Genomic DNA, 57,671 nt, shown 5'->3' with positions numbered 1-57,671 from the left:
TCTTCCTTTTTTCATCCCTTGCTATCGTTTTTGTGCTTTCCTTTTTCAACAGCTACCGAGCCAATAATTCCGGAAAAGAACGGACCTTCCATGTAGCGGATTCCAATCAACTCTACTTCCAAAATATCCGCGCCATTCACTATAATCGAGAGCTCAGGCGAGATGCTGGGATGGTACTTTACCGACATCGAAATCGTTTACAATCAGACAGTTTGCCAAGTCTGGATTTGGTGATCCTCCTGAGTTCCGTCAAAGACGAGGCCTACATTTATTTTGAATTGAAAAATGCCGATTGGCCAATTCAAATTCGGACGGATTCTTTAGGCGTCAAAAAGGTATTTGAATTTGGCAATGGTAACAATCAGGATCATTTTGATCTGTTCCAAAAGCTGATACCGGCAATCGAAGCGAATGCCCAGTTTGAGCTCGTATCGGGAGAAAGGACTACTCGACTTTGGTCTCGGGAAAAAGAATTTGCATCCATAAAAACAACTGCTGAGGATTACCTTAGCCTCTTAGCTTATACCAACTAAAATGGAAACTACTCCTAATCTACGCTTGGAACTTTTCAAGGCCCAAATCGGAAAAAAACTTGACCAAACACCCTCTGCGGCGGGAAACTGGCTTTCTGGCACCCTTGTCGATATCGATGAACATCATATTCGGGTTTCCTACACCGTACGTCCCGACATGTGCAATCCAGGTAATATTCTCCATGGTGGCATCGCTTCATTGATGCTGGACGATGTGATCGGGATGGGGAATTTTGTCGCTGGATCAGAATACCTGATGAGCAGCATTAATCTGAACGTTGACTTTTTATCCTCTGCTCAAGTTGGCGAAACGATCGAAGTTACGGCCAAACTCGTCCGTTCTGGTTCCAATCTGAATCACTGGGAAGCGGTCATCCGGAAAGAAAGCGGAAAATTCGTCGCTAAGGCCAGCTCCAACCTGATCAAAACCCACGTCAAATTAATTGATCTTGGATTTTAATTTTTAGTTTTTATTTTTGCGCATATGAAAAAAACCTTCTTAATAGCCTGCTTTGCGGTATTTTCCATAGCCGCCTATTCCCAGACCACTGTCGCTTTTCACCAAAGCAATCTTCCATTTTTGGGTGTAAATTATCAGTTTGGCGAGCGATTTATTCCCGAATTTCGTATCGGCACAGACTCTTATTTCAGCGACCTGAGCGCTGAACTGGTAGCCAATTATATTTTTAAAAAAAGTGACCGTTTCGAATTTTATGGAGGAGCGGGTCCTAGAGTTGGCAATTTTTCCGGCGTTGTTGTTCCGGTGGGGTTGAATATCTACCCATTTGACCAGAAAGATTTTGGCTTTCACATCGAAGGAGCGCCAATAATTGGATTTGAAGACGACTCGATCTTCCGAGGTTCGTTTGGTCTTCGATATCGATTTTCCAAAGATTAAAACTGCTCCAGCTTAACCATCACATCCCAGACGGCAATTCCCAAAGACACGGAGATATTAAGTGAGTGCTTGGTTCCGAGTTGTGGGATTTCCAGAACATGGTCGCAAGCTTTCAGGACTTCTTCTTCCACTCCAAATACTTCATTTCCGAAGATCAGCGCATATTTTTTTCCTTTTTCTGGAGAGAAATCATTCAACTTTATGGAGCTTTCGACCTGCTCCAGCGCGCAAAGTTTGTATCCTTCGGCCTTTAGTTTTTCGAGGGCGAGATCGGTGTTAAGGCAGTATTCCCAATCCACGGATTCGGTAGCGCCAAGAGCAGTCTTTTGAATGTCCCGATGCGGTGGCGTGCCGGTGATGCCGCAGAGATAGATCCGTTCGATCCGAAAGGCATCCGCTGTGCGAAAAGCAGAACCGACGTTGTTTAGGCTACGCACATTGTCCAAGACGAGGACGATCGGCGATTTTTCTGTTTTTTTGAATTCACCGACCGAAATCCGGTCAAGTTCTTCCATGCTTAATTTCTTCATCGTTTTTTGATCTCCTTCGCTAATCGCCTATTTTCAGGGCCAATTCCAAGTTCAAAAGTAATACAAATCCCTTTTTCACCCCATGAGTAAATCCAAAGCTGGCGAGGAAACTCCTCTAATGAAGCAATACAATGCCATCAAGGCCAAGCATCCCGGAGCATTGTTGCTCTTCAGGGTCGGGGATTTTTACGAGACTTTTGGGGAGGATGCAGTGGTAGCCAGCCGGGTGTTGGATATCGTGCTGACCAAGAGGGCCAACGGTGCTGCGTCGCATATCGAGTTAGCGGGCTTCCCGCATCATTCTCTCGACAACTACCTGCCAAAACTTGTTCGCGCTGGTAACCGTGTAGCCATCTGTGATCAACTGGAAGACCCCAAGTCAGTCAAAGGGATCGTGAAACGTGGCGTGACGGAATTGGTCACACCGGGCCTTTCGTACAACGATCAGGTCCTTGATACCCGCAAAAACAACTACCTGGCTTCCATTCATTTCGGCAAGGAAAAGCATGGAATCGCCTTTTTGGACGTATCCACCGGGGAATTTATGTGTGCGGAGGGCAATGCGTCCTATTTGGACAAATTGCTTCAGAGCTTTGCCCCTTCGGAGATAATCTTTTCGAAAGCTGCAAAAGCGATCGCAGCCGAGCTCATCAAAAATGACTTCATCACCTTCCATTGTGAAGATTGGGTTTTTCAGTATGATTATACTTACGAAAAGCTAAAAAGCCATTTTGGCACTGCCAATCTCAAGGGCTTTGGGATCGAAGACCTGCCCGCGGGTATTGTGGCAGCCGGAGCAATCTTATATTATTTGGAAGAAACAGAACATCGGGAAGTGCAGCACATCGCCGCTATTTCCCGGATTGCCGAGGAAAAATACGTGTGGCTGGACAAGTTTACCATCCGCAACCTGGAGTTGGTTTTTCCTCAGCACGAGGGCGGTGTACCGTTGATTCAGATCTTGGACCAGACGGTGACACCGATGGGCTCGCGGATGATGAAGAAGTGGATGGTGCTGCCGCTGAAGGAAAAAAAGGCCATCGAAGAACGCCAGAATGTTGTCGAGTTCTTTTTTCAAAATTCCTCCTTCCTCGACGAAATTCTTCCCCAGCTCAGACATATCGGAGATCTTGAGCGACTCATCTCCAAAGTGGTGGTTGGCCGTGCTAATCCCCGCGAGATGAATCAGATCAAACGGGCGTTGAAAGCCACCTTGCCGATCAAGGAGTTGCTCAAAAATCAGGAAAATCCAACCCTCAAGCGGCTTTCGGATCAGATTCATCCCTGCGAGTTTTTGTTGAAAAAAATCGACAGTGAGTTGCGGGAAGATGCGCCAATGCTCGTACATCAGGGTGGTGTAATTCGGGATGGCGTAGATCCGGAGTTGGATGAATACCGAGGTTTGGCTAACAAGGGGAAGGATTTCTTGGTGCAGATTCAACAGCGCGAGATCCAAAAGACGGGAATTACTTCGCTGAAGATCTCCTACAATAAGGTCTTTGGATACTATCTCGAAGTGACTCACGTACACAAGGACAAGGTGCCGCAGGAATGGATCAGAAAGCAGACCCTGGTGAATGCCGAGCGGTACATCACGCCGGAGCTGAAGGAGTACGAGGAGAAGATCCTGCATGCCGAAGATCGGATGATCGCATTGGAGCAAAAGTATTTCATGGCCTTGGTCCAGGAAGCTGCGCAGTTTGTATCCCAAATCCAGCAAAATGCCAGAATTCTGGGGACTTTGGATTCGTTGATTTCCTTTGCACAAGTTGCACTTGGCAACGGCTATTGCCGACCCAAGGTATCCGACACCGATACGTTGGAAATCAAAGACGGGCGTCATCCGGTCATAGAGAAGCAGCTGCCCCCGGGGGAAAATTACGTGCCCAATGACATTTACCTCGATCATGACAGTCAGCAGATCATCATCATCACGGGACCCAATATGGCGGGTAAATCTGCCTTGCTGCGCCAGACCGCTTTGATTGTGTTGATGGCGCAGATGGGGAGCTTTGTGCCGGCATCCTTCGCGCGGATCGGGATTATCGACAAGGTGTTCACGCGGGTGGGTGCCTCTGATAATCTATCAAAGGGTGAATCGACCTTTATGGTCGAGATGACCGAGACCGCTAGCATCCTCAACAATCTATCGGATCGCAGCCTTGTGTTGATGGATGAAATCGGCCGGGGGACATCGACCTATGATGGAATTTCGATCGCCTGGTCGATTGTTGAATTTTTGCATAGCCACCCTTCATTCAAAGCCAAAACACTTTTCGCCACTCACTATCACGAGTTGAATCAGCTTTCGGAGGATTTTCCCCGGATCAAAAACTTTAATGTGGCGGTCAAGGAAGTGGGCAACAAGGTGATCTTTATGCGGAAGCTCAAAGAGGGAGGAAGTGAACACAGCTTTGGCATTCACGTCGCCCAAATGGCCGGCATGCCCAATCCTGTAGTCCTGCGAGCAGCAGAAATAATGGGCCATCTGGAAAAGGATAAGGCAATGAATGAGAGCAAGGAGTCCTTTAAAACAGTCCCCAAAAACAATTTTCAGCTGAGTCTGTTTGAAATGGATCCTAAGTTTTCTGAGGCAAAACAGCTTCTGGATCAGATAGATATCAATGCGATTTCCCCTATCGAGGCGTTGTTGAAGTTGCATGAAATAAAAAAGAGAATGGAATGATTCACGTTTTTTCAATATCTTAACTAGAATTTAATTAATTCTAAAAATTGGGATTCTTTTTGCATGGATAGGGTATTACTCAAAGACCTGAAAAAACAGGATAAGTATACCAAGTTTTTTAAGGAGTGGAAGGAGCAGGAGTTCTGTGGAAAAGTCGATGAGCAAAAGCTCAAAGATGAGCTTGCCATCCTGAGTAAAACGATCGGGATGAAAGAGGGGCTGGTGATTGCCTGCTTTGACTATCGCAATTTGAGTTTGGCTTTTTTCACCGGAAACGTGGAAGAACTGACTGGATATCCTGAGTCGATGTTTAGAAACAAGGGCATGGAGACGTCTATGACAATGATCCATCCGGAGGATCGACCGGAGCTTTTCCGATTCCAGCAAGTCGTTTTCGAATCTTTCCATAAGCTGTCCATTAATGAGCGGCATACGTTTGAATTTTCCTACACGACTCGTTGGGTACACCGTAGTACACATGAAGTCATTTGGATGACTTCCAAGGTGAGACCGTATGTCATCGACGAAGCGGGCAACTTTATCATGGATCTGCACATCATAGTGCAGCTACTCAACCCACCCAAAACCAAAAACTATGACTGGAACTATACCTATTCCAGCGATTCCGGCGAAAAAATCTTCGTTAGCAAAAGTTCTCCAGTTGACAAAGCGGTAAAGATGACCGCCAAAGAACGACAGATCGTAGGATTTATTCTCGAGGGAAAGGAGTCTAAGGAGATCAGTAAGGTTCTCAACATCTCCGTCAATACGGTGGCTACACATCGAAAGAATATATTCAGGAAGCTAGGAGCCAAAAATGTGGGAGAGATGGTAAAAATTTTGGCTTCCTACGATTTTTAAAAAAGCCTGTAAATCAGTTCCATTTGAGGATTTTACAGACTTAAATAAAAAATATCTTCGGTGCTGACTTGTAAAATTACATTTGAGGCTTACCTTTGCATCCACAATTCACCCGGATCACGTTCTGGGAATTGCCTTAAGCGAGAGTAGCTCAGCTGGTAGAGCACGACCTTGCCAAGGTCGGGGTCGCGAGTTCGAATCTCGTCTCCCGCTCATCAAAGCCCTTGTAAAAGGGCTTTGTCGTTTCAGGACATTTCTAATTTGAAGTGGTTCTGAGCCTCTACAGCCGTGTAGAGTATGCCGGGATGGTGGAATAGGTAGACACGCAAGACTTAAAATCTTGTGGCCGTAAGGCCGTGCGGGTTCGATTCCCGCTCCTGGTACCGAGCCTCACAGCGATGTGGGGCTTTTTCATTGGTGACTTTTTTTTATTTCTGCGATGTGAAGTCAAAACACCTCAGCGACTTCCTATGGTACTTTTTCGTCCCAAAAATAACTCCTCGGCAAACAGCCATTTTCTTCCCGGAAAATCGGGTAATTGCAAGGTAACTTCTAGGTTTCCAAATTTTTCTCCCGAAAAGCCGATGCGAGCTTTTTTATTCATCTGTGTTTTCCTTCTCAGTTCGGTTGGTTTCGGTCAGTCGATTCAGGAGCTGGACAGCATGATCGAATCTGGAAATCCCGTTAAATCCCTGGAGCTGATCCGCGATCATATTCTTTCCCTTGAGAAAACCAAAAATTACGCTGCCTTACCCGACTATCTGGAGGTGCTTGGTAGAGCTCATTTGGCGATCTCCGATGAAAAGAAAGCCAATGTTCAAGTAGAAAGCCAGATTGCCAAATGGGGAAACGTGATTAAAGATCCTAAAGGCCTAAAAGACCTCTGGATCGCTGCTGCTGGCTGGTATGAATACATCGGACTACTCGAACGTGCGTATCAAGCGGAAGCAAAGGCGGTGGCGTTCGCAAGACAAGAGCCGGGCATTTCCTCAAAGGAACTTGGAAAGTTATTGGTAGTCCTTGGGTCCTATTCTGTCAATCGAATGGATTTGACTGCCGCAAAAATTCACCTGCAAGAAGCACAGGCCTTGCTCGAAAAAGAACCCGATCCGGAGTCTATTTACCGTATAAACAGCTTCCTGGGCAATATGGCCTATTTTGCTTCGAAGCTGGATTCTGCGGAATTTTACTATAAAAAGTGCCTGCTCGCTTTTGAAATGATGGAGCCTTCTCCCCGAAATACCCATTATCGTCCGGCGATCGTGCTCAACAATCTTTCCGGAGTGCAGTCCGCTCAGGGAAAAACAACCGAGTCCATTCAATCGATGAACGGGACGATTGCCCATCTAAAAGCATATCAGGGGGAAGAAAAAGATCCAGGGCAGCGGATGAAAGGTAAGGAGTTTTATTTCCAGGCGATCGACAATCTGGGCGGGGTATATAAAGGGCTCGGCAATTTCCGAAAGGCACAGGATCTTTTGGAGTTTTCCTATGAAAAGAAAAAGGAATCCTTTAGTACGGATAGCAAAGAAGTCTGGCTTTCGGAAATACTTCTGGGGCAGCTGTATTTCGAGCAAGATGAACCTGACAAGGCTCGAAAAATCTTAATCAAAGGTCTGAATGGGTTAAAGGAAACCGATGGGAATTATTTACTCTATGAAGCAGACGGATGGTATGCCCTCGCCCGTATCGAAGACCATAGCGGAAATGACGCCCTCGCCTCAGAACATTACAAACGGGCTGACGGTCTTTTCAGGGAAGGTCTGGAGGGAGAATTTGATGTGATTTATCTGGGTTTTTTGAGAAATTACGCGCTTTTTCTGGCTGAAATCGGAAACGATCAGGAGGCGATCAATATGGCGCGGGTTGCCTATGATTACGTTTTGGAAAATGAAGGGCAAAACAGTCTGATGGCATTTCAACAGCAGCTGAGTGTTGGCTCGGTGTTTTTCGAACTGCAACGCTACCAAGATTCTCAGACCTGGAGCCAAAAGGCGCTGGAGAATCTAAAAGCACAATTTTCAGGTACGAAGTCCTTGCTTGACTCGCTGCAGATAGAGAGAAATAGACCCCAGACCATTCTACTCTCCGCGAAGTCTCGCTTTGAAATCTCAAAAGAAAGAAGTCCGGAATTTTTGAATTCACTGCTCAAAGAATTGGAGTCCGGACTGGAAGCTTTGGATAGGAGAAAAACCTATCTAGAAAATGATGAGGACGTCAATTTGATGATTCGGGAAAATCAGGAGTACTTCAAGTTTGTAGAACAGCTGAATCTGGAACTCTACCGAAAGACAAACGACAAGGACTTCCTCGCCAATCTGCTCAGCGTGCATGAGTCAGCATTATATCAGAGGATCCGTGCGAGATTGGAGCAGGTAGACAAGCTTCGGTTTGGTGACATTCCCGCTACTTTCTTCCAAAAAGAACAGGACCTAAAAACAAAACTGAGAGCATCGATTCAATCTTCCACGGACGGTGTGGAAAACTACCTAAAGGCCTCAAATGAGTGGGAGGCCTTTCTCACTAAGTCCCGTCAGGAGTACCCGGAGTATTTTGAATTCCGGTATGCGTCTATTCAGCGGAATTTCGAAGTTATTTTAAAACAGGTTCCTGAGGCCACTACAGTGATTCGATATTTGTTTGTCGGTGAAGATCTCTACGCCTTGGTGCTGGAGAATTCAGACTACCGGTTATTTCAGTTAGATTTTGAGCAGGCAGAAAAAATACTTGGTTCCTATCAAAAAGAATGGTCCGATGGGCAGCGTGCGCATACAAACCTCCATCAACTATATCAATCGCTGTGGGAACCATTGGAAGGCGCCGTCAGCAACGAACGTGTGCTGGTGGTGCCGGATGGCATTCTTTTCAACCTGAATTTTGAAATCCTAACCCCCAAAAAAATAAAAACATTTGATGAATTGGCAACGGGAAGTCTATTGGCCCGACATAGCTTTTCCTATCATTACAGCACCCTTTTATTTTCCTACCCCACTCAGGACCGGGCTTACCGGTCCAATTTTGCGGCTTTTGCACCAGGATTTTTTGACGAAATGAAGACAGAATACCTGCACAGTGTCAAGGATAGCCTGCAGATCGATCGATCTTACCTCACCTTGATTCCTCAGCCATTTACAGATCGTCTAGTCACCGGCCTTAAGCGCATTTTTGGAGGTGAAATATTCACCAAGGAAGCCTCGACACTAGATCAGTTTAATCAGCAAGCTGGACACCACAGGATTTTGCATATCGGAACCCACGCACAGTCGGACAACATCAGCCCCGACTTTTCCAAATTGATTTTTGCGAAAGCCGCAGGTGATCCCGAGCGGGAAAACGCGCTTTTTGTCAAAGATATCTACCAACTGGATTTGAGATCCGAGCTCGCCGTTTTAATGGCCTGCGAGACTGGCAAGCCCACTTTTGCCCCGGGCGAAGGAATGATTTCTCTCGCCCATGCCTTCAACTATGCCGGGAGCAAAAGTCTCTTGATGGGTATCTGGAAGATCGACGAGCAGGCTAGTGCTGAGATCGCAGAGACTTTTTACAATTATCTCTACAAAGGAATGACCAAGGACAAAGCCCTCCAGCAGGCTAAGCTTGACTATTTGGACGGGGCGCGCGGAAGGTCTCTGTCACCGGAGTTTTGGGCTGGGCTGATTGTGATGGGAGACTCGTCCCCCGTGCACTTGGATCCGGTTTTCGAATCAAGAACCTGGGTTTTCTTTGGCTTGGCGCTCCTTCTGTTTAGTGTGTTGTGCTTGTGGTGGTTCAAAAGAAGAAAAATTGCAAGAGCAAACTGATGACTTTTTGAGAAAGTGTCGATGAGTGAGTAGATAAACTTATTCACTATGAACAATCAATCGTATTTTTCTGCCGCTGCCAAATGGATACCCGGCTTGCTACTCTTGGTTCTGATCTCCTGTTCTGATTCCGATCAGGATCCCATTCCCCCAAAGGATAATACGCAGCAGGACATTGCGCTGATCGACGACAAAGTCGAATCCTTTCTTACAACGCATTCACTTCCGGGGGCTACGTTGGCCATTTCCAAAAATGGGAAGCTGGTGTATCAAAAAGCCTATGGAAAATCCAATACGCAGACTTCTACCGACATGGCCATCAATTCTCAGATGAGAGTTGCCAGTGTCAGCAAGACATTTACCGGGGTTGCCATCATGCTGTTGGTGCAGGATGGCAAGATCAGTCTTGAAGACAAGGTTTTTGGAGCTGGAGGAATCCTCGGGACAACCTATGGAACGAAAGCCTATTCTGACAGGGTAAAAAATGTGACTGTCAAAAACTTGCTTCAAATGACGACCGGGGGTTGGGTGGTAAATGGAAATCGAGACGCTATCGATTATCAACAGCAAATCTCCAATGAACAGTTCTTTCATTGGATGATGGACAACGCAACATTGAATTTTGAACCTGGCTCTCAACATTGGTACATCAATACCAACTACTTCGTGGCCGCGAGAATTGTAGAAAAAATTAGCGCAAAACCTTTCGCACAATTTATGAAAGAGCGGATTTTTGATCCTCTGGAGATGAAATCTACGGTCTATGCGAAAAACGGGATAGCTGGAAAATATCCGAATGAGGTAACTTATTACGGTCTGGGCGGCACCAAGGGCTATGAATATAACTTCAATATCGAGCGGCGGGATGGAGATGGAGGATTGGTAACCACCGCTCCGGATTTGCTTCGATTCGTGGGTGCCATTGATAACTTGGCTGTTCGTCCCGATATCCTTGTTCCACAGTGGTTTAGTGAATTTGTCAAGGGCTCCTCTCCCAATCCTCAGTTTGGAAATGGAATCCTCTCTTGGAATTCTGTTCGCGCATTTTACGGGGCATTGCCAGGTACTCGCTCGTCCTACATGTATCACGTCAACGGCATGGCTGTAGCTTTGATATTCAATGGAAATGCGGACTACACTGCAAACAACTACAATGCGTTTGCTATAGCTCATGAAAACCTTCTAATGGATCTTCTGACCAAAAATCTAAATGTCTACAAGGATATCGATCAGTTTTAAAACTGGATTAAAACCTAAAAAATTGGACCGTCTACCCTTTGGGTGAAAAGCTTTAAATAGTATCTTTTGTGGATATCCTTAATTCATGTCAAAAGATATTTTTACATCCTACACTCAAGAGAAATTGACGGAGGCGATTTGTCGAAATGACGAAAATGTGCTGAAATGGCTCTACCAAGAAAATTTTCCAAAAATCCGGCAAATGATCTTGGCTAACAGTGGCGGAGTCGAGCAGGCAAAAGATATCTATCAAGAAGCTTTTCTCTCGTTTTGGACAAATATTAAAACGGGAAAGTTCCGACCTGAAAATGGCTCTGCTCTTTCTGGATATTTATATCAAATTTCAAAACACAAATGGTTGGACACGCTTCGTTCTAATACTTATAAGCGGACGGTCTATCAGGAGACATTTCCAGATCAGATCGATGACGAACCTGAAGACAGAGAAAGCACCCACCTACGAATAGAGGATGCTTTCGCCGAGCTAGGCGATAATTGTCGGGAACTACTGACCCGGTTTTACTATCAAAAGGAAAGTATCAACTCTTTGGCAGGGTATTTTGGTTGGACAGAAGCGACGACCAAAAACAATAAATACCGCTGCATGGAAAAGCTCCGCAGCAGTTTGACCAAGGAAAATTTAATCGAATAATGGATAAATTTCATTCACAAGAAGAATTTGAACTTATTGAGGCCTACCTCAATGGTTCTTTTGATTCTCAGAAGCAGGAAGAAGTCCGGCAAAGAATTAGTTCAGATGAGGGTTTTGCGGCGCGAGTACGAGAGTTTAGCGAGTTTCAGTTAGGGGTGGAAAGAGCCGCATTAAGTAGCAGGTTGGATTCATTCCATGCCGAAATCACTGACGAACGGGACGCTACTCCTACTCGTAAGCTGAACACGTTTCAGCTTTGGAGCATTGTTGCTTCATATTTCTTGATCATCACCGCTGGTATTTGGTGGATCATGGAAAAAGAAAATCCGGGAGAGCGCCTCTATCATGCCTATTTTGTATCGGACCCAGGATTGGTAACGTCCATGTCCGGGGAAGGCAATTATGAATTTGATCGGGGAATGGTAGACTATAAGTCCGGGGACTACTCCAAATCGCTCCAATTTTGGCAGCCACTTCTGCAGCAAGACCCGCATAATGACACGCTACTCTATTTTATAGCTTTGGATCACCTACAACTTGAAAATTTGGCTGAAGCTAAAGAATTGCTTGAACAGGTGACTATGACTAAAGAAAGTCAGTTTTCGAGAGAAGCCAATTGGTATTTGGGTTTGGCTATGGTGAAGGAGGGCAAATTCGAAAAAGCAATACCTTACTTAGTAGCATCGGAACGAGAAGAGGCAAAGTCACTTATCACTGAATTAGACCAATGACCTAATTTGATATGTCATCGAAATAGGAGCGAATATTTTTGGTAAACTCGTAAATCGCTTAATACAAAACTTAAACGACGGCGTCGGGTTTTCACTCGGAGCTATTTTTTGTACTTTAAGCTCATGGAGGAATTAGAATTTTTGTCCACGGACTGGCCTACAGTTAAGAAGTGGTTGGTCATTGGAGGAATAGCAATTGCGACGTTTTTGTTGTTTCTTTTTCTGGCGAGGAAATCGAAGGCCTTGCTGAGTAAAAAACTCGTGAAGCAAATGGACGACGGTTTGCTCGCGAATTTTCTGGCCAATATTTTCGGGGCAACTGTCATCTTGTTCGGCATGTTAGTGGTATTCCGAATCATCGGCTTGACCGGAGTGATTTCAGGTTTGCTGGCAGGGGCAGGAATTTCTGCTTTTATCATCGGGTTTGCGCTGAAGGATATCGGAGAAAATTTCCTTGCGGGAATCATCTTGGCTTTCAAGCGGCCTTTTCGTGTGGGTGACATCGTCGATGTTAGCGGGATCAAAGGTCAGGTGCTGACACTAAACCTGCGGGATACCCAATTGAAAACCGGTGACGGCCAGGACATTTTTATCCCCAATGCACTCATCATCAAAAACCCCCTCGTCAACTTCACCATCGATGGCTTTCTGCGGTATGATTTTATTGTCGGACTCGACTACGGTTCTGAATACGCATCCGCAATGCAGTTGATTCGCGACGTGATTCCGGAGGTTCCCGGTGTGTTGAAAGACCACAAAAAACCGACCGTTTGGGTCAATGAACTGGCCGAAAGTACGCTCAATCTTCAGGTGACCTTCTGGGTCGACACCTTTGACCGTAGCATCCCTGATTTGGATGTGAAAAGTGCTGTTATCTTGAAGGTCCTGACTTCACTGGAAAAGGCCGGCTTTAACCTGCCAGCCCGAATCGTAGAGTTGAAGAATTACCAGGGGAAAGAGTTAAAAACTTCCGCCCCGGATCCCTTATGAGTTGATGATCCCAGCGAGATCAGCAGGGGAATAGCCCACTGATTTCAGTGTTTTGCGGTCACCTTCACGGAAAACCAAAAACAAATCGCCTTCTTTTTCATAGAAACTTTCTGTGCCCTTGGTGTTGTAGTGAGCGACAGTCGCCTTGGCTTCGTCCTCGGTTTTGCAGGCTTTGCTCATGTTGGATCGCTGCACTTCGTCAAAGAGGGTTTTGAACTTTTCCCCCAGACCAAACTCCAGGATCGCTCCGGAAAGAACGTATTGCAGATCGCAGAGTGCGTCAGCGATTTCGACGATATCCTTGTTTTTGATCCCCTCTTCCAATTCTTTCAGTTCTTCCGCCAACAGCGCGACACGCAGATTGCATCTTGTTTCTGAAGGAATAGTCGGTGTCGGTAAGACGGGATGCTTAAACGTTTCGTGAAAATGAGCGACGGATGTAAGGGACTTTGGATCTTGCATGATTGGGATAATTGATTGCCCGAAATAACTGAAAAAGACCGGGAATTCCGGTCTTTTTTTGAGTGGATTTGTCAGCGCAAATTACATCGAAGCAGCAGCAAAACGCTCCGCGACGGTATTCCAGTTGATTACATTCCAGAAAGCGGCCACATAATCGGGGCGCTTGTTTTGATAGTTTAGGTAATAAGCGTGCTCCCAGACATCGAGGCCGAGCAAGGGCGTTCCTTTAAAATCAGAGACGTCCATCAGCGGATTGTCTTGATTTGGAGTAGAGCCCACGGCCAGTTTTTTGTCCGCGCCGACTACCAACCATGCCCAGCCGGAGCCGAATCGTGTTTTGGCAGCAGTATCGAATTGGCTCACGAATTCATCATAGCTCCCGAAGGAGGAATCAATAGCAGCGGCCAATTCCCCGGTAGGTTTACCGCCTGCATTTGGCGCCATTACTTTCCAAAAAAGCTCGTGGTTATAGTGCCCACCGCCGTTGTTACGCATTTTCGTGGTGTACTTGGAGACTTCTGCAAGCGCTTCTTCCAGAGGTTTATTCGTATCCACTTTCTCCTCGGCGATAGCGTCGGCCAGATTTTTTGCGTAGCCGGCCGCATGCTTGGTATAGTGGATCTCCATCGTCATCGCATCGATATGTGGCGCTAAAGCAGTATAATCATAAGCCAAGGGAGTCTGCGTAAAACTCGTGGCCAATAGAGCCTTGCCGTCGCCTTTTACTTCGCCTGAACAGGCACTCAAAATTCCCGTTCCCACCAAGCCTACAGCAAGACTTGCTTTTGATGTATTGGATAAAAATTCCCGTCGTGATAATCCGTTTTCGAGACCTTTCATAGTAGTTTTTGCTTTGGTTTATGTTTCTTTTAAACGCTTGAAATTAGCCAATCCGTATCGGATTAAAAATTGATAGTCAGACATTACGTCCGAATTCCTGACAACTTGGTTATGTTTGCAGTTCAATTAGCTCTTGGAAAAGTTTTTGACAAGAGAAGTGAAAATAGTAGGGAATGGAAGTCAATTTCTATAAATATCAGGGCACTGGAAATGATTTCGTCATGATCGACAATCGCGACGAGAGCTTTGACGTTCGTGATCTGGACTTGGTGAGAAAGCTTTGCGACCGCAAGTTTGGTGTTGGATCGGATGGGTTGATCGCAATTCAGCTTCATCCGGATTATGACTTCGAAATGGTCTATTTCAATGCCGATGGTAGTCAAAGCATGTGTGGAAACGGAGCGCGCTGCGCCGTCGCGTTTTCTGCATTTTTGGGGATCATCGAAGACAAGACCCACTTCTTGGCGATTGATGGCCCGCATGACGCGATGCTCGTGGGGGGCCAAGTGGAGCTTTTGATGGGAGATGTCAAAGGCATAGACCAAAAATTAGGGGATTTCTTCGTCAACACCGGTTCTCCGCACCACATTCGATTTGTGGAAAAATTGGATGTTTATCCCGTGTTCGCAGAGGGAAAATCCGTCCGATACGACTCCGGATATGCCCCTGCTGGCACCAATGTCAACTTTGTTCAGGGGTTGGCCGATGACGAAGTTTTCGTGCGAACCTATGAAAGAGGTGTTGAGGACGAGACACTTTCTTGCGGGACCGGCGTCACCGCGGCAGCCATCGTTTATGGCGTTCAACACAATCAAAATTCAGTGAAAATCAACACACTGGGAGGCAAGCTTTCTGTGAAATTCAATTCCAATCCCGATGGGTCGTTCAGCAAAATCTGGCTTACTGGTCCGGCTGAGCAGGTTTTTTCGGGAAAAATAAATATTTAGATAACTAACCTAAGGTAACGACCCACGGTTTTCCAATTACCAATTCTAACAAAAACGGCTTATTTTTAAGCCCCCCAAATCGGGATTCCATAGAACGACATGCTAGATTTTATTGCAAAAGGATTGGCCAAAGTATTTGGCACAAAATCTGACCGAGATATCAAGGAGCTTCTTCCGCTAGTGACAGATATCAATAAGGCTTTCAGCTTATTGACGGGCCTAAGTGACGATCAGCTCAGAGCAAAAACCCTCGAAATCAAGGAGGTCATCAATAGCAGATTGAAGTCAATTGACGATCAGATCGTCGAAATTCGGACTAAGATCGATGCGCTGCCGGCCCAGGCAATACATGAGAAAGACCAGTTTTTCAACGAAATCGATAGCTTGGAAAAGAGTCGGGACGTTGAGCTGGAGAAAGTGCTGGACGAGGTCATGCCTCAGGCATTTGCAATCGTGAAGGAGACTGCGAGACGCTTCAAAGAGAACGGCAGACTGGTGGTGACAGCAAATATGAACGACCGTGAACTTGCTGCAACTAAGGCCAACGTGCAGATCGAAGGCGACCAGGCGACTTGGCACAACAAGTGGATGGCTGCCGGCACCGAAGTCGTTTGGGACATGGTTCACTACGACGTGCAGCTCATCGGCGGTATGACACTCCACAAAGGGCGAATCGCCGAAATGGCGACAGGAGAAGGTAAAACCTTGGTTTCGACCCTTCCTGCTTTCCTCAATGCGCTTGCCGGTAGAGGCGTCCATATTGTGACGGTCAACGACTACTTGGCTAAGCGTGACTCCGAGTGGAACGCGCCGATTTTCGAATTCCATGGCTTAAGGGTGGATTGCATCGACAAGTATCAGCCAAATTCGGCAGGCAGAAAGAAAGCCTACGCTTCAGATATCGTCTATGGTACCAACAACGAATTTGGATTTGACTATCTGAGAGATAACATGGCTCGCGAATCGGGAGATCTGGTTCAAGGCAAGCATCATTTTGCGATGGTCGATGAGGTTGACTCTGTCTTGATTGATGACGCGAGAACGCCATTGATCATCTCTGGGCCAGTGCCGAGAGGGGATGTCCACGAATTTGACGATATGAAGCCGCGGGTCTCTACCCTAGTGGAAGAACAGCGAAAACTGATACAGGGCTTTTTGTCCACCGCCAAAAAGCAAATCGCTGACGGCAATGACAAAGACGGGGGCTTGGCGCTTTTCAGAGCATTCCGCGGTATGCCGAAGTACAAGCCTTTGATCAAGTACCTTTCTGAGCCGGGGATCCGTGTGATTCTCCAAAAGACAGAAAACTTTTACCTCCAAGACAACAAGCGGCAAATGCCTGAGGCCGATGAGCCGCTTTTGTTTACCATAGATGAAAAAACCAACGTAGTCGACCTGACCGATCGAGGTATCGAGACGATGACTACAAAAAATGAAAACGCGGAGTTTTTCATTCTTCCGGATATCGGAGTGGTTATCGCAGAATTGGAAAAAGCCGAGGGAGTTGACGAAACTGAGAAGTTGGTTCGCAAGGAAGAAGCAATCAAAGATTATAGCGTAAAAGCACAGCGCATACACACCGTAAATCAGTTGCTCAAGGCGTATTGCATGTTTGAGCGGGATACAGAATACATCATCGTGGATGGTAAAGTGAAGATCGTCGACGAGCAGACCGGTCGTGTGATGGAAGGCCGTCGTTATTCAGACGGGTTGCACCAGGCGATTGAGGCGAAGGAAAATGTGAAAGTGGAAGATGCGACACAGACTTATGCCACGATTACGCTTCAGAATTACTTCAGAATGTACCACAAGCTGGCGGGTATGACCGGTACAGCGGAGACGGAAGCGGGTGAATTCTGGGAGATCTACAAACTGGATGTCGTTGTCATTCCTACAAACAAACCAATCATCAGAGCGGATCGCGAGGATAAGGTTTACAAAACCGTTCGTGAAAAGTTTAACGCTGTGGGTGATGAAATCAACGAATTGGTAGCCGCTGGCAGACCGGTTCTTGTGGGCACTACCTCCGTGGAAATCTCCGAAGTACTCAGCCGAATGCTGACTTTGAAGAAAATTCCGCATCAAGTCTTGAACGCGAAACAACACGCACGTGAGGCGGATATTGTGGCTACTGCCGGTCAACCGGGGACGGTGACCATCGCTACCAACATGGCAGGTCGTGGTACGGATATCAAGCTTACCGCTGAGTCTAGAAAGGCTGGCGGTTTGGCCATCATCGGTACCGAGCGACACGAATCGCGCCGGGTTGATAGACAGCTTCGAGGACGATCTGGTCGACAGGGTGACGTGGGTTCTTCCCAGTTCTTTGTGTCCTTGGAAGACAGCTTGATGCGTCTTTTCGGTTCGGATCGAATCGCGAAACTCATGGATAGAATGGGTCTTGAAGAAGGCGAAGTGATCCAGCATAGCATGATCACCAAGTCTATCGAGCGCGCGCAGCGCAAAGTCGAAGAAAATAACTTTGGTACCCGTAAGCGACTCTTGGAATATGACGACGTAATGAACTCGCAACGTGAGGTGGTCTATAAGCGACGCCGCAATGCGTTGAAAGGTGATCGACTGGAGCTGGATATTCTCAATATTCTTTTCGACGTCTGCGAAGGTCTCATCGACATGGGCAAGTCCACCGACAGTGCCGAAGACCTGAGAATGAACATTTTCACCACTTTGGGTGTGGACTACCACATCACCGACGGGGATTTGAAATCAAAAGACGCGCCGAAGCTGACCCAAGAGCTTTATACCACAGCTTTTGAAAACTACATCAAGAAAAATAACACCATTGCAGTGACCGCGCTTCCGATCTTCAAGCGAGTGCAGGAAGAAAGAGGTGCTACGGTGAAGGACATCATGGTGCCAATCTCCGATGGCGTGAAGCAAATTGGTGTAGTCACCAACTTGGAAACAACCATCCAAACCGATGGCAGAGAGCTGATCAGATCTATTGAAAAGAACGTTTCTTTGGCGATAATTGACCAAAACTGGAAAGAGCATCTTCGGGATATGGATGACTTAAAGCAGTCCGTACAGAATGCTGTGTATGAGCAGAAAGATCCACTTTTGATCTATAAGTTTGAGGCATTTGAGATGTTCAAGCGCTTTATCGGCAAGCTCAACGAGGATATGATCACATTCCTTTCGAGAGCTGATCTGCCGAGACAGGATCCGGCTCAAGTGCAGCAAGCCCAATCTCAGCGTGCTCCTGAGCCGAGACTTCAGACGTCCAAGGCAGATGTGGCAAGCTCTTTGAACCCTGGTGCTAATCGCGCTGCTGTAGCCGCAGCAGGTGCGGGACGACCAGCTCCCCAACCGATAGCTCCGAGAAAGGTAGAACACTCCTATGGCAGAAATGACAAGGTTACTGTGAAGTATGCTGATGGCACGACTAAAAGTGACGTGAAATACAAAAGCATCGAGCAAGACCTGACCGAAGGAAAATGCGTAGTCATTGAAAACTAAAGAAAAATGAGAAAAGTCTGGGTATTAGGTTTACTGGTAATCCTTGGAAGTTGCAAGCTTATCCGACCGGCATCAGGGGGAGATGGAGCTTCAGCCTATGCTGCCTATCAGGAAGACTTGAGTGGATCTTTGCCCAAATACCCAGATTTCACGTCAAGTACCGAGGAAACATCGACTAATGTGTCCTCGGGTTCTGTGCAATCTGTAGACGGGCAACTCGATGAGGTGCAGCGAAAGCTCACTGAAAAAAACATGTCTGACCCTTATCTCAGCGGATATACGGTTTTGGTTTTTTCCGGAATCGATCGGAACCAAGCCTTTAAAACCCAGGATGACCTGAAGATGTATTTTCCGGATATGACTCCAGAGATGCAGTATCAGCAACCCCGCTACTTGGTGAAAGTTGGCAAATACACTTACAAGATCGAGGCTCAAAAAGCCTTTTCGCAGATCAAAGGCCAATTTCCTACCGCTCGAATTATTCAGGACAGATTCCAAAGAAAGGAATATGTCCAGCCTACTCCAGACGAAAATGCTCCTATCCAAAATTAAATCTTTAGCCAAGGCCTACAAAGCCGAGGTCATTGCCAATCGCCGACATATCCACGCCAATCCAGAGCTTTCATTTCATGAATTTAAAACGGCGGAATTTGTAGCAGATAAGCTCAGAGAGATAGGAATCACCGACATCGAGCAGAAGGCCACTACCGGCTGGGCAGTCTTGATCAAGGGCAACAATCCCGACAAGAAAGTCATCGCACTACGGGCCGATATGGATGCCTTGCCGATCATCGAAGCCAATGATGTCCCCTATAAATCTCAAAACCCCGGCGTGATGCATGCCTGCGGGCACGATGCACACACGGCATCCTTGCTTGGTGCTGCCAAAATCCTCAACGAAGTCAAAGATCAGTTTGAGGGTACGATCAAACTGATCTTTCAGCCCGGGGAAGAACTAGTTCCGGGGGGAGCTTCACTGATGATCAAGGACAAAGTCCTGGAAAATCCTCGCCCTTCAAGTATTATCGGACAGCATGTGATGCCTTTTATCCCTGCGGGAAAAGTCGGTTTCCGTCCCGGAATCTATATGGCGAGCACGGATGAGATCTATGTCACGGTCAAAGGGAAAGGTGGCCATGGTGCCATGCCGGAGACCTTTATCGATCCAGTACTTATTGCGTCGCACATGATTGTGGCACTTCAGCAGATTGTCAGCCGCGTCGCCAATCCAAAGATCCCTTCAGTCCTCTCTTTTGGACGAGTGGAGGCATTGGGCGCGACCAATGTGATCCCGAATGAGGTGAAAATCCAAGGCACTTTCCGAACGCTGGATGAGCCTTGGAGAGCCAAAGCCCATGAGAAAATGTTGCAAATCGCACATGGAATCGTGGAAGGAATGGGAGGAGAGCTCGATTTTGAGATTAGAAAAGGATATCCATTCCTCAAAAATGATCCGGAATTGACCGCCCGGTCGATGGATGCTGCAAGGGAATACCTTGGGGAGGAAAATGTCCTCGACTTGGACATCTGGATGGCTGCGGAGGATTTCGCCTTTTATTCTCAAGAGATCGACGGCTGCTTTTATCGCTTGGGTACCCGAAATGAAGCCCGAGGCATCGTGTCTGGGGTCCATACTCCGACTTTTGATATTGAGGAAGATGCCTTGGAGATCGGCTGTGGGTTGATGGCATGGCTCGCTCTTTCAGAACTTTCCAAAGCATAATCTTTACTTAACTCATCACTACTGGCGGAGATTTATCTTCGCTTTTTTATTTTCTGCTATGAAAAAAATCGTCTCTCTCGCCCTGTGTCTGGTTTTGAGTCTTTCGCTTTCCCAGTCTGTTCTCGCTTGGGGTCAGTTGGGCCATTACGTGGTTGGGTATTTGGCACAAAAGCAACTCAAGAAATCCACCTTGAAAAAGGTAAACACGGTCCTCGGTCCGATGTCTCTCGGACGTAGCGGTACCTGGATGGATGAAATCAAGTCAGACAGGGCCTACGATTACCTTAACTCTTGGCACTACCTCACCAGCGAACATGGGGAATTCAATGCGGAGATCCAGGAAAAAGGAGGAAATGCCTTTGAGGCAATTCAGCAGTTGAAAGCGGAATTGAAAGCTGGAAACCTTAGCCCCGAAGATGAATCCCAGAAGCTGAAGATGCTCATCCACCTCGTGGAGGATATTCACCAACCGCTACATGTCGGTACTGGCAAAGACCGCGGAGGAAACGATGAGAAAGTGGAATATTTCGGTAGAAGCTCAAATCTGCATTCGGTTTGGGATTCGGGAATGATCGACGGCTGGAGCATGAGTTATACCGAGATCGGCGATGAGCTGTATCGCAGGCTGAATCCCGGCATGATTGAAGCTTATCGGGCGGCGACCATGGAGGATTGGTTGAAGGAAGCGGTGGAATTGCGGCCTTTGGTCTATAATCTTCCTGAGAACAAAAAACTGTCCTACAACTATGGCTACGATACCCGAGACGCGGTAGAAGAACGCTTGCTCGCGGCGAGCGTCCGATTGGCTCAGATTCTCGAAGAAATCTATTCAGGAGGTAGATTTTTTTAAAAAGCCTTGTAGAAAAACTAGATCGGTTGAATCAATTTTGGAAAATTGTCGTATTTTAAAGGACAAAATTCTAGAGTATGCATACAGGTGACGACAAGATCATGATAGTGGAAGAGGCAATCGCTGCCTATCTAGTCGGCCTTCCCAAGTACTCCCTGAAAGACAGGATGCCTAGGGAGCTGTCGTCAAGAGATATCTTTTCCGACAAGATGCTCCTTGTCAATATCATCCGAAAGGGAATTCCACAGGCACTTTTTATGTCTCTGAAAGAGATCACGCCTTTTTCCGATCAGGATTGGTCAGATTTTCTGGATATTTCCCTCAAGTCCCTGCAGCGCTACAAGGCGGATACTGAGCATGTCTTCAAGGCGATTCATTCAGAAAAGATCATTGAGCTAGCAGAGGTGACGTCGGTAGGGATGGAGGTCTTTGATACCAGGGACGACTTTGCCGCATGGCTGGCTGCTCCGAGCCTTGCTCTTGGCAATATGAGGCCGCTGGAGTTGCTGCGGGATTCCTATGGCAAGGAGATAGTTCTGAATGAACTAAACAGGATCGATCAGGGTATTTTTGTCTGATGCGAGTATTTCGGCTTTCTAGGAAGAAATATCCCATCGAGCTCAATGGGAAAGGCGCAGCGATGTCCGGCAACCGCTGGAACTCCAAGGGCACCGAAATCGTCTATTGCGCGGAAAGTAGGGCTTTGGCGATGGCAGAGGTAGTTGTTCACTTGTCGCTTGCCAGCTTGCCCAATGACTTCCTAATGCTCGAAATCGATATTCCTGATGCTGTTTCGGTTTCCGAATTTGGAAAGGATGAACTGCCCAAGGCGTGGAACAGTTTTCCACATTTGTTAGGCACTCAAAAAATTGGAGATGACTTTGTGTTGGAAAGGAAATTTGCTGTGCTGAAAGTCCCTTCTGCCGTGGTGCCGGGTGATTTCAACTATCTGATCAATCCCCAACATCCGGACTTTTCAAAGATCCAGATTGCGGCTCAGGTGGATTTTCCCTTCGACTCCCGAATTTTCAAATGAGGTGATCGAGCTTACTTTGACTTGAATTGCGCGGAAGCACTGTCCAGATACTCGATGAACTCTGGGATGTCTGTGCTATAACCTCTCGGTTTGGCGAGGAGTTTTTCCTCGTGATCCAGGATCACATAGTAGGGCTGTGCGTTGTTGTTGAAGCGGGTGATCTGGAAATCTGCATTTTGCTTGCCGAGGGTCTTTTTTACCTTGCCGTCGTAGCTGGAGGTGTACCACTCGCCTTCGGGTAGCTCCAGACGCTCGTCGATATACAGGGCGACCATGACGAAATCATTTTTCAACCTAGCCAACACCTGCGGATCAGACCAGACATTTTCCTCCATCTTGCGACAGTTGACGCAACCGTGTCCGGTGAAGTCGATCAGGAGTGGTTTGCCTTCCTTTTTGGCGGCAGCCAAAGCTTCCTCATAGTCAAAGTATCCTTCGATGCCAAAGGGGATATGAAGCAAGTCTCCGTATTTCACCGACTTCGTGACCGTCGAGGTGCCGACGCTGTTTTCCCCGATCTTGAACTGCTGGGTAGTCAGCGGCGGTAAGTAACCGCTGAGATATTTGAGCGGAGCGCCAAAAAGTCCCGGGATCATATACACCACAAACATGAAGGTGAGCAGGGCTAGTAGCAGTCTTGGCACACCGATACTGTCCATGGGACTGTCGTGCGGAAGTCGGATTTTTCCCAGAAGATAAAGTCCCAAGGCTCCAAAGATCACAATCCAAATCACCAGGAAGATGTCTCGATCTAGGATACCCCAATGGTACACTAGGTCGGCGATGGAGAGAAATTTGAACGCCAATGCAAGCTCCAGGAAGCCCAGAACGACCTTGACGGAATTGAGCCAGCCGCCAGATTTCGGTAGTCGATTCAGCCACTCGGGGAAAATCGCAAAGATCGTAAATGGAATCGCAAAGGCCAAGCCGAAGGCAAACATCCCCAAGACCGGCTTTACCAATTCTCCTCCTGCGGAGGAAATCAGGATCGAACCGACGATGGGTCCGGTACAGGAAAAGGAAACCAGCACGAGCGTGAAGGCCATGAAGAAGATACCGGCCATACCGCCCTTTTCTGCTTTCTCGTCGATCTTGTTTACAAAGCTGGAGGGTAGATTCAGCTCAAACATCCCCAAGAAGGCCAGGGCAAAGAAGATGAAGATGCCGAAGAAAAAGAGGTTTGGAAGCCAGTGGGTAGCCAGCCAGTTGGCGAACTCGGGCCCTTGGATGGCCGCGACGGCCGTACCGGCGACCGTGTATATCGCTATGATGGAAATTCCGTAGATGAAAGCTTGGCTGATTCCCTGTGCCTTGGATTTGGATCGGCCGGTGAAGAAGCTGACCGTCATCGGGATCATGGGGAACACACAGGGCGTCAGCAATGCCGCCAATCCAGCCAAGAAGGCCAAGACCATAAATCCCCAGAGGGACTCAGTTTCGCCGTCTGCACTGAAGTCTTGAGAGTTTCCATTTGGTTGTTCTGCTCCAACTTGTTGTTTTCCTGCTTCTCCAGAAGCAGGATTTTCAGAGGTTACAAAAGGAGATTCTTCTGAGGCTGAATCAGGGAGTTGTTGTTCTTCTTCATCTCCCTTGGCTGTAGAAATAGCTGTGGCTTCTGCTTCTGGAGAAGCAGCAGAACCGGAAGTTGTAATCTCAGATTGAGGAGAATTGGTCTGGGCTGGGCTGGCAGTGAAAGGCAATTCGATGTCCTCTTCGTAGTTAATGCACTGGCCGGTAAGGTCGGAGCACATCTGATACTCTAGCGTGGCAATGATCTTACCCGAAGGTTTTTTCAGGATCACTGGCTGCTCAAAACGCCCTTTTCCAATAAAATAGGTCACATCCCCTTCCCATACATCGTCAAACTTCTTTTTGGGATCGATTGCCTTGAGTTTTCCTCCCTCAGCAAAATCCGCGGAAGTCTCTGACTTAAACTCGGTCAAAAGTGGCCCCAGATTCTTGTCAAAATCGTTGGAATAGACGTACCAGCCCATGGGAATTTCAGCTTCCAACACCAAAGTTGCTGGCTCCCCTACTTTGAGCGTTTTGGGCTCCAGGGAAAAAGTCCATTTTGGCGGCTTGACAAGCTGAGCTTGGGCAACGAGTGTATTCAACAGAAAAACCAGAAGCCAAAGGCCGCCGGTTTTGATACTTCGGAAAGAAGATTGGGAAATTCGGATCAAAGCTGTTTTGGTCAATGTGCAAGTGGCATTTTTTCGGACCTAGCCGAAAAAGTGGCCGCTTACTTTTGGTTGAGATTACGGAAGTGTCTGAAAAACGCTGCGATGGTTTCGATGCCGATGAAGTAGTTTTTCACGCCATAGTGCTCGTTTGGAGAATGCAGAGCATCGGTGTCCAGACCAAAACCAAACAAGATTGGGTCGGAACCGAGTTCCTTTTGGAACAAGGCAACGATCGGAATAGATCCGCCTTCTCGGGTTGGGATAGGTCTTTTGCCAAAGGTCTCCTCCATTGCCGCCTCGGCCGCTTGGTAACCTACCGAGCTATCCGAAACGACGGCAGGCGCACCACCGTGGTGTTTTTTGATCTTCACTTTCACGGATTTCGGAGCGATGGACTTGAAGTGATCTTCGAACAGTTTGGCGATCTCATGCCAGTCCTGATTGGGCACCAGGCGCATGGATATTTTTGCGAAAGCTTTGGAAGGCAAAACCGTCTTGGCTCCTTCGCCGGTGTAGCCGCCCCAGATGCCATTGACATCAAGGGTAGGTCGGATGCCTACGCGCTCGATGGTGGTGAAGCCGTTTTCTCCGTGGACAGATTCGATGTCGAGTTTGTCCTGGTATTCCTTGAGCTCAAAAGGTGCCTCATTCAGACGTTTTCTTTGCTCATCGGCGAGTTCCTGGACTTTTTCATAAAAGCCGGGAATGGTGATATGCTCATTTTCATCCTTGAGGGAAGCAATCATCTTGCAAAGCACGTTGATCGGGTTGGCAACCGCACCGCCATAGGTACCGGAGTGGAGGTCACGGTTGGCACCGGTCACTTCCACTTCCATGTAGGCCATGCCTCTCAATCCAACGGTGATGGACGGATCCTTCATGCTGATCATGTGCGTGTCGGAGATGAGGATCACGTCTGCTTTCAGGCGCTCTTTGTTGGCAATCACAAAAGCATCTAGATTGTCCGAACCGACTTCTTCTTCGCCTTCGATCATGAATTTGACGTTGCAGCTTAGCTCGCCGGTGGCCATCATGGCTTCGAAAGCTTTGACATGCATGTAAAACTGGCCCTTGTCGTCCGCTGATCCACGGGCAAAGATGGCTCCCTCTGGGTGGATGGTGGTCTTTTTGATCACTGGCTCGAAGGGAGGAGAATCCCAAAGTTCATAGGGATCCGCTGGCTGCACGTCGTAGTGTCCATAGACCAAGACAGTTGGCAAGCTGGGATCGATGATTTTTTCCCCGTACACGATCGGATAGCCTGCGGTCTCGCAGACTTCGACTAGGTCTGCTCCGGCTTTTTCCAGGGATTCTTTGACAAAATCTGCTGCCGCAAAGACATCGTTTTTGAACTTGGGATCGGCACTCACGGAAGGAATCCGGAGCAAGTCGAGGAGTTCGTTGAGAAAGCGGTCTTTGTTTTTTTCAATAAATGCAGCTGCAGACATATTTGGGGTGTTTTTGTGATTCTAAAGGCCTCAAAATTATCCCTTTCATAAGGATTTGCCTAGTTTGAGCTTTCTTTTATTCCAGATAGACTACGCTAAACGATGAAGGCGGTTATTTGTGACGAGTTTGGGCTTCCCGACACGCTAAAAATTGCAGAGATTTCTGATCCCGTTCCCAGCCCAAAGCAGATTTTGATTGCTGTGGAGGCTTGTGGAGTCAACTTCCCGGATGTGCTGATCATCCAGAATAAGTATCAATTTAAGCCGGAACTGCCTTTTTCACCGGGAGGAGAAGTCGCGGGAAAGATTCTTGCTCTCGGCGCGGAAGTGGCAAATTTCCAAATCGGGCAATCCGTGTTGGCACTTTGCGGCTGGGGTGGTTTTGCGGAAAAGGTCGTCGTCGACGCAGATCGGGTCTTTTCACTGCCCCCAGGTTTACCCGCGGAAGTGGCAGCCACGACCCTGTACACCTATGGGACCTCCTACCATGCGCTCAAGGATAGAGCAAGTCTCCAAGCCGAGGAAACTTTGCTGGTACTAGGAGCGGCTGGAGGCGTCGGACTGGCAGCGGTGGAACTTGGAAAGTTGATGGGGGCGACGGTGATTGCGGCAGCCTCTTCACAAGAAAAGCTGGATTTGTGCCGAGAAAAAGGCGCGGATTATCTCATCAACTATGAGACTGAAGAGCTTAAAGTCCGCATCAAAGAACTTACCGGTGGCAAAGGCGCTGATGTGATCTATGATCCGGTAGGAGGAAAATTTACCGAGTCGGCCTTGAGGGGTATTGCCTGGAAAGGGCGCTATCTGATCGTAGGCTTTGCTAATGGGGATATTCCACAGATCCCTATGAACCTGCCCTTACTCAAAGGCTGCTCGATTGTAGGTGTTTTTTGGGGACAGTTTTCCAAGCTAGAAGCCAAGGCAAGTTTCGAAAATACCCGCCAACTGATTGCTTGGATTCAGGAGGGAAAGATCAGGCAACACATCGGCAAGACCTATTCTTTGGAAGAAGCTCCTAAGGCCCTACAGGCTATCTTGGATAGGAAAATGCTCGGCAAAGGCGTTGTCCTTATTTGAATTAAGCATGAAAATCGTAAATCAAACTTTCGATTTTCATGGTAAAGATGTTTTTTGCTGATCGAATTGACGTACATTTACCATGAAATACGTAAATGAAACTTTCGATTTTCATGGTAAAAGAAAGACAAATTTTCCCGCTGCTTCAGGAATATCTCTCGATTTTCCCCGCTGTTGGCCTCCTGGGGCCAAGGCAGGTAGGGAAGACTACGCTTGTCAAAAACCTGAAACTGGATAAAGACAGCATTTACCTCGATCTGGAGAAAGCCTCTGACCGCGCCAAATTGGTGGATGCGGAGCTTTTTCTGAAAGCACATACCGACAAGACGGTGATTCTCGATGAGATCCAACTCATGCCGGAATTGTTTGCCGAACTGCGAAGCTTGATTGATGAGCAGCGTGAGCCGGGACGGTTTATTGTATTGGGTTCGGCTTCGCCGGATTTGATCCGAAGTTCTGCGGACTCCTTGGCTGGCCGTATTGGCTATCTGGAGCTGACTCCTTTTTTCTTGGGAGAAATAGAGGACTCGGAATTGGAGAAACTCTGGATCCGCGGAGGTTTTCCTCTGTCTTTTTTGGCGAAGACAGATCGGGAAAGTCAGATTTGGAGGCAAAACTTCATCAAGACCTATCTTGAAAGAGACTTGGCGCAGATTGGTTTGAGTACAGATCCGAGGCTGGTGGAGCGGTTTTGGATCATGCTGGCCAATGCGCAAGGAGGAATCTGGAATGCAGAAAGTTTTGCGCGAGCGCTGGGAATCACCCGTCCGACCGTGAATCGCTACTTGGAATTTCTCGAAGGTTCTTTCATGGTGAGGGTCTTGCAGCCTTTTCACCACAACATCAAGAAGCGCTTGGTGAAGTCTCCCAAGGTCTTTATTCGGGACACAGGATTGCTGCATTCTCTCACCGGGGTGGATACGATGGAGGCTTTGCGAAATTTAGTACAGATCGGAGCTTCTTGGGAAGGCTTTGTGATCGAGCAAATTGCAGCGACTTTTGGGGATGAATACGAATACTATTTCTACCGAACGCACCAAGGCGCGGAATGTGACCTGCTTTTGGTGAAAAACGGTGTGGTCAAGACGGCCATCGAAATCAAAAACACGCTTTCACCGAAACTCACCAAAGGCCTTCAGATCTCCATGGAAGATACGGGGGCAGAGGAAGGTTTTGTGATCTGTAGGATCGAAGATGGATATCCCCTGTCGGAGAAAGTGAAGGCGGTGGGATTGAAGGAGTTTTTAGGCAAGTAATTTATTGCAAAAAACTCTGAAATAGTTTGTTATATGGCGATAATCTTTAATCGAGGATAAATTTGGTGTCGAAGATCTAACTTCTAAATGGAAAGAGCTTCTGAAATTGTCGAACCTTAAAGGTCGGATCTTAAAGCGAAATTTCGCTATCTTGATAGATAAGACAGAAATAGGGAAAAAGCCCGAGAACTAAAACAATAATCAAAATGGTTCAGCAACCCACTACACCGGAAGAACCAGAAGAAGAATCCATGTTTGACATATTGGAAAGGCTAACGAAGGAACAAGAGTCGATGGTTTTTGAGCCACCGACTATTCTGACAGATTTTTTTGATGACGATATTATGTGCGGTTCTTGACAAAAAATACCCAGTACTGGGTATTTTTTCATTCAAGCGGAGGCGTAAATTTAAAGCTTGACTTACTTCAAAATTATGGAGCCAAGAATTTTTTTATTGATCGGAATAGTCTCTTTCGCTTGGGTTATTATTAGCTACTATGATTTTGCGGTAAAAACCGGGCTTTCAATTGGAGGATGGTTCACATCCAAGATAGGCGGGAATTTTAAAACTTTTTCTCTCTTAGTCGGTATCTACTTCATTATTGCGGGAGCGATTGATTTTGGCTGGTATTATGGACTTGTTATCCCTTTAGTCTCGTTCTTTTTGGGGTTTGCGTTGATAAAGCTTTTAAGAGAGCATGTACAATGGATAGCTGTTACTGGCTTTGTCATTTTAATATTGTTGAACATCGTAATTCAAATTAAAGTCTACCAATGAAAGGAATCGCTGGAATTATCGGGATGATATTCATAATCACTGCTACAATCACCCATATTTGGACAGTGATTATCGCCTTTTCTGAAGGGGGGATATTTGCTGGCTTACTATCCCTACTGCTGCCCTTTTTGTCTGAAATCTATTGGATTTTCAAGATGTTTGGTGAAAACAATCTTTACACCTATACCGCCATAACGCACTTAATTATTGCTATTCCGATTGGAATGTTTGGGAAGTAGTTGGCATCTTCAGTTGCCGGGCTGACTAGAGCGATTCAATCCAATCGACCTGCATGACTTTTATTTGATATTAGCAAACAGATTCACAGGGTCTTAACCAGAAAAATCAATGGACAATATGCAGAAAGCCCAGAAGATGGCGAAAATCAAACTTATTCTGGAGAAATTAAATAGCAGAACGCCCGAAAAGAAGAACCTAGAGCAAATGGCACTGGAACTACTTCTGGCCGGGAACGACAAAACCCAGATCCTACAAAAACTGACACTCCAAGAGAACTTGGACGAGAAGGAACAAAGGACGTTGCAGACGATATTGCTGACCGAGAGATTCGAGATGAAATAAAGCTTTGAACCAAACAGCGTGGGCGCTGCGAAAATAGATCCGTTTCCTTGGCCAATGGGAGCTTGAGAAAACCTGAGATTTAAAAGTGCCAATCAACGAGGTGCTCGGTTGTTAGCGAATGTTAGTGTTCAAAAATTCATCCAGGATCAGACCGCTCCGGTGCTGGCCAGGTATTGAGTTGTCATTATTGAAATTCCTTGATGCATCTCTATGAAATCAACACCCCAAATTGCACCCCTACCAAAAACAAAAAACCTAACGATCAATATTTCAGATAGTTAGGTTTTAAAGTTGTGGGATCTAAGGGATTCGAACCCATGACCTCTGCTCTGTCAAAGCAGCGCTCTAAACCAACTGAGCTAAGATCCCAATATGAATTCGCTCTAAACCTCCCGATAGCTATCGCGGATGAGCTAAGATCCCGGTTTGTGGGAGCGAATATATATGCAAACCCTCCAGGTTTCAAAAACCTGGAAGGTTTTAATTAAACAAAACTTTCCCGAAGGTACTTCGCCGTGTAGTTTTCCTCTTCTTTGGCCATGTCCTCGGGTGTGCCGGCAAAAGTCAGATATCCCCCTTTATTTCCCCCCTCAGGTCCCAGGTCGATTACCCAGTCCGCAGACTTGATCACCTCGGTGTTGTGCTCGATGATGATGACGGAGTGACCTTGGTCGATCAGGGCATTGATGCTGTGGAGGAGCTTGCTGATGTCATGGAAGTGCAAGCCGGTGGTCGGTTCGTCGAAGATAAAGAGGATATGATCTCCGTGTTTGGTGCCACCTTTTCCCAAGAAAGAAGCCAATTTCACCCGCTGTGCCTCGCCGCCGGATAGTGTATTCGAGCTTTGGCCCATGCCGATGTAGCCGAGACCCACTTCCTGAAGCGGCTGGAGACGGTTAATGATCTGGGTTTTTCCCTTGAAGAATTCCAAAGCCTCGTCGATCGTCATATCCAGGACTTCGGAGATGTCCTTATCCTTGTATTTGACTTCCAAGATTTCATTCTTGAAGCGCTTGCCCTTGCAGGATTCACAGGTCAGGTGGATGTCAGCCATAAACTGCATCTCCACCGTCGTGATACCCTCACCCTGACAGCCTTCACAGCGGCCGCCGTCCACATTGAACGAGAAAAAGGCCGGCTTATAGCCACGCTGCTTGCTAAGAGGCTGCTCGGAAAACAGGTTACGGATAGCGTCATAGGCCTTCACATAGGTCACTGGATTGGAGCGCGAAGACTTACCGATTGGGTCTTGATCGACAAACTCCACTTGGGTGATGCGCTTGTAGTCCCCTTCGAGCCGCTCGTATTTTCCGCCCTCGTCGATCACCGTTCCCAGCATCTTGCCCAAGGCCGGATACAAGACCTTTTTGATCAAGGTTGATTTTCCGGAACCGGATACTCCCGTGACGCAGTTGAGCGTGTTCAGCGGAAATTGGACGGTTAGGTTTTTCAGGTTGTTTTCCCGGGCACCCTTTATGGTAATAGAATCCTTCCATTTTCGGTTGCCGGATTTTTCAAAAATTTTCTCCTCGCCCCGCAGATACTTGGCCGTGTAGGTTTGGCCAGAGGCAATCAGATCTTCGATTTTTCCCTGAAAAAGCAACTCCCCGCCATGCACACCGGCATCTGGGCCGATGTCGATGATTTGGTCGGCGGCTTTCATCACTTTTTCCTCATGCTCCACCACGATGACCGTATTGCCGAGATTTTTCAACTCATGAAGTACCTCGATCAAGCGATCCGTGTCGCGAGGGTGAAGCCCGATGCTCGGTTCGTCGAGGATGTACATCGAGCCGACCAGCGCGGAACCGAGTGAGGTCGCCAGTTTGATCCGCTGATATTCTCCTCCGGAAAGTGTGGAGGTGAGCCTGTTTAGAGTAAGATAACCTAGGCCGACCTGATCCATAAACTCCAATCGGCTAGTGATTTCCTTCAAAAGTCGATTGGCGACCTTTGCTTCGTGGGGAGCAAGCTCGATCTTTTGGAAAAAAGCCAAGGCATCCTCAATCGGCATCAGGACGATATCTGTGATCGATTTATCCTGCAACTTCACGTAGGAAGCGTCTTTGCGCAATCTTGTGCCCCGGCAGTCGGGACAGGTAGTCCGCCCACGAAATCGGGACAGCATCACGCGGTATTGGATCTTGTAGGTTTTGGTTTCCAGATCTTCGAAAAAAGCATTCAAGCCCTGGAAATATTTATTCCCAGTCCAAATGACTTCTTGTTCTTTTTCGGTGAGTTCGTTGTAAGATCGGTGGATCGGAAAGTCGAATTCGATTCCTTTTTTGAGCAGAGGTTCCAACCATTGACGGCTGGATTCGCCTCTCCAGGGAGCGATGGCTCCTTCGTAGACCGAGAGATCCTTATCCGGAATCACTAAATCGCGGTCGATGCCCAAAACATTCCCAAATCCCTCGCAGCGCTTGCAGGCTCCATACGGATTGTTGAAGGAGAAAAAGTTGACGGATGGAAGTTCGAAGCTCATGCCATCGAGTTCGAATCGGTCAGAAAAGGACTTAGTCTCTACCTCCGGCACGGTGATTTTGCAGTCGCCGTGACCTTCGAAAAGGGCAGTTTGGACAGAGTCGGCAATTCGAAATTGATTGTCTTCGTCTTCTTTGTGCACCGATACCCGGTCGATCAGGATTTCATATTTGCCCTTTTTGACCTTCTTTTCTCCCAACAAATCCTCGACGAAAAATACTTCCCCATCGATCAGGATCCGGGTGTAGCCTTTCTGCAGCAAAAGCTCGAGCTCTTGCTCGATCTTGCGGCCACGCTCGACCTGTAGCGGACAGGAGATCATGACTTTGGCACCTTCTTCAAAAGACTGCACATAGTCCACGATATCGGAGACCGTGTGATGCTTCACTTCTTTGCCCGAGATCGGAGAAAAGGTCTTTCCGACACGGGAGAAAAGCAACTTCAAATAGTCGTAAATCTCCGTGGTGGTACCGACCGTAGAGCGCGGGTTTTTGTTGCTGACCTTTTGTTGGATGGCGATGGCGGGGGCCACGCCCTTGATGTACTCCACGTCGGGCTTTTCCATCCTTCCAAGAAACTGGCGTGCGTAGGAGCTCAAGCTTTCGACATACATTCTTTGGCCTTCGGCAAAAAGTGTATCGAAGGCCAAAGAGGATTTTCCCGAACCCGAAAGACCGGTGACCACGATGAATTTATTGCGGGGAAGGGCAACGCTGAGGCTTTTTAGATTGTTGACTCGGGCGTTTTTAATGATTATGTATTCTCTGGGATCGAGGGAATCGATGTCGATGGTAGCTGGTAAAGTGCTCAAAGTCATAGTTGGCAAAGTTAAGAATCAAACTCCTTTTTCGGGAGAAAAGTTGGAATCTAGTCAGGAATTGTCCGAAAGCAAAGCTGGGCAGAATCAAGACGTAGGTATCAAGTATCAAGACGCGAGAGCCCAGAGCCAGGAAACTAGAGCCGAGATATGAAAGCTGGTATTCTAATTAGTATGTCTGGCTCCGAAAGCAATTTTCAATCTTGCAATGTTCCAATCTTCTTTTTATCCCTTTCTTCGCAGCATGGATTTCCAATTTCTTCTGGATGGATTGGCCGAAGGCCTTCGCAACATGAGCTGGCCGGAGGCGACTGCAGTATTTTTCGGTATTGCCTCGGTTTTTTATTCCATGCGGGAGCATATCTGGGTGTACCCGACGGGGATTATCTCCACCTTGATTTACGTGTGGATCTGCTTTGAGTACAAGCTCTATGCGGACATGGGCATCAATGCCTACTACTTCGGCATGTCGATCTATGGCTGGTACGTCTGGACGCATCCCAAGGAAAATCAAACCGTGCTCCCAGTCACATGGCTTGATGCTAATGGCTGGTTGGCTTCGATCGTTATTTTTGGGGTCTCCTATCTGGTTTTGTCAAACGTGCTAAAAGCCTTCACTGACAGCGATGTACCCTATTGGGATTCCTTCACGACCGCTTCGGCCTTCGTAGGCATGTGGCTGATGGCCAAAAAGAAGGTGGAAAACTGGTTCTTTTGGCTGCTGACGGACTTGGTCTCCATTCCGCTTTATTTTTACAAAGGCCTTGTGCTGACTTCTTTCCAATACTTGGTGTTCACCATCTTGGCCACAGTGGGTCTTTTCGCCTGGATCAAATCTTCTAAAAGCTATGTCCAATCCTAAACGCATCCTGATCCTAGGGCCGGAGTCGACTGGCAAAAGTACCTTGGCTGAGGACTTGGCCGATCATTTTGGCGAGCCTTGGGTGCCTGAGTTTGCACGGGAATATTTGGAGAAAATCGACCGCACGTATCAATACGAAGACCTTTTGCAAATCGGAAAAGGTCAGGTAAAAACCGAAGATCAACTCGCCAAAAAGGCGGAAAAATTTCTGTTTGTCGATACCGATCTGAAAGTGATCCACATCTGGTCGGAGCATCGATTTGGGAAAACTGATCCTTGGGTTTTGGAGCAGATTAAAGAGAGAAAATACGATTTGGTTTTGCTGACCGACACGGATTTGCCTTGGACTCCCGATCCCTTACGCGAGTATCCCGAGCTGGAGATGAGGCAGTATTTTTTGGAGAAATATCTCTACTTGGCTCAGGTAAGCGGTTTTCCTTATACGATTATCTCGGGAGACCGCCCATCGCGTAGGGAAAAGGCCGTTTCCCTGGTGGAGTCGTTATAGGTACGGCTATTTTCGGTATCAAAGGAAACTTTGCTATTATTTATTCTTGATACTCGATACTTTCTCTCACCATTTCCTGAGCGAAAGTGTCGCCGCCTCCACCAGCTTAATCTGGTCTGGATGATAATTGTTGTTAAGTACGATGATAGTTTTGTTTTCTTCGATGAAGCGGACGATGATCGTCTTATAGCCCGGGTTGTCGCCGGTGTGCATGACCATCTTCCCAAAGGGGCTTTTGGGATCCACTTCCCAGCCGAAGCCATAGTAGCTCCTCGTGCCGTCGTTTAATCGATAGGGAGAAAAAGCCTCCTCCAGCGTTTCTTTGCTGACCAATTTTTCAGAATACAAGGCCTGATCCCATTTCAGCAAGTCGCCTACATTGCTACTCACTCTTCCCGGGCCTTTGCGGTTGCCAAGCCATACGGTATAGTCCGACTCGTGAAATTTGTTTGCATTCACATAATTCCCGAGGCTGTCTTTGAGATGGCCTACGGCAAAGTTGTTGACGACGGCTTTTTCTTCCAGACTTCGGATGTCGGTGGAGGTCATTTTCAAGGGCTTGAAAATCCACTCCCGTGAAAGGACAACAAAGTCCTTTCCCGTTGCTTTTTCAGCAATACTTCCCAGCAAAACATAGCCGGTATTGCTGTATCGGTATTCTTCACCTGGCTCGAAAAGTTTTGGTGTCGCGTATTTTCGGAGATATTCCAAGATCTCCGGATTTCCGGCAACTTTACTTTTGTCCCAATGCACATCCATGACCGCCTGGTAGTCCGGCAAGCCGCTCGTGTGTGTCAGCAGGTGGCGAATGGTGATCCCTTTGTAGGGAACGTCGAGGTACTTTTCCACCGGATCATCTATGTCCAGCAGCTTTTTTTCTTTACAAATCATGATCACCATCGCGGTAAACTCTTTGGAAAGCGAAGCTAACTCAAAGATATCCCCGGTCGTCAGCGAGACGTTTTCCTCGAAAGACCGTTTGCCGATTGCTTTTTCCATTAGGATTTTCCCGTCTTTTGCGGCCAGGATAACTCCGGAGAAACCATTTGTCTCAGCTTGGAGGAGCGCTGACTCGAGGATTTTTTGCTGGGAAAAAGTAGGAGCAATCATCAGCAACGACGAAAGAAACAGGATTATGGGCCGATGGAATTTCATGGTTGGCGGCGAAGGTTTGAATTTAAAATATACCAATGTTGTCTTGGTATTCGGTCGACAGGCACTCTGAATTTTACATATTTCATACAAATTCCGAGGTTACTTTATACAAAATCCGACTTCCAGCCCGATATTGATTGAAAATATCCTGCTCAACAATAACCCAAACGAGACCTGATGCATTACTTTTTTTTGGTGTTTCCCTGGATTTTCGGATTTTATTTCAACGCAGCTTCGAGCGACCTGGCTCAAGTTCTGATCGATACCTCCGATACCCTCACCTATCAAAATCCCGTATTCGAGCCAGTCCTTGCAGATCCGACGCTGATCCGAGTCGGTGACGATTTCTACGCCTATGGCACGGAGGATAACTGGGGCGAGGAGGGCGGCTACCACTTGATTTCGGTGCTGAAATCTAGTGACTTGGTGCATTGGGAGTATCAGCGGGATGCATTTGACAAAAAGCCTGATTGGAAGCCAAAAGGTGGCATTTGGGCCCCTGACGTGACTCAGGTTGGTGATGAATTTTGGATGTATTATTCCTTTTCCACTTGGGGCGATCCCAATCCTGGAATTGGCTTGGCGATTTCCGATGCGCCAGAAGGCCCTTTTTTGGATCAGGGGCCGGTCTTCTTTTCTGAAGAGATCGGTGTGAGAAACTCCATCGACCCTTTTTTCATTCAGGAGCAGGGAAAAAACTACCTGATCTGGGGAAGCTTTCACGGGCTATTCCTCACCGAGCTTTCTCTCGATGGAAAAAAGGCTGTCGGCGAAAAAATCCAACTCGCAGGCAATCACCTTGAAGCGGCTTACATTCATCAAAAAGACGGCTACTATTACCTTTTCGGCTCCGCAGGCACCTGTTGCGAAGGGGCAAACTCCACCTATCGTGTTTTGGTCGGAAGGTCAAAAAAACTCGCCGGACCCTATGTGGACAGCAGAGGAAATGAGCTGACGGATGGTAAATCGGGAGAGCTGGTTCTGGCTAGAAATCCGGGTAGCAAGGGGGTTGCCGGGCCTGGTCACAATGCGGAAATCATAACTGACGACCAAGGCAAAGACTGGTTTCTTTACCATGGCATGGACTTGCAAAAACCCAAACTAAAAAACGGCACCAACAGACGAGCGTTGTATCTTGATCCTCTTTTGTGGATTGACGGATGGCCAGTCATTGAAAATATGCAGCCGGGACTTGGTCCACAGGCAATGCCGATCTTTCAGCCTTAACCTATTTCAAAATCATGACGCGTTTCATCACTGGCTCCCCAGTTTTTTCAGCCCGAGGAATACTTAAAAAACTTGCTTTGTCAGGGCTTTCTTTGGCGATGATCGCCTGCTCCAGCGAAAAGAGCCCCGAGACCGAAGTGACCGTTGTGCCAAAAATCGAAGCTTCCGGTACCAACGCCCATTACATCGGCAACCGGGCTCCGCTCCTCCCCAGCGCCTTGATCAAATTGCCGGTGGGAGCGGTGCAGCCGGAAGGATTTCTAAAAGAATACTTGGTCCGTCAAAAGAATGGTCTGACCGGCAACTTGGGTGAGATCTCCGCCTGGCTGCAAAAGACCAACAATGCCTGGCTCTCTCCGGACGGCACCGGCGAATGGGGCTGGGAAGAAGTGCCCTATTGGCTCAAGGGCTACGCCAACATCGGCTATATCACCAAGGATCAGGCGATGATCGATGAAGCCATGGTTTGGATCGAAAGTGTGCTGAACAGTCAGCGCGACAACGGCGACTTCGGCCCAGTACTGATGGACGGCGACCATCCTGATTTCTGGGCGAAGATGATCATGCTGTATTGTCTCCAGTCCTATTACGAGTATTCCCAGGATCAGCGCGTCATCGAGCTGATGACGAAGTATTTTCGCTACGAGTTGACAGTGCCGGATGGAGAGTTTTTGGAAGGCTATTGGCAGCGACTCCGTGGAGGGGACAACCTGCACAGTGTATTGTGGTTATACAATCGCACCGGAGATGAGTTTCTGCTGGACTTGGCCGAGAAGATCCACCAAAATACCTCCAACTGGACCGGTCGTGATCTGCCTCTGGAGCAGGTGCGGAATCACCGAGAAGTCAGAGACGGCGGAGAGGTGCCGGATTGGTACCGCGATCAGGTAGATTGGCACAATGTCAACCATGCCCAGGCCTTCCGCGAACCGGCTCAGTACTACCAACTTTCCAAGAACGAGGCGGATCTGAAGGCTACCTATGAGAACTTCCAGATCATTCGGGAACATTTTGGACAGGTGCCAGGAGGCATGTTTGGCTCAGACGAAAATGCCCGTCCCGGCTACGCAGACCCGCGTCAAGGGGTCGAAACCTGCGGCATGGTGGAGCAAATGAATTCAGACGAGCACCTATTTCGGATCACCGGGGATCCCTTCTGGGGAGATCACGCGGAGGAAGTTGCTTACAATACCTACCCGGCGGCGGTCATGCCAGATTTCAAGGCGCTGCACTACATCACCTCGCCCAACATGGTGCTGCTGGACTCCAAAAACCACCATCCTGGCATTGCCAACAGTGGGCCTTTTCTGCTGATGAATCCGTTTAGCTCCCGCTGCTGCCAGCACAACCATGCACAGGGTTGGCCGTATTTCATCGAAAATCTCTGGATGGCTACCCCTGACAATGGTGTGGCGGCATCCCTCTACGGAGCCAACAAAGTCACCGTGAAAGTAGGCGACGGAACCGAAGTGAGCATCGCCGAGGAGACGAATTATCCTTTTGAAGAGGAGATCCGATTCACGGTAAATACGCCGAAGTGGGTTGCTTTTCCACTCTATCTAAGAATTCCCGCTTGGGCAAAAGCCGCTAAGATTACCATCAATGGAGAGGAAGTGAAGGATGGAATTTCCGGCATCGGCTTCGCAAAGATCCAGCGGGAATGGAAAGACGGTGACCGCGTCACACTTTCTCTCCCGATGGAGATCGCCTCCAAACGCTGGGAGAAAAACAGCAACAGCCTCAGCATCTCTCGTGGACCGCTGACCTACTCCCTCAAGATCCGCGAGAAGTACATCAAAGAAGAAAGCGACAAAACCGCCATTTGGGACTCCAAATGGCAACAAGGCGCCGACACCCAGCAGTGGCCTTCTTGGGAAGTGAGGCCGGTGACTGACTGGAACTACTCGCTGGTCGTCGATGAGGACGATCTGGCTTCTTCTTTTGAGGTGATGAAAGGCAAATGGCCGGCTTCCAATTTTCCCTTTACCCTAGAAGAAGTGCCGATCAAGATCCTGGTGAAGGCAAAACGAATCCCGGAATGGCAACTGGATGAAACCGGCCTCGTCGGAGAGCTAAAAGACCTGCCCAAAACTTCCGCAGAACCCGTGGAGGAAGTGACGCTGATTCCGATGGGTGCGGCGCGACTGCGAATCACTGCTTTTCCCGAATTAAAACAATAAGCCCAGTATGAGTCGATATACCAAAATGCACCAGAGCCTACTGCTCCTTTTTGTGCTCGCGTTTGCGATGCAGCAAGCTTTTGCGCAGGGGAATGGGATTCCAAACCCGGTTTTAGCTGGAGATAGGCCCGACCCTACGGTGGTCAAGATTGGCAAGTTCTACTATGCCTCTGCGACGTCCAACGAATGGGCGCCGCTTTTTCCCATCTTCAAATCCGCCGATCTGGAGAATTGGGAGCTGATCAACTATGTCTTTCCCGAAGGGGCCCCTACTTGGGCTAAAAATAACTTCTGGGCGCCGGAGCTTTCCTACGACGAGAAGCAGGACAAAATCTACGCGTACTACACCGCACGGGATAAAGCGACCAACCGCCTGAGTGTGGCCGTGGCAAGTGCGGACAGTCCCGATGGAAAATTTGCGGATCATGGCCCGCTTGTCGCTCAGGAACTCGGTTCGATTGATGCCTTCGAAGCTCGCGATGAGAACGGGAAGCTTTTTCTTCTGTGGAAAGAAGACGGCAACAGCCGCGGTCAAAAGACTCCGATGTGGGCGCAGGAGATCAATGAAGAGCGAACTGAGCTGATCGGTGAGATGCACGAGCTCTTCCGCAACGATCAGCCTTGGGAAGGCGGATTGGTAGAGGGGATCGCCATCTTCCGCAAAAACGGCTACTTCTATGCGACCTACTCGGCCCGGGGCTGCTGTGAAATCGACTGCGACTACGTGACTGGCGTCGCACGAAGCAAATCGCTACTTGGCCCTTGGGAAAAATACGAGCAGAATCCCGTGATCCAGGACAACGCGAGCTGGAAATGTCCCGGCCATGGCACCGTTGTCGAGAAGGACGGTGAGCTTTGGTTGCTCAATCACGCCTACAATACGACCGGCAGCGTCTATGTGGGTCGCCAGGGAGTCCTTCAGAAAGTCGAATGGACGAGTGACGACTGGCCGGTTTTCACCAACGATGAGAGCTACACCCGCAGCATGGCCTCCCTGGAGTTTACCGATGATTTCAAAAAGCGCCTAGACCCAGTTTGGCAGTGGCGGGTGACGCAGGATATTCACTTTGAGACTGGGAAGAAAGGGCTGCTGCTCCAGGCTTCGGAGGAGAATGAAAACTTAGGGACACTCCTGGTACAAGGCAGCAAAACCTTGGACTACCGCTATGAAGCGATCCTGATTCCAAATGCGGAGGCTGCCGGAGGACTGGCGGTGATCGGTGGAGCGAGCAACAAGTTTGGTGCTCCCGTGGCTGGAATGGGCGTTTCGGTTAAGGGAGACCAGGTGACCCTCTGGGAGACAATCGACCAAAAGACCAAAGAGATCGCCACCGAATCCCTTCCTGTCGGCAAGGAAGTGAAACTGATCCTGAGCATGAAAGCAGGTTATCTCATGACGACCTCGGTCTCCGTAGACGGCAAGATTATTCAAGTCGGTCCCGAGCAGGATGTCAGGCATTTGGTACCTTGGGGCATGGGCTTTCGCCTGGGTTTGGTGGCCAAGGGTGCTCCTACTGCTCAGGCACATTTTAAATCTGTACGAATCATCTACGAATAGTTTTAAACTCACTAGAAATTGGGGAATCGAATTCTGAATCCCGCCTAAACACACTACAATGACTTATCGCATACTTTCTGTCGCAGCTTTTTCTGCCCTTTTTTTCGCCAGCTCCTGTTCCCAGAAGCCCGCCGAGACGAAGGAGCCTTTGATCACTCCCTTTCAGAGTTCCTATCAGATCCTCACGTTGACCAATGCAAAAGGAGTCAGAATGCAGGTCACCACGCTCGGGGCCCGCGTCATGAATCTGTGGGTACCTGACAAAAACGGGACGCTGGTTGACATCGTTCTCGGCTTCGATACGCCGGAGGAATATCTGGGTTCGGCTGAGCCCTTTTTGGGAACTGCCATCGGACGATACGGCAACCGGATTGCCAAGGGCAAGTTTGAACTGGATGGGAAAACGTACTCCCTTCCGATCAACAACGGCCAAAATACGCTGCACGGCGGGCCGGGTGGTTTTCACAACGTCAACTGGACGGTCGTGGAGTCCGACGATTCCCACGTCGTATTCCAGTACCTCTCCAAAGACGGGGAAGAAGGCTTTCCCGGAAATCTCACGGTGAAGATGAGCTATTTCCTGACCGAGGAAAACGAATTCAAGATCACCTACGAAGCCGAGACCGACCAAGCAACTCCCGTCAATTTGACGCACCATTCCTTCTTCAATCTAAACGGAGAGGGAGTCGGCGACATTCTCGACCATGAGCTTCAGCTGGTGGCCAGTAAATACACCCCGGTGGACAGCACCCTGATTCCATTTGGGACGAATGACCCAGTGGCTGGCACGCCGATGGATTTTACAAAAGCAAAAGCCATTGGCAAAGACATATCCGAGACCACCGAACAGCTCACGTTCGGTGGAGGGTTTGATCACAACTGGGTTTTGGATAAAAAGAAAGAAGGAGAGCTGGAGCTCGCTGCGACGGTCTTTGCTCCGCAAACCGGAATCGGAATGGAGGTTTGGACCACGGAGCCGGGAATTCAGTTTTACTCGGGAAACTTCCTCGATGGATCGATCAAGGGAAAAGGTGGAAAGCCGTATAACTATCGCGCGGCACTTTGCCTCGAGACCCAACACTTTCCTGATTCGCCGAATCAACCAGCCTTTCCTTCGACAATCCTTAAACCGGGAGAAAAGTACGCCCAGACGTGTACTTATAAGTTTTCGGTGAGGTAGGCATTCTGGAACAAAACTCTGATTTTAGACCTAGTAGGATTTCAAAACCTGGGGGGTCTTTTTCACATTCTTAGTTCTTTTCGCTATAGCTAAACCCCTATTTCGTCAAAGAATATTTGTTGATGAATTCAAAGGCTGCCTCTAGGGTCCTCACCCAATTTCGATGTAAAAGGAAGGAGTGAACTTCATCGGGATAGACGATTTGCTCGACGTGAACTCCCTGTTTTCGAAGGACTTCGGCGAGCTCGACACTTTCTGAAAACAACACATTTCGGTCATCATCTCCATGAATAAGTAGCACTGGATCTTTCCAGTTATCCACATAGTTCATCGGGGATGATTTATAGGCTAAATCAGCCATCTCGGGAAACTTTTCTGGCGCGTACCAAGACGCAAATACTGGGATGTCGTTATTCCAATTGTGGACTCCGTGAATGTCTACTCCGACGTTGAATTTCTCTGGTGCCTGTGACAAAGCGTGTGCTGTCAGAAAGCCGCCATAGCTGCCTCCCCAAGGTGAAATTCGGGACTTATCCACATCCGGCCTTGCTGCTAAATAATCCGCTGCCGCCATTACATCTTGAACTTCACTAGCTCCACCTGCTCCATAGTTATCTTCCTCACGAAAGTCCATTCCATAACCAATCCCACTTCGGTAATTCAGTGATAGGGCGATGTATCCCTGAGATGCAAAGTACTGCTGAGTGGCATAAGTATGTGAATAATACATGCTATAGTTATATCCGAGAAGCATCTGGCGTCTAGAACCTCCGTGGAGGAATATCACCGCGGGATATTTATTGTTTGGATCATAGTCTTTTGGAAGGAAAAGCTGTCCAAATGACTCAAATCCATCCAACGCCTCGATTCTGATGGACTCTGGTTTGCTGTGGACTTTGGGGAAAGCTGTTGGGAATAGCTCCTCAGCCAGCAGCTTAGTTTTCCCCCTTGATTGAATCATCGGCCATCCCGGTCGATTCCAAGAAGAAGAAAAATAGGCCACTCCATCAGCCAGCGCCACCGCTCCCCAGTCGATAGACGTCGTGTCACTGAGCAACGCCAATTCAAATGTGGATAAGTCCAATTTGGAAACCTGTCTTCGCTCCGTGTTTCCGATGTTGTGCATGACCAGCAGGGAGTTTCCCGTAAAGGATTGGTGAACCCATTCTACCTGTCCAGCTCCCGGAGTCAGGTGCTTGACTTCCCTGGTTTGAGGGTTGATGGAGTAGAGTTGCATCCAATTGGTCTTTTCCCATGGGAAAACCAAGGAACCGTCGGGCGTCCACCAAAGCCGCTCCGCTTGGGCTGGTAGATCGTCTACCATGACGGAGCCTCTTCCAAGATCGGCTTTCCATACTTCCGCTGCCTTCATGGTTTCAAGGTCCAGAATTCGGATACTCCAGGGATTTGCCTCCGTGATAGATGTGAAGGGTAATAGATTTAGGATGTTTGGAATCCGGAGATAGGCCAACCTTTTCCCGTCAGGACTCCAAGTCGGATAGGCATCGAAGTCTAAGCTAGCTTCTGGATAGGTTAGTTTCTTATTCTCAAAATCCCATAGCCCGATGTAGGAATGATCCCCGCGCCCAGACATGAAAGCCAAGTATTTTCCGTCAGGCGAAAAGGAAAGCATGGATGCACTTCCTCTAGCTGTGAACAACTGCTCAATGGAATCCGTGGTGTCAGCACTAGCTTTGAAATAGACCGCTCCGCCCATAAGGTAGGCGACGCTTTTCCCGTCAGGGCTGAAAGTCGGCGAGGCTCCTGGTGCAAACCATCGGCTTTTACCGCTTTCTAAGTCAAGACTGTAGATTTTCTTGTCTGTATTCTGTTGCAGTTGGGCTGGGTTTGCCGCTTGTCCGGCGGAATTTCTGGAGTTCCCTCTGACAAAAAGAAGAGTTTTTGCATCGGGGGAAAAAACCAAGGGGCCTAGATCCAAGCCATTGTCGCCTTGATCATGTGTCAATTTTTCTGTCTTAAATTCGGGTGCTTTCGCAAAAAAGACATTTCGCTCACCTCGATCGTTGAAAATCCAAGCGATTGATTTGCCGTCCGGTGCGGCCGTCATATAAGTAGGGAAGGGGGCAGAAAGGTAGTCTGCGGCAGTTTGGGCAAAGGTCGGGGACCAGATAACAGCAATGCAAAAAAAGAGGATGGACTTCTTCATAAGGTTGTCGTTTGGGGAAGATACCGAAGCATCCAAGCCTTTCAAAATGGCAGAAAGCTTTATAGTTTCTTAGTCTGAATTTTCGCGGTTATTCATTGAAATGCGTTAGCTTTTAAGTCCTTAAGCCCAAAATCAAATGCGTAGACAACTTTCTATTCTTGCAGTACTCTTACTTATTGTACCATTTTGTTTTGCCCAAATGTCCCAACAGCAGCGGGATAGTTTGAATAGACTCAGCCAGGCCGATCATCAACTTATGATGCAAAAACTTGGGATCGAAAGTCTCAGGCCCGGGCCCTCCGGAAATCCTCAGGCACCTAATGCCGCCAACTCAGATGAAAGTAAAGTTCACTACGAAAATGTACCTGATCCGCTGGTTTTCGAAAGTGGAAAACCAGTCAAAAAAGCGAAGGATTGGGACAAGCGGAAAACTGAATTGGTTGAACTCTTTGATCGAGAGATGTATGGTAGAACTCCAGAAAACCTCCCTTCTGTTCAATGGCAGCTGATTTTGGAGAAAGATACGCTGATTGGAAACACGCTAGCAGTCTACCGGAGGATGAAAGGAATTGTGGATAACTCCGACTATCCTTCCATTTCGGTGGCGATCGATTTTGAATATGCGGTGCCAAAAAATGTGGATAAGTCGGTTCCTTTGGTCTTGGAGTTTGGATGGGTCTGGCCAGTAGGGATGCAAAGACCTCCGGCTCCTCCAGGCCCAAGCTGGCAGGAACAAGTGCTTTCGGAGGGCTGGGGATTTGGGGTGCTTATCCCAACCAGCTATCAGCCGGACAACGGAGCAGGCTTACGATCTGGGATTATTGGTTTGATGAATCAGGGCGAGCCCAGAAAGCTGGATGACTGGGGAACCTTGAAAGCCTGGGCATGGGGAGCGAGTCGTACGCTGGACTTATTACAAGATGACCCAGCAATCAATGGCGATCAAGTGGTTATTGAGGGACTTTCCCGATACGGCAAGGCGGCCTTGGTTGCCATGGCTTATGATGAGCGATTTGCAGTAGGACTGATCGGTTCTTCTGGGGCAGGGGGGGCGAAGTTGCTTCGAAGGGTTTTTGGGGAGCAGATCGAAAACCTCGCCTCCTCCGGAGAGTACCATTGGTTTGCTCCAAACTTCATCAAATATGCCGGGCCGCTGGATCAGGACGACCTGCCTGTGGATGCGCATGAGCTGATCGCGCTCTGTGCGCCTAGGCCGATGTTTATTTCCGTGGGTTCGCCGACCGTAGAGGGTCAGTGGATCGACGGCAAGGGGATGTTTGACGCGGCTGTGCTGGCTGGGCCGGTTTATGACTTGTTGGGCAAAAAGCCGCTGTCTGTCTCCGAGTTTCCTCCTATCCAAACTTTGGTGGATGGGGATTTGGCTTTCCGACAGCATGAGGGAGGCCATACCGTCGGCCCAAACTGGCCGTATTTTATCGAGTGGGCGAGGAGGTATTTGGAATAGGGGCTGGGAGACCGGAGATTGAAGACCGAAGCTATACCCAAACGAAAAAGTCCCGCTTCGGCGGGACTTTTCAATATTGCGAATGGAGATCGGCTTAGTCCAAGCCGCCCTTTCTGTTTGGAGAGCGGGGTGTTGGCCAAGAGGTCGGCTCGCCGCTGCGGAAATCCAGCGGGATACGCACTTCCTTAGAGACCATGTTTTCCTCCTCGCAAGCCATGTAGACCATGATCGCGGCTAGGATCGCATTGCTTCTCACATCGTCAAAGACCACCTTGTCGTAGGTGTCCACGTTGGTATGCCAGGTCTGTGTGCCATAGTCCCAGCTCAGGGAACTCAAGTTGAAGGCTGGCACGCCTGCAGCTACGAAGGAAGCATAGTCAGAACCTCCGCCACCGGGATTGCCCGGGAAAGAAGTCTCGATGTCTTTGGTAATCTCTCTTGGCACTTTGTTCATCCAGCGGCTGAGGTACTCGTAGCTGTCCACAAAGCCTTGTCCAGATAGATTGGCCACTCGGCCAGTACCGTTGTCCTGGTTGAAGAGCACCTGGATTTTCTCCATCATCTCAGGATGGTCTTCCACGAATGCTCTGGAGCCATTGAGTCCCTGCTCTTCGGAACCCCAGTGGCCAACCAAGATGGTACGCTTAGGATTAGGATATACTTTCTTCAGGATTCGCATCACTTCCATCATCAGGATGGTACCGGTACCGTTGTCGGTCGCGCCGGTGCCGCCATCCCAAGAGTCGAAGTGGGCAGAGAGCATCACATATTCTTCAGGCTTTTCGGTGCCTTTGATCTGGGCGATGGTGTTTTGGGTAGGCTGTACGCCTGTTTCCTTGGACTGGGCGTTCAGGTGGATTTGGGGCTTTTTGCCACTTTCCGCCAGGCGGAATAGCATTCCGTAATCTTCCAGAGAAAGGTCAACGGTCGGCACTTTCTTGGTAGATGCGGAGAAAATTTTGTTCGCTCCAAAGGCTCTAGACCAATAAGAGGTGATGACTCCGGCAGCACCGGCGTCTTCCAGAGCGACAGGGAGACTTCTTCGGTCCTTGCCGGTTTTCTCGGTTCTTTCCATCCAAGCTTTGTCGACTGCGGATCTTTCTTCTTTCATTGCTTCGAAAGATGACTCAGTAGCCCATTTCTCCCAGTTGTAGTCCGGACGGCCTGTCAGCTGAGGAGCGGAGATCATGACGTATTTTCCTTTGACGGAAGGGAGCCATTTTTCGAAGGCTGCCGCATCGGCAAACTCAGGCAAAACGATGACTTCACCAGTCACGCCGCCTTTTGGCGAAGCCGGGCTCCAGGCCAGTTGCATGCCGGAAAGCGAGCGAGTCCAGGGAGCCACCATGTCGATGTGCGTGATGCCACGATCCCAGCCTCTCCATTCGCCCCATTTTTCGTTTTGGGCTTCGATGCCCCAAGTGCCGTACTGCTGCACAGCCCAGTCGTGGGCTTTTTGCATCTGTGGGGAGCCGACCAATCTAGGGCCGATGCCGTCTAATAGTTCGTGAGCCAGATTCTCCAGTTGGGAGTTGTCATTGGCTTCTTTGATGATGGCTTCGATTACCGGATCCTGGGCTTGGACAGTGCCAACCAGCATCAGGAGTAAACCAAGGCCATAGAAGTAGATTTTTCTCATAGCTAGTTATAGTTTGGAAGGCAAATTAAGTACTGAAATACGATTACTTTTAACCGTTGGTGGAGTATTGGGCGAAAAGAGCTATTCCAGAGACTTGACGACCCTGCATGGATTGCCGAGAAGTACGTTGTCGGGGATATCTTTGGTCACGACCGAACCTGCGCTGATCGTGACGTTGTGGCCTATGGTCACGCCGGGGCATATCACCGCGTTGCCGCCGATCCAGACCTGGTCACCGATGATTACGGGCTTGGTGGAAGTGTGAAATCGAGTGGTCGTCTCGTTGTGGTAGATGCTTTCGGAGGCCTTCAGCGGATGTACTGCCGTGTAGATTTGCACGTAGGGGGCGATCAGGCCATCTCTTCCGATCCGGATGAGGTTGTCGTCGAGAAACATACAGTTGATGTTGACAAAGGTGTTTTCACCGATCTCGATGTTTTTTCCAAAGTCGCAGAAAAAGGGTGCTTCGATCCAAACCCCTTCGCCTTTTTTGCCCAGCAGTTCAGCCAAGATGCGTTCCCGGTTTTCCCGGTGCTGCTCTCCGAGCGGTTGTATTCTTGGGTAAGTCTACGCGCTTGATGATAGAGTTTCAAAAGCTCGGGGTCGCGGGTATCGTAGATCTCCCCGGCCAGCATCTTCTCGAGGTTGATGTTCATTGGGGTTTTTGCTTCAATCTTTGAGAACTTGAGAAAATTAAGGTCTCAAGCATGGAGTGAGACCGCTCTGATTCTTATAGAATCCGCGGTTAATATAGCCCATCTGTTCATCTGGGGCAATTTTGTCCAGCGTTGGTGAGGAGAATGTATCTTCAGGCCATTTGGTTCGGCAAGCCTTTTCCTTTGTCTCCAAGGGACTTTGTTGGGCGGAAGAAATGGTCCTGGCGGCTCTGTGTCTTTGCAAGAAAAATAAAAATATCTCGCGAAGCCGCCAAGACGCAGCCTTCCTGTCCAGCGCCTCCGCACGTTGTGATAAAAAAAAAGATCGTAGCGGGAGACAAATCAAAAGTGAAATTGTCCTTCTCAAATGTTGCGTCAGCATGGAAGCTGTCCAAATTCTCTGAGAACCAAAAAACCAAACCTTCTTCTAACCTTAACCCTGATTTTACTCAGAAAACGGCCGCATTGTACCAGTCCTTCTAATTACGCTTGGCTTTTGTGCAACTTTTGGATTTACTTTAAAGCCGGTATAGAAAGTAGAAAAGACATGAGCGTACAGATTGAGTCGAAGGAATTTCTGATGGGACTACTATCCCGCAATGCAGCCCAAAAATCCTTGGATTGGCTGGAGACCCAAGTGGAAAAAATCGCTTCGGGGGTCGCTGCTTCGAAGTTTTTCCTGGCCTTTTCGCAGGCTTCCCGCTTTTTCAAAAAAGAAAGTCTAAAGCTGGACGAAGCCGATGAAAGCCGAGCCAACGCAATTGTCCCGGGGTTCGAGCCGGCGTTTTGGAATGAACTTCAAGCTGCCCGAACTGTCCTGATGCTGAGTTTCCCAGGGGAAAAAGCGAAGTGGCTGGAGGTGATCAATCAACTTTTCGAGACGGGAGACATGTATGAGCAGCAGGCCCTGTACGCCGCCTTGCCCCTGATGCCCTATCCCGATGACCTGCTGCCTCGTGCCATTGACGGTTGCAGGACTAACATGACCTTGATTTTTGATGCCATCGCGCTCAACAATCCCTTTCCCGCCAAGTATTTCCCCGAAGCCAATTGGAACCAGCTCGTGCTGAAGTCCATCTTCATGCAGCGTCCGCTCTATCGGATCCAAAAGCTGGACGAGCGACGCAATCAGGCTCTGGCAGATATCGCTTCCGACTTTGCCCATGAGCGATGGGCTGCCGGGAGACCCGTCATGCCGGAACTTTGGCGCCTTGTCGTTCCTTTTATCAATGAACGGTTCTTTGCCGATCTGAAGAAAGTGCTAAAATCCGAAGACCAAATGGAGGTGGAGGCGGGCCTTTTGGCCTTGTATCAATGCAAATCCGAAGAAGTCAAGCAACTTCTGCAGTCCCGATCCGAGGAGGTAATGGCCATCGAATACGGGGAGATCACTTGGGAAAAGCTGGGCTCCGACTTCCAGGAGAAGCGGGCCTAGCCCTTTTCTAGCCAGCAGGACAGCCTAGCATAGCTGGCTTGGTAAATCTCTTAACTTTGTTAATTCTTAATTCCGAAAAAATGGAAATGTACATAGATCCCCATATCCACCTGGTGTCCCGCACCACGGACGACTACGAAGCGATGCGCAAAGCGGGTATCGTGGCCACCATCGAGCCGGCCTTTTGGCTGGGTCAGCCCCGTACGGAAGTGGGTTCATTCAAGGATTACTTCAGCACGCTCGTAGGCTGGGAGCGATTTCGCGCCAGCCAGTTTGGGATCGTGCATTATTGCACTATGGGACTGAATTCCAAGGAGGCCAACAATGTACCCTTGGCGGAGCAGGTGATGGAGCTTTTGCCACTTTATGCAGGAAAAGAAGGTGTCGTGGCCATCGGTGAGATCGGCTATGACGACCAGACTGAGGCAGAAGACCGCTTTTATAGATTGCAGCTGGAGCTGGCAAAAGAAGTCGATCTACCAGTACTTATCCACACTCCCCACCGCGACAAGAAGAAAGGAACGACCCGCTCCATGGATGTGGCCGACGAGCACGGCATGGATCCAGGGTGGGTGGTCGTGGATCACAACAACGAGGAAACTGTCAAGGAAGTGCTCGATAGAGGCTATTGGGCGGCATTTACCATTTATCCACATACCAAGATGGGCTCGGAGCGAATGGTCGAGATCGTGAAGCAGTACGGCCCAGAGCGTATTATCGTCAATTCCGCAGCGGATTGGGGGATTTCTGATCCTTTGGCTGTGCCAAAGACGGCAAATCTGATGCGCAAGATGGGAATCCCGGAAGAGCACGTGCGCCTGACCACCTACCAAAATGCGCTCACTGTCTTTGGTCTCAGTGGGCAGATGGACGAAGGGGATTGGCTGAATGCTGCTCCTATCGACCAGACCAAGAAACTGGGAGGAAACTCCGTGTTGCGTGGTGGACAGCTGCCCCGAGTGGAAGGGCCTGCCGACCGTGTTGAAAATTAATCCATGGGAAAGAGCCGAATATTCGCTTACCTCCAACTGACCCGCCCAGCCAATGTGATCACCGCGATCGCAGATATTTGGGCGGGTTTTGCCGTTGCTGGGGCTTGGGATTATATGGTCACCGACTATGCGTATGGTGAGCAGACGTTTTGGTGGAATTTGCTTTGGCTTTCATTGAGTACAATCGGATTGTATGCTGGAGGAGTGGCGTTCAACGACGTGGCAGATGCCGAATTGGATGCGATTGAGCGTCCTGAGCGACCGATTCCGAGTGGGCGAGTCTCCAAGTCAAAGGCGACGGTCATGTCGACTGCCCTATTGGCTTTTGGAGTTATCTGCGCCGCGCAGGTCAACTGGATTTCCGCCGGCTTGGCTTTGGCAGTGGCTGTTTTGGCCGTTCTTTATGACTATTGGGGTAAGCATCAAAGCTTCCTCGGTCCCATCAATATGGGGCTTTGTCGTACTGGAAATCTGCTCCTGGGTATCAGCGTGGCTCCCGAGGTATTGGAAAAAATCTGGATGATCGGTTTGATTCCCCTGATTTACGTTGCGGCGATTACGATGATCAGCCGTGGGGAGGTTCATGGCAAGAACAGGAAGGCCTTGTATTTCGGAGGTATGATGTATGGGTCAATCTTCCTGGCAATCTTTGCAATGGCCTATATCCAAGGCTATAGATATCTGCAGGTGTTGCCCTTTTTGGCTTTGCTTGCGTATATGATCGTGCCGCCGTTGATGAAAGCGATACAGACGCAGGAGCCCAAGTTTATCGGCAAGTCGGTGAAAGCAGCGGTGATTTCACTCATCATCGTCAACGCGTCGATTGCTGCGGCGTTTTCAGGCTGGCCCGTTGGAATCATCGTTTTGCTGCTTCTTCCTATATCCCTTTGGTTAGCCAAAAAATTTGCCGTAACCTGAGACGGCAATAAAGCGCTTTCTCCCCAAAATTGTCAATCAAGACGACATTAGCCCAAAAACACCTTTTGATTTCCCATGAATACGATTCTCGAACAGACCTTTTCAGTTCCTTTCCGATATCCGGTGTGTTTCACCGAAGGTCTATTTGATTCCCAAAACACGATGCTGGCGGATGTGCTTCGGGGAGCACGGGTTCCCAAAGTCCTCTTCGTCCTCGATAGCGGTGTGACCGACACCCATCCCGGGCTGATTGAAGCATTGAAAAGCTACTCCAAGGTATACGAGGATGTGTTTACCCTGGCGGCCGAACCGATGATCGTGGTGGGAGGTGAAGCCTGCAAAAACGACCCAGAGCTTTATCAACAGGTGGTGGAGGCTACACACCTATATGGCATCGACCGACATTCCTACATCGCCGTGATCGGCGGTGGAGCCGTTTTAGACATGGTGGGTTTTGCGGCAGCGATCTCCCATCGTGGCATTCGTCTGATTCGGATCCCTACTACCGTTTTGTCCCAAAATGATTCTGCTGTTGGCGTGAAAAACAGCATCAACGCCTATGGTAAAAAGAACTTTCTAGGAACGTTTACGCCTCCCAACGCAGTTTTGAATGATTTCAATTTCCTCAAGACGCTCGACGACCGGGACTGGCGGGCTGGAATCTCGGAAGCTATCAAAGTGGCTTTGATCCAAGATTTGAGCTTTTTCGAGTGGTTGGAAGCCAATGCGGAGGGTTTGGCAAAACGTGAGATGGAGCCCATGAAGACCCACATCATCCGCAGCGCCCAGATGCACATGGATCACATTGCGGGCAAGGACCCCTTCGAGTTTGGCTCTTCCCGACCTTTGGATTTTGGTCATTGGGCTGCGCACAAGCTGGAGAAGCTGAGCGAATTTCGTGTTCGCCATGGAGAAGCGGTGGCGATAGGCATCGCACTGGACTCTGCCTATTCTTTTTTGCAGGGGAGAATTTCACAGGACGATCTTTACAGAGTAATCCGATTGATGAAGACGCTGGGACTTGACCTCTACGCGCCAGAGCTAGGGGGCGAGACGCTGATCCGGGGCCTCAGAGAGTTCCAAGAGCATCTCGGAGGACAGCTGACTATTATGCTTTTGGAAAAACTGGGGTATGGGATAGAAGTTCATGAGATGGACGAGGATTTGATCCACCAATCGGTAGATTTGCTGCGGTCATTTCAGGAAAAATCCGATCCGATATCTTCCTGATTTTTTAAATTAACTTATGGAGATCAAGGGTTTTCATCTCAGCTACTGCAGCAATATTCATCCCGGCGAGAGTTGGGAGGCGACTTTTCAAAATCTCAAGATTTATATTCCGGAGGTTCGGCAAAGATTAAAGGCTGAAGGTTCTTTCGGAATCGGTCTTAGGCTTTCCAATGAAGCCTCTTTGGTTTTGGAAAAGCCAGAGAAATTGAAGGAATTTCAAGTCTGGCTTCGCAAAATAAACGCGTATGTCTTTACGCTGAATGGCTTTCCCTACGGTGATTTTCACCGACAGATCGTCAAGGAAAAAGTCCATTCGCCGGACTGGACTACCTCGGAAAGAAAAAATTACACCATTCGATCCTTGCAGATTTTATCAGAACTCCTGCCTCCGGGCATGAACGGAGGAATGTCCACTTCTCCGATTTCCTACCGCCATTGGTTTGGTTCAGAACAGGAATTGGCTATTGGAATGGAAACAGCCACCTATCACCTGTTGGAGGTGGTAGAAGAATTGGTAAAAATTCACCAAAAAACCGGAAAGCTTCTCCACCTCGATATCGAGCCGGAGCCGGACGGGGTATTGGAAAATTCCGACGAAATGATTTGGCTGTTTAGCGACTGGCTTCTTCCAAAAGGCAAGCCTCAACTTTCGCAAAAGCTGGGGATTTCTGAAGCGGAGGCCGAAGAGCTGATCAAAACGCACATCCAAGTCTGCTACGACGTCTGTCATTTTGCGATCGTGTACGAAGAGCCCGCAGAGACTTTTGCCAAGTTTGAGGCGGCGGGATTGCGTGTCGGTAAGATCCAAATCTCTGCCGCGTTGAAAGTTTTCATCCCCGTATCCGCCAATGGTAAGTTCAGCTTGGGGAAAAAGCTCCAGGCTTTTGCCGAATCGACTTACCTCCATCAGGTGGTTGCGCGATTGGAGGATGGAAAATTAAAGTCCTATTCCGACTTGCCGGAGGCATTGGAGACACTTCCAAAGACCAAGGAGCAGGAATGGCGAATTCACTTCCATGTGCCTGTTTTCCTGGAAAACTATGGCTCATTCTCCTCAACGCAAGAAACCATTTCAGTTGTGCTCAATGAAATTTTATCCAACCCGGAAATCACACAGCATTTGGAAGTGGAAACCTACACTTGGGAAGTCTTGCCCGAAGACACCCGCCAAAGTTTGGGAGAATCCATCGCTCGGGAACTGGCTTGGGTGAAAGATAAATTGAGATAGGAGCTTTGAAATTTGAGATTGCCCTAAGCCGGGATCAATTAGTAAGCCGTGGGAATTAAGAGGTGATAGCCCCAGCGGGGTCACAGCTTGGTAGCGAAGCGCATTAAAGTTAAAAATGAACCCCGTAGGGGTGACAGATAGTTTGAAATCGGAGGTTTGAAATTGGCCCAAGGCGGGATCTCGCCCGATTCCGAAAACCGTACTTCGTACTTGGAGTACTCTAAACCCTAAGAATGAAAAAGACAGTAGTCCTCGATATCGTCGCACTTTCCCCCCGGGTGATCGGGGAACATACCCCTTTTCTCAAAAACTGGATTGAAAAGAACCATCGTTCTGTAGTCGAGCCAGTTTTGCCAGCAGTGACCTGCTCCGCGCAGTCCGTTTACCTGACGGGAAAGTGGCCATCGGAACACGGCATCGTGGGCAATGGCTGGTATTTTCAGGACGAATGCGAAATCAAACTCTGGCGTCAATCCAACAAGCTGGTGCAGGCTGAGAAAGTCTGGGAAGTCCTGAAAAAGGAAAATCCGGATTTCACCGTCGCTAATATGTTTTGGTGGTACAACATGTACTCGAGCGCGGACTATGCCGTGACGCCAAGACCGCTTTACCTACAGGACGGCCGCAAATTGCCCGACTGCCACTCCCAGCCCATGGAGCTCCGCGACAGGCTGCAACAAGAGCTCGGTCAGTTTCCCCTGTTTTCTTTTTGGGGGCCAAATACCAACATCGCCTCCAGCAAATGGATCGCCGATGCTTCCAAGAAAGTCGACGAATGGTACAACCCGACGCTAAATCTGATCTACATCCCGCATCTCGACTATGGCTTGCAGAAGTATGGGATAGATTTTGACAAGATCGGCAAGGATTTGCGCGAGGTCGATGCCTTGGCAGAGGATCTGATTACCTACTTCGAAAAGAAAGGGACGCAGGTCTTGCTGCTTTCCGAATATGGCATCACCTCAGTGAGTCGGCCGGTTCACTTAAATAGGATTTTGAGAAAAGCCGGCATGATCCAGGTGAAAGACGAGTTGGGATTGGAGACCTTAGATGCCGGTACGTCTGCAGCTTTTGCCGTGGCAGATCACCAAGTCGCCCATATCCATGTCAACGATGAATCGAAGCTGGCGGAAGTCAAATCCCTGCTCGAAAGGACTCCCGGTGTTGAAAAAGTCTTGGACGAAGTCGGCAAAAAGGAATACCATATCGACCATGCGCGTGCCGGCGATCTGGTCGTAATCGCAGATGCTGATTCTTGGTTTACCTACTACTTCTGGCTGGACGATGCCAAGGCTCCGGACTACGCCCGCTGTGTAGATATCCACCGCAAGCCGGGTTATGATCCGGTCGAGCTTTTTTTGAATCCATCGATCAAGATCCCCCTGCTGACAGTAGGCGGCAAGGTCCTGAAGAAAAAATTTGGTTTCCGGTATCTGATGGATGTGATTCCCCTCGATGCGACTTTGGTCAAAGGCGCTCATGGCCGCATCCCGGAATCGGACTTGGACAAGCCGCTTTTTGTCTCGGACAAAGGCCTAAATTCCACTGGGAAGATCCAGCCGACCGGCGTCTTTGATTTGATTATCAGAGCTGTAAAGGGGTAGAAGGATTTAGCTTTCCGACTCTTTGGAGATCACCGATGGGAAGGATACGGTGTAGATCGAGACCAAGCCTTGCCTGCCAGGAGTTGTAATCGAACGGGATGCACTATATGTTTTTGAATGTTGGTGGCGCGATGGCTTTTGTCCGGTTTAAGCCGGAGCTTGGAATAAATCAGGCCCTGCCTTTCTTTCCCTCACTTATTTCTTCACCTCGGCATAGCGGAAACAGTCCACCAGATGATCATTGACCAATCCTGTGGCCTGCATGTGGGCGTAGATGGTCGTACTGCCGAGAAATTTGAAGCCGCGCTTCTTGAGATCTTTGGCCAACAGGTCGGATTCCGGCGTGGTGGCCTGTGCTCCACCCATTGTTCTTAGGGAGTTTTGGATGGTCTTCCCACCTACGAATCCCCAGATGTAGTTCGAGAAAGAACCAAACTCCTTTTGCACTTCCATGAAGCGTTGGGCATTGTTGATCGCAGCGCGGATCTTCAGTACGTTTCGGATGATTTCCGGATTCTGAAGTAATTCCTGGACATAGCTTTCAGGAAATTCAGCTACGACTTTGTAGTCAAAATCCGCAAAGGCTTGGCGGTAGCCCTCCCTTTTCTTCAAGATCGTCGCCCAACTCAGCCCCGCCTGGGCGCTCTCCAGTACCAGAAATTCAAAATGAATTCGATCATCGTAGACAGGCACTCCCCACTCGGTATCGTGGTAGGTCACATACTCAGGAAAGCCCAAACACCAAGGGCAGCGGTTTTTTTCTTTGGGGACGGTCATTGGGAAAATGGTTTCTTAAAAATAGCCAAGAATTGGGATAGGAAACCATCGGTCTCATTCTATAAATTGGATATAGGTTACTTTGCCTGAATCGCCTTAAAAAAGCCATCGATACTCCCAACAATAACTAAAACGAAACGTTGGTCTTCGGTCATCTGTCTTTCAGCCCCATTGGCCAAGAAAAAAGCGTTTATAGGCAGAATTCCGTATATGCAGATCTTTAATCAATCAACGTTTCACCATGGTGTTTGATTTTAGATTTTCCAATGAGCTCAAGGTATTCGTTCTCGTTGCTATTCAGGTTCTCCCTTATTAGCAAGATCAGGATCTTAGGATGTGATCTTGTTTGCAGCATTGGTTTTTTTTCTTGAGCGGAAAATTGGTTTTTTGTTTCATTTATACACAAATCTCGGCTGATAAAAATAGGCGATCTGACCCTCATCAAGTCAGTGTGTATTGAAGGTATATCCAACCAAAAACACCTGCTTCAGGAGCGCTATAACCCTAGGTAACAGCTTAATACTCCTCATTTTTAATGTGTTGAGGTTCTCCTGATTGTAGCTGCTCAAAGGGAAACAAAGCTTGCAAGCTGCTGCATTTTTTCCGATCTTATTAGCCTGATGATTTTTTGTTGAGACACTGATTGAATACTTAAGGTGGAATCGGTCTTTAATCCGCCACAGAATTGTTAATCATAAAATTAAACCCCTCTATCATGGCAAATACCGAAAATAGCCTATACACCTACCGCAACGGGAAAAAGGTGTATTTGGTAAAAGAACCAGACCGATTTGTAGTAAGAGCAACTCCTGAAGCTGTTGAAAATAGGGGATTTAACGCTTCATCGGAGCTCGTTTCTCCACACTCAACAAGGGTTCGAGTTTCCAGAGAGTCCTTGACTCCTATCATGGAGGAAATGAGGAATGAGGCGGTCACCCATCATGCCTACAAGCAGGAAATCAACGATGAAGAATTTCTGATAACCGACCGCATATTGATTACTTTCAAACAGCCTGTAAGCAATGAGGTATTGGGGGATTTTATCAGCAAATATGCGTTGTTGCTACTTAGTCAGTATTCTGAAAGAGAGTTTTTGTTGCAGTTGACGAATCAAACTGGCATGAACCCCTTAAAATTGGTAGTACTTATTAACGAAACCGAAAATGACCTTGTTGAGAACTGCGAGCATGACCTGAACCAGCGAATGACCACAAGTGCGATAACTATTCCCACAGATGCTAGATATAATCAACAATGGCATTTGCACAGCCGCTTCATAGATTCAGCATTCGATACAAGGTCATCCGCAAATTGTGAATCAGCATGGCAACTACTGGATCATTTTGGAGCCAGCGAGGTTGTAATTGCTGTCTCTGACGACGGGTGCAAGATTGATCATTCCGATTTTGATTCCACCAATAAGTTTGCCCAATGGGCATACATGCAGGGCAGCAACCTGATAGACAGAGATTCAATAAGTGCAAACCCGCAGCATATGTATCAATTTGGCGCAGACCATGGAACCCGATGTTGCGGAGTGGTGGCAGCAGAAGTCGATGGATTACTTACTGTAGGGGCGGCTCCCGGTTGTCGTCTTTTGCCAATCAAATGGGAGTCCAGTGGGGCTGGTCTATATGTTAGTGATAGTAAAATGATGACAGTACTTGCTTTCATTTCCGATAAAGCAGATGTAATGTCTAATTCATGGGGCTCGTCTCCTCAATCCAATTTTGCAACTAACGTTGTGAACAGAATTTCTCAACTCGCCCAAACCGGTGGAAGGAGAGGTAAGGGCATTGTATTTCTATGGGCAGCAGGCAATGAGAATTGCCCCATTGAATTTTCGGGAAACATTGATATACCCTTCGACAGGGGACGTGATTCCGCTGGCAATTGGCGGGGCGTAAAAACTTCGCGGGACTTTCAACATAATTTAGTGGGAATTCCTGGTGTAATGTATGTCGCCGCTTTGGCAAGCAACGCACAACGAAGTCACTATTCCAACT

At 48.4% G+C, this 57,671-nt stretch carries 47 protein-coding genes, 3 tRNA genes and 1 pseudogene (2 of these 51 running past the window's edge); 38 read left to right on the top strand and 13 right to left on the bottom strand.

Features of this window, described 5'->3' with window-relative positions; translation table 11 throughout:
- The 3 genes in view from ABD031_RS01975 to ABD031_RS01965 are tightly spaced (at most 24 nt apart) and all read left to right on the top strand, a layout consistent with a single transcriptional unit that may run on beyond the window.
- Positions 1-533: the 3' portion of a hypothetical protein gene (locus ABD031_RS01975; protein ID WP_343848114.1), read on the top strand. It extends 52 nt beyond the left edge of the window; the window shows 533 of its 585 coding nt (coding positions 53-585); the start codon falls outside the window, past its left edge; the stop codon is at positions 531-533.
- A 1-nt stretch (position 534) separates the two neighbouring features.
- Positions 535-993: a PaaI family thioesterase gene (locus tag ABD031_RS01970; protein WP_343848113.1), complete on the top strand. Its 459-nt coding sequence runs from the start codon at positions 535-537 to the stop codon at positions 991-993.
- 24 nt (positions 994-1,017) lie between these two features.
- On the top strand, positions 1,018-1,431 hold the full coding sequence (locus ABD031_RS01965; RefSeq protein ID WP_343848112.1) for a hypothetical protein: 414 nt from the start codon (positions 1,018-1,020) through the stop codon (positions 1,429-1,431).
- Here the strand turns inward: ABD031_RS01965 and ABD031_RS01960 are convergent.
- Complete coding sequence (locus ABD031_RS01960; RefSeq protein ID WP_343848111.1) at positions 1,428-1,961, bottom strand: RNA methyltransferase; 534 nt, start codon at positions 1,959-1,961, stop codon at positions 1,428-1,430. The two genes, ABD031_RS01965 and ABD031_RS01960, sit on opposite strands and share 4 nt — an antisense overlap.
- Positions 1,962-2,043: 82 nt before the next feature.
- Here ABD031_RS01960 and mutS point away from each other — a divergent pair, with 82 nt between their 5' ends.
- The 9 genes from mutS to ABD031_RS01915 all read left to right on the top strand — a co-directional run bounded on the left by mutS (position 2,044) and on the right by ABD031_RS01915 (position 12,920).
- Positions 2,044-4,647 carry a DNA mismatch repair protein MutS gene (gene mutS, locus ABD031_RS01955; RefSeq protein WP_343848110.1) on the top strand — a complete coding sequence of 868 codons (2,604 nt, stop codon included), beginning with the start codon at positions 2,044-2,046 and terminating at the stop codon, positions 4,645-4,647.
- A gap of 63 nt (positions 4,648-4,710) precedes the next feature.
- On the top strand, positions 4,711-5,508 hold the full coding sequence (locus ABD031_RS01950) for a LuxR C-terminal-related transcriptional regulator (protein ID WP_343848109.1): 798 nt from the start codon (positions 4,711-4,713) through the stop codon (positions 5,506-5,508).
- Between the two features lie 140 nt (positions 5,509-5,648).
- Positions 5,649-5,721 (top strand) — tRNA-Gly (locus tag ABD031_RS01945).
- Positions 5,722-5,807: 86 nt separating this feature from the next.
- Positions 5,808-5,891 (top strand) — tRNA-Leu (locus ABD031_RS01940).
- A 201-nt stretch (positions 5,892-6,092) separates the two neighbouring features.
- Positions 6,093-9,308 (top strand): CHAT domain-containing protein, encoded by a 3,216-nt coding sequence (locus ABD031_RS01935; protein ID WP_343848108.1) that lies wholly within the window; start codon positions 6,093-6,095, stop codon positions 9,306-9,308.
- A 48-nt stretch (positions 9,309-9,356) separates the two neighbouring features.
- Entirely contained in the window at positions 9,357-10,547 is a 1,191-nt protein-coding gene (locus ABD031_RS01930) for a serine hydrolase domain-containing protein (protein ID WP_343848107.1), read from the top strand.
- Between the two features lie 85 nt (positions 10,548-10,632).
- A complete protein-coding gene (locus tag ABD031_RS01925) occupies positions 10,633-11,199 on the top strand; it encodes an RNA polymerase sigma factor (RefSeq protein WP_343848106.1) in 567 nt (188 codons plus the stop codon).
- A complete protein-coding gene (locus tag ABD031_RS01920; RefSeq protein WP_343848105.1) occupies positions 11,199-11,930 on the top strand; it encodes a tetratricopeptide repeat protein in 732 nt (243 codons plus the stop codon). Before ABD031_RS01925 ends, ABD031_RS01920 begins: the two co-directional genes overlap by 1 nt.
- A gap of 123 nt (positions 11,931-12,053) precedes the next feature.
- Entirely contained in the window at positions 12,054-12,920 is an 867-nt protein-coding gene (locus ABD031_RS01915) for a mechanosensitive ion channel family protein (protein WP_343848104.1), read from the top strand.
- On the opposite strand, the gene ABD031_RS01910 is transcribed toward ABD031_RS01915, so the two are convergent.
- Both ABD031_RS01910 and ABD031_RS01905 read right to left on the bottom strand, forming a co-directional pair.
- A complete protein-coding gene (locus ABD031_RS01910) occupies positions 12,915-13,382 on the bottom strand; it encodes a pyrophosphohydrolase domain-containing protein (protein WP_343848103.1) in 468 nt (155 codons plus the stop codon). The two genes, ABD031_RS01915 and ABD031_RS01910, sit on opposite strands and share 6 nt — an antisense overlap.
- Positions 13,383-13,463: 81 nt before the next feature.
- The gene (locus ABD031_RS01905; RefSeq protein ID WP_343848102.1) at positions 13,464-14,222 is read right to left on the bottom strand and encodes a superoxide dismutase; all 759 of its coding nucleotides are present in this window, start codon (positions 14,220-14,222) and stop codon (positions 13,464-13,466) included.
- A gap of 173 nt (positions 14,223-14,395) precedes the next feature.
- Here ABD031_RS01905 and dapF point away from each other — a divergent pair, with 173 nt between their 5' ends.
- The 7 genes from dapF to ABD031_RS01870 all read left to right on the top strand — a co-directional run bounded on the left by dapF (position 14,396) and on the right by ABD031_RS01870 (position 22,258).
- Entirely contained in the window at positions 14,396-15,169 is a 774-nt protein-coding gene (dapF, locus tag ABD031_RS01900) for a diaminopimelate epimerase (protein ID WP_343848101.1), read from the top strand.
- A 99-nt stretch (positions 15,170-15,268) separates the two neighbouring features.
- Positions 15,269-18,649, top strand: a complete 3,381-nt coding sequence (gene secA, locus ABD031_RS01895; RefSeq protein ID WP_343848100.1) for a preprotein translocase subunit SecA — start codon at positions 15,269-15,271, stop codon at positions 18,647-18,649.
- Between the two features lie 6 nt (positions 18,650-18,655).
- A complete protein-coding gene (locus ABD031_RS01890; RefSeq protein ID WP_343848099.1) occupies positions 18,656-19,201 on the top strand; it encodes a hypothetical protein in 546 nt (181 codons plus the stop codon).
- The gene (locus ABD031_RS01885) at positions 19,182-20,372 is read left to right on the top strand and encodes a M20 metallopeptidase family protein (RefSeq protein ID WP_343848098.1); all 1,191 of its coding nucleotides are present in this window, start codon (positions 19,182-19,184) and stop codon (positions 20,370-20,372) included. The genes ABD031_RS01890 and ABD031_RS01885 overlap by 20 nt, the downstream gene beginning before the upstream one ends.
- Before the next feature lie 58 nt (positions 20,373-20,430).
- Positions 20,431-21,222: a S1/P1 nuclease gene (locus ABD031_RS01880; protein WP_343848097.1), complete on the top strand. Its 792-nt coding sequence runs from the start codon at positions 20,431-20,433 to the stop codon at positions 21,220-21,222.
- Between the two features lie 77 nt (positions 21,223-21,299).
- Entirely contained in the window at positions 21,300-21,800 is a 501-nt protein-coding gene (gene parS, locus ABD031_RS01875) for a type II RES/Xre toxin-antitoxin system antitoxin (protein WP_343848096.1), read from the top strand.
- Positions 21,800-22,258 carry an RES family NAD+ phosphorylase gene (locus ABD031_RS01870; protein WP_343848095.1) on the top strand — a complete coding sequence of 153 codons (459 nt, stop codon included), beginning with the start codon at positions 21,800-21,802 and terminating at the stop codon, positions 22,256-22,258. The genes parS and ABD031_RS01870 overlap by 1 nt, the downstream gene beginning before the upstream one ends.
- An 11-nt stretch (positions 22,259-22,269) precedes the next feature.
- On the opposite strand, the gene ABD031_RS01865 is transcribed toward ABD031_RS01870, so the two are convergent.
- Both ABD031_RS01865 and ABD031_RS01860 read right to left on the bottom strand, forming a co-directional pair.
- Entirely contained in the window at positions 22,270-24,441 is a 2,172-nt protein-coding gene (locus ABD031_RS01865; RefSeq protein ID WP_343848094.1) for a protein-disulfide reductase DsbD family protein, read from the bottom strand.
- Between the two features lie 59 nt (positions 24,442-24,500).
- The gene (locus tag ABD031_RS01860; protein WP_343848093.1) at positions 24,501-25,889 is read right to left on the bottom strand and encodes a dipeptidase; all 1,389 of its coding nucleotides are present in this window, start codon (positions 25,887-25,889) and stop codon (positions 24,501-24,503) included.
- A 102-nt stretch (positions 25,890-25,991) separates the two neighbouring features.
- Between ABD031_RS01860 and ABD031_RS01855 the strand changes: the two genes are divergently transcribed.
- From ABD031_RS01855 to ABD031_RS01835, 5 genes are all read left to right on the top strand, one after another.
- Positions 25,992-26,966, top strand: a complete 975-nt coding sequence (locus ABD031_RS01855) for an NADPH:quinone oxidoreductase family protein (protein ID WP_343848092.1) — start codon at positions 25,992-25,994, stop codon at positions 26,964-26,966.
- A 113-nt stretch (positions 26,967-27,079) separates the two neighbouring features.
- Entirely contained in the window at positions 27,080-28,222 is a 1,143-nt protein-coding gene (locus ABD031_RS01850; protein WP_343848091.1) for an ATP-binding protein, read from the top strand.
- Positions 28,223-28,656: 434 nt separating this feature from the next.
- On the top strand, positions 28,657-29,001 hold the full coding sequence (locus ABD031_RS01845; protein ID WP_343848090.1) for a hypothetical protein: 345 nt from the start codon (positions 28,657-28,659) through the stop codon (positions 28,999-29,001).
- A complete protein-coding gene (locus ABD031_RS01840; RefSeq protein ID WP_343848089.1) occupies positions 28,998-29,240 on the top strand; it encodes a hypothetical protein in 243 nt (80 codons plus the stop codon). Before ABD031_RS01845 ends, ABD031_RS01840 begins: the two co-directional genes overlap by 4 nt.
- A gap of 118 nt (positions 29,241-29,358) precedes the next feature.
- Positions 29,359-29,583: a hypothetical protein gene (locus tag ABD031_RS01835; RefSeq protein ID WP_343848088.1), complete on the top strand. Its 225-nt coding sequence runs from the start codon at positions 29,359-29,361 to the stop codon at positions 29,581-29,583.
- 294 nt (positions 29,584-29,877) lie between these two features.
- Here the strand turns inward: ABD031_RS01835 and ABD031_RS01830 are convergent.
- Together ABD031_RS01830 and uvrA are read right to left on the bottom strand one after the other, a co-directional pair.
- Positions 29,878-29,952, bottom strand: a tRNA-Val gene (locus ABD031_RS01830).
- A 115-nt stretch (positions 29,953-30,067) separates the two neighbouring features.
- Complete coding sequence (uvrA, locus tag ABD031_RS01825) at positions 30,068-32,884, bottom strand: excinuclease ABC subunit UvrA (protein ID WP_343848087.1); 2,817 nt, start codon at positions 32,882-32,884, stop codon at positions 30,068-30,070.
- Positions 32,885-33,128: 244 nt separating this feature from the next.
- On the opposite strand from uvrA, the gene pnuC reads away from it, so the two are divergent.
- Positions 33,129-33,746: a nicotinamide riboside transporter PnuC gene (gene pnuC / locus ABD031_RS01820; protein ID WP_343848086.1), complete on the top strand. Its 618-nt coding sequence runs from the start codon at positions 33,129-33,131 to the stop codon at positions 33,744-33,746.
- Positions 33,733-34,254 carry an AAA family ATPase gene (locus ABD031_RS01815; protein WP_343848085.1) on the top strand — a complete coding sequence of 174 codons (522 nt, stop codon included), beginning with the start codon at positions 33,733-33,735 and terminating at the stop codon, positions 34,252-34,254. The genes pnuC and ABD031_RS01815 overlap by 14 nt, the downstream gene beginning before the upstream one ends.
- Positions 34,255-34,320: 66 nt before the next feature.
- On the opposite strand, the gene ABD031_RS01810 is transcribed toward ABD031_RS01815, so the two are convergent.
- The gene (locus ABD031_RS01810; protein ID WP_343848084.1) at positions 34,321-35,409 is read right to left on the bottom strand and encodes a serine hydrolase domain-containing protein; all 1,089 of its coding nucleotides are present in this window, start codon (positions 35,407-35,409) and stop codon (positions 34,321-34,323) included.
- A 177-nt stretch (positions 35,410-35,586) separates the two neighbouring features.
- Here ABD031_RS01810 and ABD031_RS01805 point away from each other — a divergent pair, with 177 nt between their 5' ends.
- From ABD031_RS01805 to ABD031_RS01790, 4 genes are read left to right on the top strand one after another with little or no spacing between them, the layout of a single operon-like run.
- Positions 35,587-36,636, top strand: coding sequence for a family 43 glycosylhydrolase (locus ABD031_RS01805; protein WP_343848083.1), 1,050 nt, complete (start codon positions 35,587-35,589; stop codon positions 36,634-36,636).
- Between the two features lie 14 nt (positions 36,637-36,650).
- A complete protein-coding gene (locus tag ABD031_RS01800) occupies positions 36,651-38,816 on the top strand; it encodes a beta-L-arabinofuranosidase domain-containing protein (RefSeq protein WP_343848082.1) in 2,166 nt (721 codons plus the stop codon).
- Positions 38,817-38,823: 7 nt separating this feature from the next.
- Positions 38,824-40,374 carry a glycoside hydrolase family 43 protein gene (locus ABD031_RS01795; protein WP_343848081.1) on the top strand — a complete coding sequence of 517 codons (1,551 nt, stop codon included), beginning with the start codon at positions 38,824-38,826 and terminating at the stop codon, positions 40,372-40,374.
- A 58-nt stretch (positions 40,375-40,432) separates the two neighbouring features.
- Entirely contained in the window at positions 40,433-41,554 is a 1,122-nt protein-coding gene (locus ABD031_RS01790) for an aldose epimerase family protein (protein ID WP_343848080.1), read from the top strand.
- A gap of 97 nt (positions 41,555-41,651) precedes the next feature.
- Here ABD031_RS01790 and ABD031_RS01785 read toward each other — a convergent pair whose 3' ends face one another.
- Positions 41,652-43,721 (bottom strand): S9 family peptidase, encoded by a 2,070-nt coding sequence (locus ABD031_RS01785; RefSeq protein WP_343848079.1) that lies wholly within the window; start codon positions 43,719-43,721, stop codon positions 41,652-41,654.
- Positions 43,722-43,977: 256 nt separating this feature from the next.
- On the opposite strand from ABD031_RS01785, the gene ABD031_RS01780 reads away from it, so the two are divergent.
- Entirely contained in the window at positions 43,978-45,186 is a 1,209-nt protein-coding gene (locus ABD031_RS01780; RefSeq protein WP_343848078.1) for a glucuronyl esterase domain-containing protein, read from the top strand.
- Between the two features lie 94 nt (positions 45,187-45,280).
- On the opposite strand, the gene ABD031_RS01775 is transcribed toward ABD031_RS01780, so the two are convergent.
- The 3 genes and pseudogenes from ABD031_RS01775 to ABD031_RS01765 form a co-directional block, all read right to left on the bottom strand.
- On the bottom strand, positions 45,281-46,825 hold the full coding sequence (locus ABD031_RS01775) for a M20/M25/M40 family metallo-hydrolase (RefSeq protein WP_343848077.1): 1,545 nt from the start codon (positions 46,823-46,825) through the stop codon (positions 45,281-45,283).
- An 81-nt stretch (positions 46,826-46,906) separates the two neighbouring features.
- A complete protein-coding gene (locus tag ABD031_RS01770) occupies positions 46,907-47,335 on the bottom strand; it encodes a sugar O-acetyltransferase (RefSeq protein ID WP_343848076.1) in 429 nt (142 codons plus the stop codon).
- Positions 47,336-47,409: 74 nt separating this feature from the next.
- Positions 47,410-47,460, bottom strand: a pseudogene (locus ABD031_RS01765) (hypothetical protein); the annotation flags it as partial.
- A gap of 568 nt (positions 47,461-48,028) precedes the next feature.
- On the opposite strand from ABD031_RS01765, the gene ABD031_RS01760 reads away from it, so the two are divergent.
- The 6 genes from ABD031_RS01760 to ABD031_RS01735 all read left to right on the top strand — a co-directional run bounded on the left by ABD031_RS01760 (position 48,029) and on the right by ABD031_RS01735 (position 54,888).
- A complete protein-coding gene (locus ABD031_RS01760; protein WP_343848075.1) occupies positions 48,029-48,916 on the top strand; it encodes an EboA domain-containing protein in 888 nt (295 codons plus the stop codon).
- A gap of 80 nt (positions 48,917-48,996) precedes the next feature.
- Positions 48,997-49,908: a TatD family hydrolase gene (locus ABD031_RS01755; protein ID WP_343848074.1), complete on the top strand. Its 912-nt coding sequence runs from the start codon at positions 48,997-48,999 to the stop codon at positions 49,906-49,908.
- 3 nt (positions 49,909-49,911) lie between these two features.
- Positions 49,912-50,826, top strand: coding sequence for a UbiA-like protein EboC (eboC, locus tag ABD031_RS01750; RefSeq protein WP_343848073.1), 915 nt, complete (start codon positions 49,912-49,914; stop codon positions 50,824-50,826).
- A 75-nt stretch (positions 50,827-50,901) separates the two neighbouring features.
- On the top strand, positions 50,902-52,056 hold the full coding sequence (locus tag ABD031_RS01745; protein ID WP_343848072.1) for a 3-dehydroquinate synthase: 1,155 nt from the start codon (positions 50,902-50,904) through the stop codon (positions 52,054-52,056).
- Positions 52,057-52,072: 16 nt separating this feature from the next.
- Complete coding sequence (eboE, locus tag ABD031_RS01740) at positions 52,073-53,284, top strand: metabolite traffic protein EboE (RefSeq protein ID WP_343848071.1); 1,212 nt, start codon at positions 52,073-52,075, stop codon at positions 53,282-53,284.
- 233 nt (positions 53,285-53,517) lie between these two features.
- Positions 53,518-54,888, top strand: coding sequence for an alkaline phosphatase family protein (locus tag ABD031_RS01735; RefSeq protein WP_343848070.1), 1,371 nt, complete (start codon positions 53,518-53,520; stop codon positions 54,886-54,888).
- Positions 54,889-55,083: 195 nt separating this feature from the next.
- On the opposite strand, the gene ABD031_RS01730 is transcribed toward ABD031_RS01735, so the two are convergent.
- Complete coding sequence (locus ABD031_RS01730; protein ID WP_343848069.1) at positions 55,084-55,665, bottom strand: DNA-3-methyladenine glycosylase I; 582 nt, start codon at positions 55,663-55,665, stop codon at positions 55,084-55,086.
- A gap of 715 nt (positions 55,666-56,380) precedes the next feature.
- On the opposite strand from ABD031_RS01730, the gene ABD031_RS01725 reads away from it, so the two are divergent.
- On the top strand, positions 56,381-57,671 hold the 5' portion of the coding sequence (locus tag ABD031_RS01725; RefSeq protein WP_343848068.1) for a S8 family serine peptidase. It continues 1,211 nt past the right edge of the window; only the first 1,291 of its 2,502 coding nucleotides appear in the window; the start codon lies at positions 56,381-56,383; its stop codon lies beyond the right edge, outside the window.

Origin of the sequence: Algoriphagus jejuensis (assembly GCF_039523455.1) — a bacterium.
GTDB lineage: Bacteria > Bacteroidota > Bacteroidia > Cytophagales > Cyclobacteriaceae > Algoriphagus > Algoriphagus jejuensis.
This window is presented reverse-complemented; position numbering and strand designations above follow the sequence as displayed.

Excerpts from the sequence above, each read along its gene's own strand:
- uvrA (WP_343848087.1), bottom strand. The coding sequence starts at position 32,884 with ATGACTTTGAGCACTTTACCAGCTACCATCGACATCGATTCCCTCGAT.
- pnuC (WP_343848086.1), top strand. The coding sequence starts at position 33,129 with ATGGATTTCCAATTTCTTCTGGATGGATTGGCCGAAGGCCTTCGCAAC.
- ABD031_RS01790 (WP_343848080.1), top strand. The coding sequence starts at position 40,433 with ATGACTTATCGCATACTTTCTGTCGCAGCTTTTTCTGCCCTTTTTTTC.
- ABD031_RS01805 (WP_343848083.1), top strand. The coding sequence starts at position 35,587 with ATGCATTACTTTTTTTTGGTGTTTCCCTGGATTTTCGGATTTTATTTC.
- parS (WP_343848096.1), top strand. The coding sequence starts at position 21,300 with ATGCATACAGGTGACGACAAGATCATGATAGTGGAAGAGGCAATCGCT.
- eboE (WP_343848071.1), top strand. The coding sequence starts at position 52,073 with ATGGAGATCAAGGGTTTTCATCTCAGCTACTGCAGCAATATTCATCCC.
- dapF (WP_343848101.1), top strand. The coding sequence starts at position 14,396 with ATGGAAGTCAATTTCTATAAATATCAGGGCACTGGAAATGATTTCGTC.
- ABD031_RS01855 (WP_343848092.1), top strand. The coding sequence starts at position 25,992 with ATGAAGGCGGTTATTTGTGACGAGTTTGGGCTTCCCGACACGCTAAAA.
- ABD031_RS01910 (WP_343848103.1), bottom strand. The coding sequence starts at position 13,382 with ATGCAAGATCCAAAGTCCCTTACATCCGTCGCTCATTTTCACGAAACG.
- mutS (WP_343848110.1), top strand. The coding sequence starts at position 2,044 with ATGAGTAAATCCAAAGCTGGCGAGGAAACTCCTCTAATGAAGCAATAC.
- ABD031_RS01950 (WP_343848109.1), top strand. The coding sequence starts at position 4,711 with ATGGATAGGGTATTACTCAAAGACCTGAAAAAACAGGATAAGTATACC.
- ABD031_RS01920 (WP_343848105.1), top strand. The coding sequence starts at position 11,199 with ATGGATAAATTTCATTCACAAGAAGAATTTGAACTTATTGAGGCCTAC.
- ABD031_RS01810 (WP_343848084.1), bottom strand. The coding sequence starts at position 35,409 with ATGAAATTCCATCGGCCCATAATCCTGTTTCTTTCGTCGTTGCTGATG.
- ABD031_RS01890 (WP_343848099.1), top strand. The coding sequence starts at position 18,656 with ATGAGAAAAGTCTGGGTATTAGGTTTACTGGTAATCCTTGGAAGTTGC.
- ABD031_RS01835 (WP_343848088.1), top strand. The coding sequence starts at position 29,359 with ATGCAGAAAGCCCAGAAGATGGCGAAAATCAAACTTATTCTGGAGAAA.
- ABD031_RS01775 (WP_343848077.1), bottom strand. The coding sequence starts at position 46,825 with ATGAGAAAAATCTACTTCTATGGCCTTGGTTTACTCCTGATGCTGGTT.
- ABD031_RS01730 (WP_343848069.1), bottom strand. The coding sequence starts at position 55,665 with ATGACCGTCCCCAAAGAAAAAAACCGCTGCCCTTGGTGTTTGGGCTTT.
- ABD031_RS01815 (WP_343848085.1), top strand. The coding sequence starts at position 33,733 with ATGTCCAATCCTAAACGCATCCTGATCCTAGGGCCGGAGTCGACTGGC.
- ABD031_RS01845 (WP_343848090.1), top strand. The coding sequence starts at position 28,657 with ATGGAGCCAAGAATTTTTTTATTGATCGGAATAGTCTCTTTCGCTTGG.
- ABD031_RS01745 (WP_343848072.1), top strand. The coding sequence starts at position 50,902 with ATGAATACGATTCTCGAACAGACCTTTTCAGTTCCTTTCCGATATCCG.
- ABD031_RS01880 (WP_343848097.1), top strand. The coding sequence starts at position 20,431 with ATGAAAAAAATCGTCTCTCTCGCCCTGTGTCTGGTTTTGAGTCTTTCG.
- ABD031_RS01925 (WP_343848106.1), top strand. The coding sequence starts at position 10,633 with ATGTCAAAAGATATTTTTACATCCTACACTCAAGAGAAATTGACGGAG.
- ABD031_RS01780 (WP_343848078.1), top strand. The coding sequence starts at position 43,978 with ATGATGCAAAAACTTGGGATCGAAAGTCTCAGGCCCGGGCCCTCCGGA.
- ABD031_RS01870 (WP_343848095.1), top strand. The coding sequence starts at position 21,800 with ATGCGAGTATTTCGGCTTTCTAGGAAGAAATATCCCATCGAGCTCAAT.
- ABD031_RS01970 (WP_343848113.1), top strand. The coding sequence starts at position 535 with ATGGAAACTACTCCTAATCTACGCTTGGAACTTTTCAAGGCCCAAATC.
- ABD031_RS01785 (WP_343848079.1), bottom strand. The coding sequence starts at position 43,721 with ATGAAGAAGTCCATCCTCTTTTTTTGCATTGCTGTTATCTGGTCCCCG.
- ABD031_RS01960 (WP_343848111.1), bottom strand. The coding sequence starts at position 1,961 with ATGAAGAAATTAAGCATGGAAGAACTTGACCGGATTTCGGTCGGTGAA.
- ABD031_RS01795 (WP_343848081.1), top strand. The coding sequence starts at position 38,824 with ATGAGTCGATATACCAAAATGCACCAGAGCCTACTGCTCCTTTTTGTG.
- ABD031_RS01760 (WP_343848075.1), top strand. The coding sequence starts at position 48,029 with ATGAGCGTACAGATTGAGTCGAAGGAATTTCTGATGGGACTACTATCC.
- ABD031_RS01840 (WP_343848089.1), top strand. The coding sequence starts at position 28,998 with ATGAAAGGAATCGCTGGAATTATCGGGATGATATTCATAATCACTGCT.
- ABD031_RS01905 (WP_343848102.1), bottom strand. The coding sequence starts at position 14,222 with ATGAAAGGTCTCGAAAACGGATTATCACGACGGGAATTTTTATCCAAT.
- ABD031_RS01860 (WP_343848093.1), bottom strand. The coding sequence starts at position 25,889 with ATGTCTGCAGCTGCATTTATTGAAAAAAACAAAGACCGCTTTCTCAAC.
- eboC (WP_343848073.1), top strand. The coding sequence starts at position 49,912 with ATGGGAAAGAGCCGAATATTCGCTTACCTCCAACTGACCCGCCCAGCC.
- ABD031_RS01800 (WP_343848082.1), top strand. The coding sequence starts at position 36,651 with ATGACGCGTTTCATCACTGGCTCCCCAGTTTTTTCAGCCCGAGGAATA.
- ABD031_RS01850 (WP_343848091.1), top strand. The coding sequence starts at position 27,080 with ATGGTAAAAGAAAGACAAATTTTCCCGCTGCTTCAGGAATATCTCTCG.
- ABD031_RS01755 (WP_343848074.1), top strand. The coding sequence starts at position 48,997 with ATGGAAATGTACATAGATCCCCATATCCACCTGGTGTCCCGCACCACG.
- secA (WP_343848100.1), top strand. The coding sequence starts at position 15,269 with ATGCTAGATTTTATTGCAAAAGGATTGGCCAAAGTATTTGGCACAAAA.
- ABD031_RS01915 (WP_343848104.1), top strand. The coding sequence starts at position 12,054 with ATGGAGGAATTAGAATTTTTGTCCACGGACTGGCCTACAGTTAAGAAG.
- ABD031_RS01965 (WP_343848112.1), top strand. The coding sequence starts at position 1,018 with ATGAAAAAAACCTTCTTAATAGCCTGCTTTGCGGTATTTTCCATAGCC.
- ABD031_RS01935 (WP_343848108.1), top strand. The coding sequence starts at position 6,093 with ATGCGAGCTTTTTTATTCATCTGTGTTTTCCTTCTCAGTTCGGTTGGT.
- ABD031_RS01735 (WP_343848070.1), top strand. The coding sequence starts at position 53,518 with ATGAAAAAGACAGTAGTCCTCGATATCGTCGCACTTTCCCCCCGGGTG.
- ABD031_RS01885 (WP_343848098.1), top strand. The coding sequence starts at position 19,182 with ATGCTCCTATCCAAAATTAAATCTTTAGCCAAGGCCTACAAAGCCGAG.
- ABD031_RS01930 (WP_343848107.1), top strand. The coding sequence starts at position 9,357 with ATGAACAATCAATCGTATTTTTCTGCCGCTGCCAAATGGATACCCGGC.